The following is a 57671-nucleotide window of genomic DNA, read 5'->3' as shown; positions in this document are numbered from 1 at the left end:
CTTGTAAATTGGCAGCGATTTCTTTTCACAAGCATCGATGAGAGCCATAGGAATAAACTCGCCACCTAGCAAAATAACGCGTAATGTATGATGTGTAATCTTCGGTTCTAATTGAGTCAAAATTGTAGGTACGAGAGACATCATATTGATTTTCTCAGATTCAATGAGTTCTAAAACCTTTATCTCATCGTATTTAGGCAATATAGTGATAGCCGTACCATTATAAAGGGAACGCATCAAGATAGATAGACCACTTACATGGAATAAAGGCAATACCATAAGCCAATTATCTTGCTCAGTTTTAGCTAGTACCTCTTTAGACGCTTGTACATGAGCTCTAATCTGTCCCCATCGAAGGGGTACTGATTTAAACTGACCTGTTGTAGCGCTAGTGTTCATAATAGCTGCAATGTCTGTATCATTAAATGTCCAATCAAAGGTATCTTCTAAAACTCGGTCAGATAGAATGGTTTCTAGAGGTTCAAACTCAACAACACACATTGAATCAGGCAGTTGATTCCGTCGGTCTTGACTATGTAAAACGGTGGTAACACCTAATTGTTTCAATTGGTTTTCTATCTCATTAGGCTTAAGATGTACATTAAGTAATAGTACCTCTTTATGAGCTAGCATAGTAGCCAACACATAGATTGCCATAGTAACAGAGTTGTCCGATAAAATGGCCACACGGGAGCTTTCAAGAGGTCGCAATTCACTAGCCACATGAAGCACACCGCCATATATAGCCTTATAGGTATATTCATTTATACATATGCGATCAGGATAGTGCTGTGCACCATACCGTAACCATTCCATCGTCTCACCTCGTATCCAAAGATAATGCCTTATGATTAATGATTAATAATCACAGATATTACAAGAAAGGCGCCTCATATAGAGGCGCACTTGTCATTTTTACAATACATTCCATCCCTAGTACTAAACTAGTACATCTATTCCGATTAAGGGAATTTAGGGAATTGTTTGAAGTTCGGTTTACGTTTTTCTTTAAACGCATCACGGCCTTCTTTTGCTTCATCGATTGTGTAGTACATCAATGTAGCGTCGCCTGCAAATTGTTGTAAGCCTGCAAGACCATCAGTATCGGCGTTGAATGCACCTTTCAACATACGCAATGCCATTGGGGACAATTCAAGAATTTCGTTACACCATTGAACTGTTTCTTCTTCCAATTTGTCGAATGGTACAACACAGTTAACCATGCCCATTTCATAGGCTTGAGCAGCTGTGTATTGACGGCAAAGGAACCAAACTTCGCGAGCGCGTTTATGACCGATCATGCGAGCCAAGTAACCTGCACCATAACCAGCATCGAAGGAACCTACGCGAGGACCAGTTTGACCGAATTTAGCATTTTCAGAAGCGATGGTAAGGTCACATACGATGTGCAACACATGCCCGCCACCAATAGCAAAACCATTAACCATAGCGATAACAGGTTTTGGGATAACGCGAATTAAACGTTGCAAATCAAGAACGTTCAAACGAGGAACATTATCTTCGCCTACATAACCACCATGACCGCGTACGCTTTGGTCACCACCGGAGCAGAATGCTTCTTTATCTTCACCTTGACCGTGGTTTGCACCAGTCAATACAATTACGCCTACTTCGTTATCTTCACGAGCTACTGTGAAAGCATCGATTAACTCCATAACAGTTTTAGGACGGAACGCGTTACGTACCTGTGGGCGATTAATAGTAATCTTTGCAATGCCATTATATGTTTCGTAAATTACATCTTCATAATTACGATCCAATACTTTCCAATCAAATTTGCTCATGGACTTAACCTTTCTTGTGTAAAAAATCTAATACCGCTTGTTCAAACATCTGCGGTTTTTCTATATGTACATTATGCCCCGCCCCTTCGACGATGACATGTTTAAAGTTTGGCAACTTGCCAAATACATCTCTTCCTATTGTAGTATATTTTGTATCTAGTGCGCCACTCACATATAAGCCTTCAACAGAGAATTTTTCTAATTTATCCCCCACATAAGGCATGACACCTTGACCTGAGCCACGCAAGGTACAGGCTAAGGCATACGTACTATTATTGGAACGACGTAGATAGATTAATTCCTCTACACCCTCTGAAAGTTGCTTTTGACTTTCAAAAATAGGAGCCTCCGCCCAACGTGTAGCAAACCAAGCACCATCATGATTTTCAATGTGAACCGCTAAATCTTCATCGGCCTTACGGCGCTCTAATCGCTCAGCGTCAGAGGCGATACCTACAGAGCCACTTTCAAGGATGAGCCCTTTGATTTCACTTTCATATTCCAAAGCGTAGGAAAGGGCAATGCGGGCCCCCATGGAGTAGCCCATGAGGTAATATCTATCACCAACCATATGATAAATAACGGTATGCAAATCCTCTATCATCTTAGGAATTGTATAAGCCTCATCTTCTTCAGGAATATCAGAATCACCATGACCAATCAAATCGATACGGATTAAACGATAGCCTGGCAAGTTAATGGAATCCCAAGTATAACTAGATTCTGAAAATCCATGAAAACATACGATAGGCTCCCCATCGCCTACCACAGTCAAGCCATAGCGATAGTCGCCCAAATCAAAATACATACGCTGCGCGGGATTGCATAAAGCATTATCTACAATACTGCAAAAATACTGACTCATAGTAATGCCTCCATATCAACTGAAACCTTCGTATATTTTTTATGCAATTCTCTGCTATATTCCCTATTTGTAGGAATTTCAATGATATGAACGCCTGTTTCTTGGCTAACATTAGCCAATACAGAACTCAACTCATCGGGGCTGGAGATTTTTGTGTAGCCACAGCCATAGAGTTTGGCAGCCCCACTGTAATCTAAGCCTTGTGATGTGGAGAACAAATAGTCAAAATGCTTTGTCCCCTTTTGAGGTAAGTATTCAAAAATACCGCCTCCATCATTATTATGTAAAATAATGGTTAAGTTTAAATTATGAGTTTTAGCTACAGCCAATCCATTCAAATCATGGAACAAGGATAAATCCCCAGTTACTAAATATGTAGGTCTACCATTTGCTGCTAGCCCTAGAGCCGTAGAAATAGTGCCATCAATACCATTGACGCCTCGATTTCCGTAAAGAACCGCCTTAGATTCCCCACTAAACCAGAAGTAATCAAAGTCCCGAATGGTCATACTATTGGCAACAAAAATTTGTCCATCTTCAGGAATCTGTTTTTGTAGCTCCCGTATGGTTCGGCCTTCAAAGCAATGAGGCTCATCGATAGTCGAGCTTAGTTGTTTCTTACCAGCTTGATCTAAACGTCGCCATATGTTTAAGTACGTATCAGAGTTATTGTTTTTTCCATATACATGGGTAAAGACATCAATACTAGCTTGCACATGCATCGTAGTTTTACCTGTAGGATTCATGGAGTCCATTGTAGAGTTAACCTCGATGTACTCCACATCAGTCCAGCTAGCAATCATCTGTTGCACTCGTTTTGACACAACAATTTGGCCAAACTGAATCACACAATCTGGTTTTAACTCATGCCAAAGAGCTTTCCCTGCTAACAACGCATCATATGTAGAAATCACAACTTTAGATGTACCGCATCCCCGTACATTAGATAGGGGATCCGCCAAAATAGGAGCTTGTAAAGCCTCCCCGAAGGAACGAATCATATCAGCCTCATCTACATCAATTTGAGGGCCTGCTAGGATAAGGATACGCTCATACCTTTCAAGCAAGTTATTTCCCTCACCACAGGCAAATATGTCACTATAGTTTGGCTTAACCACTTTAAAGGAACTGCGACCAGCCTCAAAATGGTTACGGCTCAATTCTGGCACCAATGGTTCAAAGAGAGGCACATTAATATGGACTGGCCCTTTTTTAGTATCCATCGCTTTCATATACGATTTACGAGCCACTTGGCGAGGATATGTATAGTAATGAGCCTCTTGAGGCACAGCTAATTCTTCAAAATAATTGACCGCAGTGCCAAAGATTTTGTGCTGATCTACAGTCTGAGGAGCCCCTACATGCAATAATGTATGAGGTCTATCAGCAGATAGTACAATGAGCGGTACCCCGCTATATTGAGCTTCCAAAATAGCTGGCAAATAATGAGCCACAGCAGAACCAGAAGTACATACGAGTATAGTTGGTTCCTTATGTGCCTTTGCAATGCCTAGAGCCATAAAACTAGCAGAGCGCTCATCTATATTCATATAGGTTTCAAATCCTTCATGCTCCTTGAACAGCATGGCCATCGTCGTAGAACGAGAACCAGGGCTAAACACCGCATGACGGACGCCGAGTTGATAGAACTCGTCTACCAAGGCAGCAATATATTCATTCATTATATTCCCTTTCAAACACCCCTAAAGGTACGGAAACAATTATAAGGCATCAAGAATGGTGCGCATTTTATTATTAGTTTCAGCGTATTCTTCATCCGCATCAGAATCGGCTACAACACCACATCCTGCATAGGCATACAATACATTATCCATGATAAGAGCAGATCGAATAGCAACTACAACGATGCCGTCCCCCATATCTTTCATAAAGCCAAAAGGGGCTGCGTACATGCCACGTTCATGAGATTCATACTCTTGTAATAAGGCTAGCGCCTTTTCTCGAGGTTCACCACCAAGGGCTGGTGTAGGGTGTAATAACTTAGCCCAATCCACAAGAGATTTTGTACTATCCTTTGCGGTAATTATGGTACGCAAATGATAGAGGTGCGACAACTCCATAATGCCGGTTTCCCCCACCGTAACATGTGGAGTAATTTGTCTCATCGTATTCACGATACGATCGCGAACGATATTATGTTCTACAAGATTTTTCTTATTAGTTAGTAATTGTTCCTTAGTCCACGCGTTAGGACCATCCTTTGGAGCAGTGCCCGCTAAGGCATAGCTTAATATTTCACTGCCGCGATGGCGGACTAAAATTTCTGGCGATGCCCCTACAAAGGTACGCCCATCCTTTTCATAGCCAAAGATAAAGCAATTAGGATTATTATCCACTAAGTTAGCCAAGATACTTGCCACATTATATGGTGTTTCGCTAGTGAATTCGACCTCACGAGAGGAGACGACCTTAGTCATCTCACCGCTGTTAATACCATTGGCAATAGCATTCATCAAACGATTCCAATCCGCCTTATCATCACTGGTTTCTTTGTAGTTATGATGAACTCGAGGTACCTCATAATTCTCAATAGGTACACTTTCACCAGCATGTAGATAGAAGGACTCTCCATTTTCTACGATGTAATAATGGGTAAAAGCAATCATTTCATGGCCCATATTAGACCATTTAGGGTCTTTTACAGTATCAAAAAAAGTATCCCCATAAAATACATAAGCGTAATTATGGCGATCGTTATCATCTTTAACCGTCGCTAGACGTTTAGCGCCCACAACGATGCGGTCACTTTGGCGATCCACCCAAAACACACGTTCTTCATTGGGGAAATTCATCCAAAATGATACCGGACTATTCAGTTTTAACGGTTCTTTGTTATATTTCATAGTTGTATGTCGCTATACGAAAAATAGACTATAGTAAAAACACCTAATATGTAGAAGATGTACTTCTACATATTAGGCGCCATCAATAGGTTTCAAAATTTTGAGATGAGCCTAACGCCATCACACGTCGATGGGCCCTCTTTATATCTACATTATTATAACATAGGTAACCATTAAAAGGTAGAAAATAAAAACCTCTACACCACATGTAATATACATGAGTGTAGAGGTTTTACTTTGTTCAAAACGTTTTTTTGCTGTATTTAAAACGCTGTTACTGTATTCAAAACACTTTTTCTTTATTTGAAAGCTTTCGCCCCAATATCTGTACGATATTGCATGCCCTCAAAATCAATGTGTTCTATACGTCCATAAGCTCTATCGAGCGCTGTTCTAAGGTCTTTACCAAGACCTACAACGCCAAGAACGCGGCCGCCATTTGTGACATATTCGTCTCCAATAAGTTTTGTACCAGAGTGGAATACGATGGTTGTATCATGTTGTTTTATATCACCACTAATAATATCACCTTTAGACGAAGTTTCAGGATATCCCTTAGAGGCAAGAATAACACATGCCGCCGAAGAGTCTTTCCATTTCACCATATCAGCTGTTAATGTGCCTGTGGCACAAGCCATCATAATTTGACCTAAGTCACTATCGAGTAATGGCAATACTACTTGTGTTTCAGGATCGCCAAAGCGGGCATTAAATTCTACAACCTTAGGGCCTTGAGGTGTAATCATAAGACCTGCATAGAGACAGCCCACATAAGGCATCCCCTCTTTCTCCATGGCAGCTACCATAGGTTCTAAAATTGTCTTCATCGCCTCATCTCGTAATGCATTAGTAAGTACTGGCGCTGGTGCATAGGTACCCATGCCACCAGTATTAGGACCTTTATCTCCATCAAAGATGCGTTTATGATCTTGGGAAGCAATCATAGGAACTACAGTCTTGCCATCTACAAAGGCAAGCAAACTCGCTTCTTCACCTTCCATGAATTCTTCGATAACAACGGTACTACCAGCTTCTCCAAAACGATTACCACTAAGCATGTCTTCTACAGCTACATTTGCTTCTTCGATGGTCATAGCCACCACAACGCCCTTGCCAGCCGCCAAGCCATCAGCTTTCACCACGATAGGAGCACCTGTTTGACCGATAAATTCTTTTACTTCATCCACCTTGTGGAATACACCATAGGCAGCAGTCGGTATGTTATATTTTTTCATAAGGTCTTTGGCAAATACCTTTGAGCCCTCTAGTTGAGCAGCTGCTTTAGATGGGCCAAATACAGGAATTCCAGCTGCATTGAGTGCATCTGCTAGTCCTGCTACAAGAGGAGCCTCTGGACCAACAACGACTAAATCAACGTGACTATCTTTCAAAAAACGAATTAAATGATCGCTTTGCTGCCAATCAATACCGACTAGCTCTGCACAATCTGACATAGCCGCACTGCCAGGAATGGCATATACCTTTGTTACGCTAGGGCTGATGGACAATCGCCATGCCAATGCATGTTCGCGGCCGCCGCTACCGATTACACATACTTTCATAAATCCTCCATCGACGCCTAAACGCCATCAATACATCATTTATGTAAGCACCTATATCCTCTATAACCATCATTACACATCAATGATTACGAGCTAGTGCTCGACTGTAACCCTCAATCAGGCTAAACAAATTAATGTTTAAAGTGACGAATGCTTGTAAATACCATAGCAATGCCTGCTTCGTCGGCCGCCTTGATGGATTCTTCGTCTCGAATAGAGCCACCCGGTTGAATAATGGCTGCAATACCATGTTTTACTGCTGTTTCTACAGTATCCCCAAATGGGAAAAATGCATCAGATGCTAATACGGCCCCTTTAGCGGCTTCACCAGCTTGTTCAAGAGCAATTTTTGCAGAACCAACGCGGTTCATTTGACCCGCCCCAACACCGAGGGTACGTTTTTCATTGGAAATCAAAATCGCATTGGATTTTACGTGTTTTACGAGCTTCCAAGCAAATTCAAGAGCTTTCCATTGTTCCTCTGTTGGCTGTACCTTTGTAACCACTTTATAGTTAGCGCGGTCTTCTTGAATATCATCTTCTGTTTGCACTAATAGACCACCAGAAACCTTTTTCACTGTTACTTGGCCAGATTCAGGTTTAGATAACTCGATGAGGCGAATATTTTTCTTTCCTTCAAGGATGTCTAATGCTTCTTTTGTGAAAGCAGGTGCCATGATGACTTCTAAGAAAATTTTACTCATTTCTTCTGCAGTAGCAGCATCTACTTCACGGTTTAAAGCAACGATACCACCAAAGGCGGATACAGAGTCTGCTTCGTAAGCATTTATATAAGCATCATGCAAGGTAGCTGCCGTCGCTGCGCCACAAGGATTTGTATGCTTAATGATACATGCTGCAGGATCGGTAAACTCCCACACCATATTCCAAGCCGCTTCCATATCTACGATGTTGTTATAAGAAAGCTCTTTGCCATGGAGTTGTTTCAAGGCCCCCATGCCATGAGCCGTACCGATTTCTTTGTAGAATGCCGCTTTTTGATGCGGATTTTCACCATACCGAAGGTCAGTTACCTTTTCATAAGCACTTAAATATTCAGGTGGTGTAGGACCTTCGTCTAAGACACCACTCATATAGTTAGCAATGGCTACATCATAAGCTGCAGTATGAGCAAAGGCTTCCTTTGCAAGACCAAAACGATATTCTTTAGGCAATTCACCATGTTCTTTAAGCATAGCTAAGATTTCATCATAATGATTTGGATTTACAACGATACCTACATACGCATGGTTTTTCGCAGCAGAGCGCACCATGGAAGGACCACCGATATCGATATTTTCAATAGCTTCCTCTAAGGATACATTTGGTTTTGCAATGGTTTCACGGAATGGATAAAGATTGACAACCACAAGGTCGATTGGTTCAATGCCATGATCTGCCATAGCTTTTTGATGTTCCCCGTTATCACGGATTGCCAAAATACCACCATGAACCTTGGGATGCAAGGTCTTTACACGGCCGTCCATCATTTCAGGAAAACCAGTCAACGTCTCAACCGCTTTGGCTGCAATGCCTGCATCGGTTATGGCTTTAAGGGTCCCACCTGTGGAATAAATGGTTATACCTAATTCAACTAATCCCTTTGCAAAGTCTACAATACCTGTTTTATCAGAAACACTAAGTAATGCATTTTTAATCATCTAACGTCTTCCTTTGCTTACATATCAATCTTCAATATATACAACACGCCCTTTTATGGTGAGCTTATCTTCACAAAATAGTTGCAATGCCTCTTTATACGTTTTATGTTCGATAGGCAATAATCTGTCACTCAAGGTATCCTCTGTATCATCGGGTAATAGAGGAACCGTATTCTGCATAATGATAGGCCCCGTATCCATTCCTGCATCAACAAAGTGTACCGTACACCCTGTAATTTTTACGCCTCCGTCAATGGCTTGTTGATGACCATGAAGGCCTGGAAATGATGGTAACAGAGCAGGATGAATATTTAATATACGATGTTCATATCGCTCTATCAAAGGAGCACCTACAATACGCATATAGCCTGCCAAGACGATACCATCAACCTTATAAGGCTCTAAAGCATCTAGTTGAGCCTGTTCGAAGCTAGCTTTAGAATCATAGTCGCTACGTTCCATAACAATAAGTGGAATATTCCAAGATTTAGAACGTTCCACAATTCCTGCATTGCCGTGATCTGTAATGATTACAACAAATTCACCATTAATATAGCCTTCTTGCATGGCCTTATACAGTGCTTCACCATTAGAACCACGACCACTGGCAAAGAGGGCTAATCTCTTTTTAGAATTACGCATCGAACTCAGCCCCTTTAAGGACAACAGGACCATCACCACTTACAATGCAGCCAATTTCATATACCGTTTCACCACGACTAGAAAGGTTTTCTTTAACCGTTTCTACATCCTTTTGATCAACGATAACAATCATACCAATGCCCATGTTGAAAGTACGGTACATTTCAGGCCAGGCAACATTGCCCCATTCTTGTAGTTTTGTAAATACAGGTAGTCGTGGCCATGTAGTGACATCAACCTCTGCAGTAACGCCTTTTGGCAATACACGAGGAATGTTTTCATAGAAGCCACCGCCGGTAATATGAACCATACCTTTTACAAGCTGTTGTTCAATCAATGGCAATACAGCTTTAGGATATAAACGAGTAGGCGTCAATAATTCTTCGCCTAAGGTTTTACCAAACTCTGGAATTTTTGTATCCATAGATAATTGTTTATGGTCAAATACAATTTTACGAACCAAGGAGAAGCCATTAGAATGTACACCAGACGATGGCAGACCTAAAATTACGTCGCCAGCTTTGATACTTTCACCAGTAATCAATTTAGGACGATCAACAATCCCCACTGCAAAGCCCGCTACATCATAGTCATCATTATCATAAAAGCCTGCCATTTCAGCAGTTTCACCGCCTAGTAAAGCACATCCGGACTCTTCACAAGCCTCTGCCACACCGCGCACAATATCTGCTACTTTCACAGGATCAAGTTTACCAACTGCAATGTAATCGAGGAAGAATAAAGGCGTTGCACCTTGCACAAGAATATCATTAACACTCATGGCTACGCAATCTTGGCCAATTGTATCATGCTTATCCATCATGATAGCTAAACGTAATTTGGTACCTACCCCATCTGTACCGGATACGAGCATAGGGTCAGACATAGAGTGACCAGCTAAGGAATAGAGGCCCCCAAAACCACCTAAATCACCTACAACGCCAGGTGTATAGGTGCGTTTTACGGATTCTTTCATCAATTCTACTGCGCGATTACCTGCATCGATATCAACGCCTGCATCACGATAGGTTAAACTAGTTTTATTCGAGCACATATTTGACCCCTTCCTCTTGTTCCGCAGGAACCTCTACACTGTAATCACCATTAAAGCAAGCAAAACATAAATCATTAGGCGCTATATCAGATACGGCACGACATAAGCCTTCACGAGATAAATAATGTAATTTGTCAGCATGAATATAATCTTTTATTTCATCTACTGTATGTGTGGCAGCAATTAGCTCTTTACGCACCGACGTATCAATACCATAGTGACAAGAATACTCAATTGTTGGTGAGCTTACACACATGTACACCTCTTTAGCGCCTGCTTCCTTTAGCATTTTAACGATAATACCACTCGTAGTACCGCGTACGATAGAATCATCGATAAGGACAATCCGTTTGCCTCCTACAATGTGGGGCAATGCATTAAGCTTCATACGAACAGCTAATTCCCGTTCCTCTTGATTTGGCTTGATAAAGGTACGACCACTATAGCGGTTTTTAACAAGACCTTCTGCAAAAGGAATACCTGATGCACGGGCATAGCCTAGTGCTGCTGTAGTGCCAGAGTCAGGAATAGACATAACAATATCTGCATCGTATTTAGTTTCGTTATATAATTCACGCCCCATATTAAGACGAGATTGATATACCGATTGACCATCGATATGGCTATCGCCACGGGCAAAATAGATATATTCAAAAACACAAAGCTTTTTGTCAATTTTCTCTGGTTCTGCATAGATAACACTACGTACACCAGAGTCATCAATAATTACCATTTCGCCTGGATCGATGTGACGAATAAACTCGGCTTTTATAGCATCTAAGGCACAGCTTTCACTAGAGAGAACATAGCCATTTGCTGTTTTACCTAAACAAAGAGGTCTAAAGCCTTGGGGATCACGCACACCTACCAAGGAGTCGTTCGTAGTAATAACGAGAGAGAAGGCTCCTTCAATTTGACGTGCCGCATCGGCAATGCGTTCCTCTTGTGTCTCAGCTTTAGAGCGAGCAATGAGGTTTACGATAACCTCAGAATCCATTGTCGTTTGAAAAATAGATCCATCCGCTTCAAGACGTTTACGAATGGCTAGGGCATTCGTTAAATTACCATTGTGAGCTACCGCAATTTGACCACCTTGGTAATGAATTACTAAGGGTTGGATATTGCGTGGATTATTGGAACCTGTTGTAGAGTACCGCACATGACCAGTCCCCATATGGCTTGGTAAGGATGGTAGTTCTTTAATGGCCTCAGTCAACAAGCCCATACCTTTTTTTAGTTCTACATCATGACCATCGGTAACGGCAATGCCCGCGCTTTCTTGTCCACGGTGTTGGAGCGCAAAGAGTCCCCAATATACATAGCGTGCTACATCAATGGTTCTATCATAGACACCGAATACACCACACTCTTCATGCCATTTATCAAAAACTGGATCGTAGTTCATTGTGCCCCCTTAGGCGCGTTCGCCAGTAAGACGGAATAACATTTCCTTGTACGCTTCTTCAATATTGCCAAGATCTCGACGGAAACGGTCTTTGTCGAGTTTTTCACCTGTTGTAGCATCCCAGAAACGGCATGTATCAGGAGAGATTTCATCGCCTAATAATACTTCACCATTATGTGTACCAAATTCTAATTTAAAATCTACAAGGGTTACATTTTTAGTAGCCAAGAATTTTTTCAAAATATCGTTTACTTTTAAAGTGATAGTAGAGATTACATCAAGTTGTTCTTGAGTAGCCCAGCCAAGTGCTGTGATTTGGGATTCATTAGCAAATGGGTCACCTAATTCATCATTTTTGTAGCAGAATTCAAGAATTGGATGTTTAAGAGGAGTACCTTCTTCAATACCAAAGCGTTTAGCCATAGAACCAGCTGCAATGTTACGAACGATAACTTCTAGAGGAATGATATCCAACGTAAGTACTGTTTGATTACGATCATCTTCGCGACGAACGAAATGAGTCGGAACGCCTTCTTTTTTCAATAATTCGAAGAAGAAGGAAGAGATTTTATTGTTCAATACGCCTTTGCCAAGGATAGTATCATGTTTCTCGCCGTTAAATGCGGTAGCATCATCTTTGTAATGAACAATGTACTCGTCTTTGTTATCTGTTTGATATACTTGTTTTGCTTTACCTTCATACAATAATGTTAATGTTTCCAAGTTGATGTTAGCCATGATGTGTCTCCTTTTACTCTTATCTATTCAAAGATGTATAAATGATGATGTAAACGCTTCAAACGATTATAGTTTAATGGCACCTTGTAATTCAGCATTGTCCGCTAATACTTTTTCAGCCATATCTTTGCGATACTGTACATATCGGTCTTTCAATTCTTTGTTGAAAGCTGCTCCAATTTGGACTGCAAAAAGTGCTCCGTTTTTAGCACCATCTACAGCCATAGTTGCTACAGGCATACCAGATGGCATTTGAACAATAGCAAGCAAGGAATCGATACCTTTTAAAGCTGTTGCATTAAGAGGAATTCCGATAACAGGCAATGTAGTGAAGCTAGCTACTACACCTGGTAAGTGGGCCGCTGCACCAGCACCAGCTATAAAAGCGATAGCCCCTTCATCTTCAAGTCGTGTAACAAAATCCTTTACAGCTTCAGGTGTACGATGAGCTGAAGCAATAACCATTTCATAAGGAATGTTAAATTCATCAAGTACGGCAGATGCCTTTTTCATTGTGTCTAGGTCAGACTTGCTGCCCATAATAATACCGACCTTCATAGATCCTCCTAATAAAAAAGCCCAGCCGAAACAGACTGGGTCAAATGCGCACAAATAGCCGCCGTAGACTTGCTTTGAGTTTGTTGATTTGCATAGTTCACGGTGCTACCTCCTTCTTGTACACAAATTGTAACACCTAACATTTACAAAATCAACACTATCTTCGAATATTATTTAATTAATTATTTTTATTATTCGTTATATTCCGAACTTTTCAAAAATATTGAATTCAATTATATCTACTTTATTCAAATTGGTTTATTGCAAATATCCTCTCAATTTATACAAAAGCATTCATGCAAAAATGCACTATTTCACACTATATATATTTTTCTGCGAAAGCAAAAGAGGGTATTCTATCTATAAAGATAGAATACCCTCTTTTATTTAATTTCCGAACATTATGCCAGTTAATCTATATTTGTTATTGATTAGTGTGTACCACTTTCAAAAGCAGCTTTCAACTCACCTACAGCTTCAGGTACATAATCTACAATAGAAGACATCAATGCATACATTAATGCAGGTTCAAACGCATCATCACCACACATATATACGCAGTCCAAATATAGACTAGAGTCTTGTTCATCAATATAAAGTTTATAGTTTTTGTATGTCGCATTATCTCGATTGATCAACGCATTTAAGGCAGCCATGTTTTGTGCAGTTACCTTTTCAGGGCCCAATACCAAACGAATAACACTGTAAATACTGTTATCAAGAATGACAAATAACGGCATATCCCACAACGGGGATTTAATATAAGAACGGTATACAACAGTACCGTCTTCATCATCAAAATCCTTACGTTCAAAGGATGTGATTTCTTCGTCTTTTAAAAACTTATCAAATAATAACGCTTTAGGATTCATAACAACCTCTATTAAGCTAAACCAGCTACTTTAAGAATGCCTTTATGTACAGCATCTAAGTGTGGTTGAACAACTTCAAGCAATAAATTAACTACTACTGTAGGATCAAACTGTTCTGTCAAACCAGGAACAGATACATCCATATAGATGTTATTATCTTCATTGCTTACATAGTATTTAGATACTTTATAATCTTGATTTAATGTGTTAAGTTCTTTTAACACAGCAGGAATCACTTTTTCATCAATAGATGTTGTTGTGATAGCTATGCGAGCATAGGAGAATGCAGAATCATCCACAACGATGAATACAGGCAAGCTATGCTCATGAACATCCAAACGGCCGTGATAAACGACTGTATGAAGATCATCTGTCATTTCTTCCTTTGTAAACCAAGAGTTACCACCTTTGTTTAGGTCAGCGATGAGTAAGTCGAATTTTTCTGCTTTTTGATTCATAATTCCCTCTACAAATAATCAGACTATTAGTCTTCGATAAATACACAACCATTGTCTTTAAATTCTTTAATACGAACTAAAGACTCTACACGATAACCTGCATGTTCAAGGCGTTCGCGACCAGGTTGGAAGGATTTTTCGATAGCAATAGCCATACCTACCACTTCATCACCTGCGTCTTCTACCAATTTAGCAAGGCCCATAGCCGCCTCACCAGATGCCAAGAAGTCATCGATGATTAACACTTTTTCACCAGCTGGCAAGAATTTTTTAGAAATAGTAATATCGTAGTTTTCTTCTTTTGTGTAGGAGTACACCACACTATGATATACATCGTCTACCATAAGAATAGATTTTTTCTTACGTGCAAATACTAATGGCACATCAAGTTCAAGCGCAGCCATCAATGCCAATGCAATGCCAGATGCCTCAATAGTAACAATACGTTGTACCCCTGCATCACGGTAACGATCAGCAATTTCTTTACCGATTGCTTTAAACAATTGTGGATCGATTTGATGATTTAAAAAACCATCGACTTTTAGCACGCGATTATTGAGGACAATCCCCTCTTCACGAATGCGTTGTTTTAATAATTCCATGTGCTCTTACCTCCGCAGTATAACTATCTTTAAATTTTAACGTAAATATCCCCTTAGGGTCAACCTATATCAAGTAAAAGCCTTAACAATATGACTAATACAATAACTATCAAAGAGACTTAAAAACTTTCAACTCTGAATTATAAAATTCAACAGGTTTATAACAATATAATATAGCACAGATAAGACTAGTCAAAAATATAAAAAGACACACTTTCTGAAATTTCTCAAAAAGTGTGTCTTATAATTATAAGACCTTATCACGAGTGCTTTCACGATTAATAAGCAAGGATGTGAAGCGCGCCGCTCCTTCAGATTGAGGTACCAAACGAGAACGGACAAGTACAATATCACGGGTCGGTACAGGAATATCTGTATCGATACGCACGATGGAGCCTTCTTGCATCTTTTGTTGCACTACATGGTTAGGCAACATGGAAATACCCATATTAATTTCTACAAGATCGAGCAATACATCGACGCTACCAAGTTCAAAGCGAGGCTTACGGCATGCGCCATGTGTTACTTCATCAAAGAAGGTACGGCTTGCAGAGCCCTTATGTAATAATAAGATAGGCTCGTTAAGTAAGCGACCTTGATCAAAGAAGCCTGCCCCTTTATAGTCAGGGCCACCAACAAATACATCTTGAATTGTAGCCAATGTAGTGACCTCTAATTGAGGATTATCACGCAAGCCTTCATAATCATTAACCACCGCTAACTGAGCCTCTTTATTGAGTACCAACTCTACGCAATCAGGGGATGGACGATTAATAATATGCAATCCGATTTCACTTTCTTGTAATTGCCATTTATGGAAATATGGTAATAAGAAATGGCGACATAATGTATCTGTAGCAGCAAGGTTTAAACTTTCATAAGCTTGGCTAACACGTTCTTGTAATTGAGTCACCCCATTATCAAGGATGGAGAACGCTTTAGCTACCGTATCAAACAACTCTTTACCTTCAGGCGTGAATCCTACAGATTTTGTAGTACGTACAAAAAGAGGCATATTCAGTTCCCCTTCTAATTGTTTAATGCTTTGGCTGATAGCGGATTGAGAAACGCCTAACTCTTTTGCGGCACGGGAAAAGGACAAATATAAGCCTACCCCTAAAAAGGTTCTATATAAATCTGCAGATACTGCCATTTTATTCACCTCTGTTATATACTAATAATAGTGTCTTACTTTTAAATATACATATCATTTACTATATTATAATTATAGACTCTCAATATATAATGAATATGTAGAAATCTTCATGAAAGCCAGGTCCTATGACCTTCATGAACCTTTCATATTTATTAGCATTTCTAATCTTTTCATAAGTAAGATTATCTTTACTTATAAGTCTAGACCGACTATACTTAATTTGTCAATATCCCACAGGGAATTATATACATTACAGGAGGCTACAATGGCTATACAACGATTATTCGTAACAAAACGAGAATCTTTCAACCAAGAAGCACAACGCATGTTACAAACCTTACAACAGGAATTATCTATGCCTGCTACAGGAGTAACCATCTACGAGCGATATGATATCGAACATGTAGATGCAAAAGATTTAGAGGCTGCAAAAAATCTTATCTTCTCCGAACCTCCTGTGGATACAGTATTAGAAGAAATTCCCGCTGTACAAGGTTTCGTATTCGCTGTTGAATATGTACCAGGTCAATACGATCAACGCGCCGATAGTGCTGAGCAATGTATTTCTATGCTAACCCTTACATCTGGCCATATTGTTCGCTGTGCCCGTGTATTTGCTATCGAAGGTACTTTCACAAAAGAACAAGAAAATGCCATCAAAGCATACTACATTAACCCTGTTGATTCCCGTGAAGCAAGCCTTGAATTACCTAACACTTTGGCTCTCAATTTAGAGGACCCAAAACCAGTGGCAACTATCGATGGCTTTACGACAATGAGCGATGCTGAGTTAGAAGGACTTATCAAAAACTATGGTCTTGCTATGACATTAGCGGACCTTCAAATGATTAGACAACAATATGCAGAGGTAGAACACCGGGATCCTACGATTACAGAAATTCGCCTCTTCGATACATATTGGTCCGACCACTGCCGTCACACCACATTTACGACAGAGTTAACGGATATCTCTATCGAAGCAAATCGCTTCACAGGCCCTATTGAAGAAGCCCTAGAAGAATACATGGAAGGTCGTGCTGAGCTCTATACAACTAAGAAAAAAGCGCGTTCTCTCATGGACATGGCTACACTAGCCGTAAAAGAATTACGCCATGCTGGTGGTTTAACAAATCTTGATGAATCCGATGAAATCAATGCTTGTACTATCATCGTTCCTGTTGATGTAGACGGAAAAACTGAAGAATGGTTGTTATTATTCAAAAATGAAACCCATAACCACCCTACTGAAATCGAACCATTCGGCGGTGCTGCTACCTGCTTAGGAGGCTGTATCCGCGATCCATTGAGCGGCCGCGCCTATGTATACCAAGCAATGCGCATCACCGGCTCTGGCGATCCACATACGAGTCTTGAAGATACATTAGAAGGTAAATTACCACAAAAGAAAATCACTCAAGAAGCAGCTCGTGGCTATTCCTCTTATGGCAATCAAATCGGTCTTGCTACAGGTGAAGTAAAAGAATATTACCATCCTGGCTACGTAGCAAAACGCATGGAAATTGGCGCTGTTATCGGTGCAGCTCCACGTAATCAAGTACGCCGCGAAGTACCAGTTCCAGGCGATGTTGTAGTATTACTTGGTGGTAAAACTGGTCGCGATGGTTGTGGTGGTGCTACCGGCTCCTCTAAAGAGCACACGGTAGAATCCCTTTCTACATGTGGTGCAGAGGTTCAAAAAGGCAACGCCCTTACGGAACGCAAAATTCAACGTCTCTTCCGTCGTGGTGAAGTAACTACCCTTATCAAACGTTGTAATGACTTTGGTGCTGGCGGTGTATCCGTTGCTATCGGTGAATTAACAGATGGCGTAACTATTAACCTTGATTTAGTGCCTAAAAAATACGCTGGCCTTGATGGCACAGAATTGGCGATTTCTGAATCTCAAGAACGTATGGCTTGCGTTATCTCCGCTACCGATGTAGATGCATTTAAAGCATATTGCGACGAAGAAAACTTAGAATGTACAGTTGTAGCAGATGTAACTGATACAAATCGTCTAATCATGAACTGGAATGGCGAAACAATTGTAGATATTAGCCGCGACTTCTTAAATACAAATGGTGCAAGCCAACAGCAAGAAGCTATAATAACAGCTCCAGCGGATCGCTCTTACTTCTTACGTGGTTCTTCTAGTGCAGATAACTTTAAAGAAAAATGGCTCGCAGCCGTATCCGATTTAAATACAGCTTCCCAACAAGGCTTAGCAGAACGCTTTGATAGTACAGTTGGTGCTAATACAGTACTCATGCCATTCGGTGGTAAGTTCCAAAAGACACCTACTCAAGGTATGGTCGCAAAATTACCTGTATTAAATGGTGAAACTACTACAGCTAGTATCATGACACATGGCTTTGTACCAGAATTATCCGACTGGAGCCCATACCATGGCGCACAATATGCTGTACTTTTATCTGTCGCTAAATTAGTAGCTCTCGGTGGTCGCCGTGAAGATGCATACCTAACATTACAAGAGTACTTTGAACGCCTCAACTCTAAAGAATCCTGGGGTAAACCTGTAGCAGCTTTACTGGGCGCTTATAAAGCACAAAAAGAACTTGAAATTGGCGCTATTGGTGGCAAAGACTCTATGAGCGGTACATTTATGGACCTTACAGTTCCTCCTACGCTCGTATCCTTTGCAGTTGGTACAGCTCATATAGACAATATCGTAAGTCAGGACCTTAAAGGCGTAGATCATCGCCTCGTATTCTTCGATGTGCCTCGCATGTACGACGACACTCCAGATTGGGATCGTTTCAAAGAAAATTGCGATACCTTGCAAGAACAAATTGAAAAAGGTCGTGTTTACTCTGCTTATGTAGTTGACCAAGGTGGCATCCCTGAAGCTGTCACAAAAATGGCCCTCGGCAATAATATTGGTGTTAAATTCGATAAATATGCTGAACGAGGTATTTTCCAACCTGCTCTTGGTGCATTTATCGTAGAGGTAGATATTAAAGCTGTTAACTATCTCTTAGAGTTACCAGGTTTAAAAGTAATCGGTGTAACACAAGCAAATCCAGTTATTGAATGGGCGGATCAATCCGTATCACTCAAGGAGATCCAAGCAACTTATGAAGCTCCACTCAACGATATATTCCCTATGCATGCTCCAAATGGCTCTGGAGAAGCAGTAGCGTACATCCATGATCAACACGCTAAACCTCGCAGTACATCCTTAGGTGCCAAACCAAAGGTTCTCATCCCCGTATTTCCTGGTACAAACTGCGAATTTGATGCGACTCGTGCCTTCGAACGAGCTGGGGCCGAAACAGATATTGTAGTAATTCGAAACCAAACACCAGAACAATTAAAAGAATCTATCGACGTAATCAAAGCTAAATTAGCAGAATCTCAAATTCTTATGTTCCCTGGTGGTTTCAGTGCTGGCGATGAACCAGATGGTTCTGGCAAATTTATGGCTACCCTCTTCCGTAATCCATACCTGGCTGAAGGCCTAGAAAATCTCTTGTACAAACAAGATGGCCTTGTACTTGGTATTTGTAACGGCTTCCAAGCACTTATCAAATTAGGCTTGTTGCCAGGTGGTCATATTGAAACCTTAACTGCTGACCATCCTACTTTGACGTACAACACAATTGGTCGTCACTTGTCTCGTATGGTTAACACTAAAGTTATTTCTACAAAATCTCCTTGGATGAGCGATGCTAAAGCAGGCGAAATCTACACTGTACCTATCTCTCACGGTGAAGGTCGCTTCATTGCATCCCCTCAACAAGTATTGGAATTCAATAAAACTGGTCAAATTGCTACACAATATGTAGACTTTGATGGTATTGCATCCATGGATAGCCGCTTCAACCCTAACCAATCTGTAGCTGCTATCGAAGGTATTTATAGTCCTGATGGTCGCGTATTTGGTAAAATGGCACACTCCGAACGCTGTGGCACAGGAATTAGCAAAAATATTCCTGGTCAATTAGAGATGCCAATCTTTACATCTGGTGTAAAATACTTCAAATAATTTATGACTATTCTTTCAGGTGAAAGCCTACTCCTTGGGGTAGGCTTTTCAATATTGATTTTTTTCGAAAATATTAGTATTATAAGTTGATGATATATTTACGAACATGAGAATTCGTGTAAACCTATACATAACAAATGTGAGTTAAGAAAGGATTTTATTATGCATTGTGCTCAGAAAATGACCCATAATATCTACTGGATTGGTAGTAATGACTGGACTACAGAACGTTTTGAAAACTTATTCCCTATTCCAAATGGTGTTAGCTATAACAGCTATTTCATCGATGATGAAAAAACTTGTGTTGTAGACTCTGTTGATGCAGAAATTCGCGAAGAATACTTTGACAACTTGACTCATCTTTTGAATGGTCGCGACCTTGATTACATCATTGTAAACCATATGGAACCAGATCATTGCCAAACATTGTTAGACACATTGGAACGCTATCCAAACTGTAAAATGGTTGGTAACGCTACAACATTCCGCATGTTTGAACAATTCTACAATACTCCAAAACCTGACCAATATTACACAGTTAAAGAGGGCGATGAAATTTGCCTAGGTAAACATACTCTTGTTTCCTACACTATGCCTATGGTTCACTGGCCAGAAGTAACTTGTACTTATGAAAAATCTACAGGCACATTGTTCTCTGCAGATGCTTTCGGTACATTTGGTACCGTTAATGGTAACATCTTTGCGGACCAAACAGATTTCATTGCTACATATGAAGAAGAAGCTCGTCGTTACTATACAAATATCGTTGGTAAATACGGTCCTCAAGTACAAAATGCAATTCGCAAAGTTTCTGGTCTTGAAATCAAACGCATTGCTCCACTTCATGGTCCAATCTGGCGTACACCTGAAACAATTCAATACATCTTGCACAAATACTTGCACTGGTCCAACTATACAGCTGAGAAAAAAGGCGTTGTTATCGCCTTCGGTTCTATGTATGGTAACACTCGTGACATTGCACAACAATTGGCTAAACAATTATCCAAACGCGGTGTAACAGATATCAAAATCTATGATGTTTCCAAAACTAACGCTTCCTACATCATCTCTGATGCTTGGAAATACACGAACTTGGTAACAATCGCTCCTACATATAACTTGAACCTATACCTTACAATGGAAAACCTCATCCACGAGTTAAAAGCTCTTAACTTCCAAAACCATAAGGTATCTATCATCGGTAACCACTCTTGGGCATCTGCTGCAATGAAAACAATGGTTGCTCACTTCGAAAACGACTTCAAAGACATTGAAATCGTATCCGAACCACTTGATATCAAATCCTCTTTAAAAGCAGAAGATCTTCCAAAAATCGAAAAAATGGCAGACGATATCAAAGCATCCATCGATGCAGCTGAAATCAAAGAAGTATTATAATACTAACACCCAAAGCCGCCTGAAAAGGCGGCTTTTTCTTATACTTTAAAAGTCTTATGAAAGTTCAATAATTTCACTATTTTTCGCTTGACATAAATCTATCTTTTTCATATACTATACAAGTACCTGTTACACAACAGAATACATGGAGAGGTGTCCGAGCGGCTGAAGGAGCATGATTGGAAATCATGTGTGCGGTTATCCCGTACCCAGGGTTCAAATCCCTGTCTCTCCGCCATAGCAAAAGCAGTGCCTATGCACTGCTTTTTTTATTATCTAACATTAAGAGGTGATACCTAATGTATCACCTCTTTTTATATCTCTTATATCAAACTTTAAAGTATTACATTTTACTACTGCCAAACGGCTAAAATGAAGAAGGCTATCGACTTAACATCGATAGCCTTCTTTATTTATATCATTAGTTTATATTACTATTTATGAATTTTTCTAGCTATATCTCTAATGATTTCAGGTGTTGTTCTACAACAACCACCTATGATATCTGCCCCAGCATGACGCCATACATCAACATAATCTACAAATGATGCAGGGTCGCCATACCAGGTCTTAGTTTCACTATCATAGCTTTCACCAAGATTAGGGTATACAGCAATTGGTTTATCCGTAACAGTACGAATATCCTTAATCAAGGACTCTACATACTCTGGTTTCGTACAATTGATGCCAATACCAGTTATAGGTCTAACCTTATCGATCATTTCTGCACATTTAATGATAGTTTCCCCACTAGAAACATGATGTTCATCCTTACAAGAGAAAGCAATCCAACCAGGAATCCCTCGCGATGTATATGGATCAGACATAGCTCGAGCAATGGCAATGGCTTCATCATAAGACGGTATTGTTTCAAAAGATAGTATATCAGGATTTTCTTCACAGAATAAGGCTAAGCGAGGTATATGGAACACCTCAAGATACTCAGTTTGTACACCAGGATATCCACGGTACTCAGAGCCATCCGCCAAAAAAGCTCCATATGGGCCTACAGAGACCGCTACCAGTGGTTTAGGCAATGCACCTTCAGAAAAATATCTAATGCCATTTGGGGTCTCTTCTCCCAGTGTAATACCACGCAATGTAAGTGCCCCACTCGCCTTAGCCTCTACAAACTCATTGCGAGCTTGTACTGCCAAGCGAACAGATAATTTTACAAGTTCAATAGCCTCTTCCGTACCAAATCCTAGGCCTTTAAAGCCAGCTACCGTTGCTTGATACCCAGAACTTTGAATGATATCCGCCCCAGCCGCTAAGTACGAAATATGTATTTTTTTGATGATATCCGGTTGGTCCATAAGAATCTTAGCAGACCATAATTTATGCTGAAGGTTACAGCCATAACGCTCTAACTCTGATCCTAACCCACCATCTAAAACGAGGGCGCCCTTCTCTTTAATTATATCTAAAAATGCACATCGCTTAACCATCATATCACCTATTCTATACTACCTCATACCATTTGAGGTTTACTAAACGTATTATAACAAATAATACGTTTTGGTACTATCTACAAACTATTTTAAATCCTCTGTTGGTGGCTCTTTACCAAACCATTTTTTATAAATCTCCGCATATTTGCCATTGGCTTTAATCTTAGCTAAACCATCGTTAACTTTATTAAGAAGCTCTGTATTGCCTTTCTTTACAGCAATACCAAGCGGCGCCGCATCATAGTCCTCTCCAGTAACCTTTGCGATACCTTTGCCCTTGTTGTTAACATAATATTCGTTTACTGGTGTATCGTTAATAACTACATCTACACCTCTATTTTGCAATTCTAAGAACGCATCGACGATGAGGTTGAATTGACGCACATCGGCATTAGGAATCTTGCTAGCAATTTCTGCACCTGTAGATCCGATGGATACACCGATACGCTTTCCTTCTAAATCCTTAAAGCTATTGATATCAGTATTATCAATATTAACTACAAGACCATTACCAGCTATATAGTAAGGCTTACTAAAATCAACAGATTTTGCTCGATCTTCAGAGATAGTCATATCAGAGATAGCAATATCGATAGTATTACTTTGTAATGCAGGTAAAAGTGCATCAAAGTTCAAGTTTTGAACATCTGCTTCAATGCCCTCTTCTTGAGCAATAGCATTAATAATATCGATATCAAAGCCAGCTAATTTTCCGCTGTCTTTATCTTTAAATCCAAATGGTGCATAGGTTGCATCTGTACCAACGCGCCATACCTTTTGACTACTATTTGTATTTCCACAGCCCGCAATAAATAGACTGCTAACAATTGTAAAAGCTCCTAACAGAGCTGCTATCTTCTTAAACTTCATGCTTCACCTAATTGTAAGACTCTACTCAATACAGAACAAATCTTATATCCTATTCCTTCGAGTATATCTCTATATACATAAAATATGAACTCAGTATAATACCTATAAAAGTATTACAATATTGCTATCATATCACCATATATATTCTAGGTCAATAATTCCAACCATATAAATAGGTTTTACACAAATATAGTTTTTAGTTATATCAAAAAAAGACCGCCTTCACCAAGCACAGATAAAACTCGGTAAAGGCGGTCATCCCTAGAGTGGAGAATTCTTAATAATTTTAATCAAACAAAACACTCACATTCTTAAGGATATATCTTATTCTTTATTTAGCTTTTTTAGCTTTTACGTACATAGCTACTTTGTACAAGAATACACAAAGTAATAAGTACATTACAATACTGAGGTATGTTGCTTCCGGTGTTTCAACCCAATCTTGAGCGAATACATCAACACCTGCAATACGAAGTACAGCACTGAATAAAGAACCAATGGCACCACCAGCTACGAGACCAGATGCAATTGTGCTACCTTTAGAGAAGCGAAGATCTGCCAATTCTTTATCTTTTGTACTATTTTGTACGAAGTATGCAATTAGACCACCGATAAGTAATGGTGTGTTGATTTCCATTGGCAAGTACGTACCAAGTGCAAATGCCAATGGTGGAACTTTTACCATCCACAAGATAATAGCGAATAATGCACCAGCCATGTATAGAGGCCATTGAGCACTACCACCAGTCATCATTGGCTCAATGATAGCAGCCATAGCATTCGCTTGTGGAGCATTTAATGCATGGTCTCCTACGAAGCCATATGCATCATTCAAGAGGATCATAACGCCTACAGAAAGTACGGCACAAAGAATGGTACCAACGATTTGCCATTGTTCCATTTTCTTAGGTGTAGCACCTGTCATATGAGCCACTTTAAGCTCAGACATGAAGTTACCAGCCATACCGATAGTCGTACCGATGAAGGAAGCCATCATTAGGACTGCAATCATACCTACTTTACCAGTCATACCTGCAGCTGTTAAGCATACAGCGGAAATGATAATCATGAAGATTGTCATACCAGATACTGGTTCTGTACCTGTATAAGCAATGGAGCTGATACCTACTACAGATAATAGGAAGGACATAATTAGAACGATTAAGAATGCTACGATTGTTTGGGAGAAGCTTTCAGCATACATAAAGTGGAAATATGCTGCAAATAGAACTGTACATAATAAGATGCCAGCGCCAATCCAAGATGTAGGCACGTCGCGTTGTGTACGAAGCAAGTTAACATCAACGGTTTTGGAACTGAAAATATCAAGTACTGCATTTTTAACAACACTAGCTACTACCTTAGACATATTGAGCAATCCGATGATACCTGCCATAGCAAGCATACCGATACCAATATGACGAACATAATCTAAGAATACTTTACGAATAGGAGCTTCTGCAAGTGGAACTGCATGCCCATTGATTTGCATGATATGTTCCGGAGCTAAATAGTATACGATTGGAATACATACGAACCAAGAGAAGAAGGAACCAGCTGCGATAATAGCCGCATACCGTAAGCCTGTGAAGTAACCAAGACCAAGCAACGCAGCATCTGTATCTACAGCAGCATTTAACTTAGTCGAATCTGCTAGAGCAGACCCCCATTTAAATGCGGTAGTACGGATAACCTCTTCCCACCAACCGAGGCTGTTAAGAATAAAGTCATATACAAGAGCGATAAGACCAGAACCAAGCATGAGTTTCGCTTTGCTACCTTCATTACTCATTAGTACTTCAGCAGCAGCACGACCGCTTGGGAACGGATACACATAGTGCATTTCCTCAACAAAGTAGCGACGGAACATAACGCATAATAGAACACCAAGTACGCCACCAAGGATAATAGGAATCGCCATTTGTACAAAGGTTACATCTGTAACATTCCAAATGTATAGAGCTGGTAAGAAGAACATCGCACCAGCTAATGTGTTCGTACTAGAACTAGCGATAGCCTGAATGTGAACCGTTTCGGCAAAAGCATTTTGCCGTTTCAAAATAACTGCTGTACCCATAGCAAGTACAGATACTGGAGCAAAGGCATCTACTGTTTGACCAATTTTCAAACATAAATAACCTACAGCCAGTGTGAAAATTGCCGCATAGAATAGGCCCCAGAATACTACATATGAGTTAATCTCTACGTAATCCTTCTTAGGATCCAATACGGGTTCTACGGGCGGGATAGAACGAGTTTCGTCCGACATGGTAAAACCTCCTCACAGAAAATGTACAAACGTATAACTATTCACCTTTATACTAACACGGCACTATATATGGTTCAATGGTTTTCTATGCATTATGCGAATAAAATATCACACGTTCCATAAATATTTATTTTGCATTTTCAGCCCCTCTGTTCTACAATGAAAGTATATTAAGAATCTTTATTATATACAGCATTTATACCAATATGTATAACACGTATGTTTACTTACGAGGAGGCTCATTATGGAATCAATGGTCGAACGTTTTGTACGCTATACAAGCATAAATACACGGTCTAACGAGGAAAGTACAACCATTCCAAGTACTCAAACTCAAGTAGACTTTGCTACTAATGTGCTCGTTCCTGATTTAAAAGCAATCGGTTTAGATGAAGTTATTTACAACCGTGAAAATGGTTTTGTTATTGGCACATTAAATGCTAATACAGATGAAAAAGCACCTGCTATTGGCTTTATCGCTCATATGGATACAGCTGATTACAACGCAGAAAATATTAAGCCTCGCATTGTAGAAAACTATGATGGTAGTGATATTTGCCTCAACGAAGAACATCAAATCTACACACGTCGTGCAGATTTTCCTAATTTAAAGAACTATATTGGTAAATCCTTGGTAGTAACCGATGGTCTTACACTACTAGGCGGTGACGACAAAGCTGGCATCTGCGAAATCATGGAAGCCCTCGCCTACCTCGTAGCTCATCCAGAAATCAAGCATGGTAAAATCATGTGTGCCTTTGGCCCAGATGAAGAAATCGGTACCGGTGCAGATCACTTTGATGTAAAACAATTTCCTGTTGATTTTGCTTATACTATTGACGGTGAAAGCCTTGGCCAACTTGAATACGAAACATTTAATGCTGCTGGCGGTACCGTTACATTAAAAGGTGTATCTGTTCATACAGGCACTGCTAAAGGCATTATGATTAACTGTGCTAAATTAGCAATGCAATTCGATGCTCTATTACCAGGTGCTGCTGTTCCAGAACACACATGCGGTCGCCAAGGTTTCTTTATGCTCATGAGCATGGAAACTCAAGTAGATACTGGCAAAATGAACTATATCATACGCGACCATGACAAAGAATTGTTCGAAGCGAAAAAAGCATTCTTCTTACAAGCTGGTCAAACATTAAACGAAATCTATGGCCGCGAAGTATGTGAAGTATCCGTAAAAGATCAATATTACAATATGTACGATATCATCAAAGACAACATGGAATGTGTCAACGTAGCTAAAGCAGCTATGGAAAAAGCGGGTATCACGCCTATTTGCGACCCTATCCGTGGCGGTACAGATGGTTCTAAAATTTCCTTCATGGGCATCCCTACCCCTAATATCTTTACTGGCGTAGAAAACCTACATGGTCGTCACGAATTCGCATGTATTGATGACATGAAAAAAGCCGTAGAAATTATCGTAAACATCGTTAATATTGAGAAATAATAGGATAGATGTAACTTCTCATGCACCTATACTACTAGATGGCATTTGAAGGATATTTAAATACTAAACTAGTAGTATAGAATACAATGGAATCCTAAGATACCTTAACAATAAAAAGGACTATACGAGATATCTCGTATAGTCCTTTTTATATGTTATGTGATTGTAAGAAATATAGCTAATGTTATGCTAATTTTCCATTACGTTTACGGTTTCTGATTTGTTCTTCTTCAGCGCGAGCTTTCAAAGAAAGATCTTTTTCAGTACCTACATAACGGCCATAGAGGAAATAATAAGCAACGAATGCAAGAAGTGCTACTACAACAGTAACATGGAACATACTTGTATAACCAACCACCTCTTTAATAGCACCTAAAATGTATGGACCAAAACCTAAGCCCATATCTAAGGCAATGAAGTATGTAGATGTGGCAACACCAATGCGGTGAACAGGAACGATTTTAACAGTTACTGCTTGACCGTTTGACATAAATGTACCGTAACCAAGACCAACAAACACAGCAGACAAGAGTATAAGCCATGTAGAGTGAGCGATAGACAACAAGAAAATACCAAGTGCTAAAGATATGAAGCAAGGGTAAAGAACGAAGTTTTCCCCTTTCATATCAAATACAATACCAAGTAATGGTCTTGTTATCGTAATAACTACAGCATATACAACGAAGAAGAATGTACCTGCTAAGATAAGGTTTAAATCTTTTGTATAAGCGGCCATAAAACCGATAACACCAGAGTATGCAAAACCTACTAGTATAGAAACAAGACTAATAGAATTCATACGTGGTTCGATATAATCGGAAATTTTAATGCCTTTATGTTCTTCAGAATCAATATCGAGCTTAGGTTCATTAAATTTCATGATAACGGAACCGATACCGCAAAGGATGATAAGAGCAACACAGAAGGCGATGATAAAGTCATAGCCAAGGCTATGAAGCATCAAAATACCTAAAAATGGACCTACTGCAGCGGCAAGAGATGTAGACAAACCATAGTAGTTAATCCCTTCACCGCGACGTGACATTGGAATAATAGCGGCTACGATTGTACTTGTAGCCGTAGATGTAATACCGTAAGCAAAACCATTTAAGAAACGAACACTGTCGAGCATCAATAAATTAGGTGTGTAGAAGTACATGGCTGTTGAAATTAAGTAAATCAACAAACCTAAGTACAACATCTTACGACAGCCTAAGATACTAATAAACCGTCCTGCTAACAAACGAGCAACAACAGTACCAATAATATAAATACCAACGGCCAAGCCAGCTTGACTTGCTGTGGCATGAAGATTATCCTTTGCTACTACCGCAATAATAACGATTAATAAATAATAAATCAAAAATACTAAGAAATTAATCAAAGTATCAAGGACAAAGGATCTTGTCCATAAGGCCTCTTTAGCCTTATCCATAATATCAACTCCATTTTCTTAAACTATTGTCAACCATTTGCAACAACGATTAATTATAAACCTCTCACTCTAAAAATCAAGAATTAAAATGTTATATGCATCATTAATTTTATTTATAACAATATATACATAGCCAATCATAATATAGTTATATCCATTTTTCTAATTCACATTAATTTTTGATAACAAAAACACCTTTGACTGTTTATATGGCATCATTAAAAATACAATATAACAACAAAGGTGTTATTTATACATATTAAATTAGTTTACTTATCAAGATTATTTCGTTTGTAATCCACAAGCCTTAAAGAAATTTTTATAGGCTTCAGCCTTTTTGGCAAGGCTTAATGGATATGCACGAGATGTAGATGGCAATCGTGTTAACGTCAGTTCACGACCGTTAAACACAAAGGGAATTGTCTCCCCTGTTTTAGGTAGTTTAACCTTTTCTGGCAAAAGGCTTAACAAAATTTCTGTGGCCTTACCACCTGTGGTACCAATATGTTTACAGTGTGGAATTCGGTCCAATACCTCTGCAAGCGGTACAGGTTCAACGACCTTAAGAAATGCATCCGATGCATTGCCCTTTTCGCGTATAGCTTTCAAAACAGTAGGACAAGAAGCAATCCCCGCTTCAGATAAGAACGCTTTAATCTTATCCGCATCAAAGGCTTTTTCCTCACCTTTTCTAAAGTGTTCCTTATCGTCAAAGAATACTAAGCCATACACGCGCCACATATCATTTTGAAAGTTAGGATAATGAAATTCCATAGAACGCTTTTCGGAAGTTGGTGGGAATGTTCCCATCATCATGACCGTCGTATTCTTTGGTAAGAATGGCGGAAATGGTCTCGTTTCAATTGTTTCTGCCACAGAGCATCAACTCCTTTCACAATCTAGTATGGACTCAACTTTCAACACAATATATGAACTATGTCACATATTCAAATTCAATTATCTACTATGTAAGGCATTAGCAATATTAACAAAAAGATATAGCAACGATTATAAGATCAACCATTATTGAACGATAGGTTGAGATACCAATGTATTGATATAATCAAAACCTACTGGTGTTGGAGATACGAGGTATAAGCACACAACAGCAGCTACAGCAAAGCCAATAGCCAAGTAGGAGAAGCTGCCGTGTCGTGGAAACTCGTACAAACCAAATAGACGAATACCGATAGCCGCACCAATAGCAGTAATCAAGGATGGTATGGAGAAAATATTATACAACCCAAACACCACCATGAGACCTGCATAACCACCTACTACAGTAATCATTGGTAGCATACGATCCATTGGATTTGGAATAGAACGAGTTAGCGCTGCTGGATAATAAGATGCTTCTACACCAAACATACCCAAGAATAGATTAAAGTCAGCCCAAATTGTTTCCCACGCACCTCTAAAAGCATCTCGATGGTTCCCTACATACCATGCAAAGCCTGTAATAACTAAGATTGCTAAACCAGCACAGATGAAGTAGTATTCGCTAGGAATTTTTGGACCTGCATAAGCACCTACAGCCGTTACAACAGCACTTAAAACTGATGTAACGATAACGCGATGTAAACGAGGACGTTTATTTTCAGGAATCCGTTTATACACGGTAGCCAATAGTTCTAATACAAAGCAAGCCATAAAGACTGCAATGCCCGCAGCCGGTGCAAAGTAGGCTGTAATAATAGTCAAAATAAAGGGAATGCACAAGCGCCATTTAGGGAATAATACAAGATCTTTATAATCTAAACGAACGTCTTGTGTCTCCATTGTAAAGTTGTTATACACTACAAAGAGTAACATGAAAGCAATGACATCAATGGCATTAGCACCCCAAATCAATAGAGTTGGTACTATAATCATTGACAAGGCCACCCCAGATACACGGGATAAACCAGCGGCAACTATGCCAAGTAAGAAAAACGGTATTAAAGCAGAGATAATTTCGAACATAATATTCCTCCCATCATTGTATAAATTTAAGTATATAGTATCTACTACACTACATCAAGGAGAGATATATTTTTTCATAGCTAGTCGCTTTCTCACCGCAGAAGCAGAGCATCCCATTATCTGCGCTATTTTAGCAACACCATACCCTTTTGCTCGTAGGTTTTTTATGTTATTTTCATCTAACTGTAAAGTATTGGTACGAATTTCTATGCCTTGTTCCCGTAGATAAATAGCCACCGTAGATCCTCGTATACCATAGGCTAAACCTATGTCATCGGTACTCATATGATGATGAATATATAAGTAAGCCATCTCCTCTACCTTTCGATGATTTTGTACCTTCGGTGTTGTACACATTCCCATATGCCTCAACACATGATGTACTTTCCATTGCGATATGCCGTACATGCGAGCAATAGAATCCGAAGTATTTCCACTTTTATAAGCTCTACAAATACGTACTGGATCGATAGATACATTCTTCGTGGATCGCTGGCAAGCCAGTCCATATTCCTTCATACGGCTTGCCATTGTCGTTATAGACACATCATAACGCTTTGCTAACGAGTGTAGAGACCACTTACCAGTTTCGTATAGAGCTTGTACATGAACCATATTGATATCCTTTTTCAAAGGTCTTCTCTCAATGTCATACTGCTTCATGCGTCGCATAATAGTGTCTACACTACACTGAAAATACTCTGCTACCTCTCTAACACTCCACTGTTTCTCTACATATAGTTGTTCCAATAGCTGTCTAGGTATAACGCGCACATTACGATACATAATATCACCTTTCCTTATAGACGAACTCCCTTCTCTATTATTGTGAAAGCTCCATCAAGAAAAAACAATACAAAAAAGGTTCCTAATAGTCACATAGGTGACCAATAGGAACCTCTTTTCATATGTAATTATATGCACCACATACGATAGGTGTAATTCTAGTTACTATCACAATATCTGAGCATAAACCATTCATATTCTATGGCCTAACAACCTTCTAGTAGAGCTTATTGTTAGCATTCTAATTAGCGATATCTCCGCTCTAGAGCTTTGGGCTTTCCTAAAATAATAGACCACTTCATTCCCTCTTTTAAGGCATGATTAGCTTTTCGTTTACGTGTTGAAGTTACAGCTGGGACAGTTGTGACACTTACATTCTCAAGAAGAACACGACCCTCTTTAGATGCTTTATCTCGTTTAAACTCAGCTAAACGCTCATTTAAAGAAGGACCTGTAACAGACTCTCGAGCCGAACGAGTTGTATTAGTACTAAAGCTAGTTGATTTAATTGAGGTTTTCTTGGATGAACCATGAGTACCTTGTTGCGTTGTAGACGCTTCATCGTAATGATCCTCGGAAGCTAAAACTGTTTGAGTTTTATCATTACTTGGATCCACTTCAACATGTTTATCAGATGTCTCCGTATCATCATATTGAAACAGTCTTCCACCCTTTTTTCGTAAAGGGGCCTCAGGATGCTGATTTTCAATCGGTCTATTTTTGAAGATTTCACGATAAAAATCATCATCATACAACAAATCCTCAGGTGAAGGTTCTACAGGCTTTTTCTCTATGGAGATACCATATTCACGCTCCATATCCTCCCAAGTCTGGCCAGAACTCGAACTTTCATAGTTATCATAGTCATCAGACTCTTCAGTATTCTTGCTTTTTATAATAGAAAAAGCAATGTACGCGATGATACCTAAAACAATAATAGGATTATGCGAAAAGATGGATAGCACGGAAGACAAAATAGAGTCCATAGCTACTCCTATTCACTATCTGCTAAGTTTTCACGCATTTTAGTGTCTGCAATAATATTGTTCATATTGTAGTAATCCATAACGCCAAGATTACCGTTTCTGAAAGCTTCTGCCAATGCTTTAGGAACTTCAGCTTGTGCTTCCACAACCTTAGCTTGCATGTCTTGTGTTTTCGCACGCATTTCTTGTTCTGTAGCAACAGCCATTGCACGGCGTTCTTCTGCACGAGCTTGAGCAATTTTCTTGTCCGCTTCCGCTTGATCTGTTTGCAATTGAGCACCGATGTTACGTCCTACGTCTACGTCAGCAATATCAATGGATAAGATTTCGAATGCAGTACCCGCATCAAGACCTTTACCCAATACAGTACGAGAGATGTGATCTGGATTTTCTAGTACATCTGTGTGCTCTTCAGAGGAACCTACAGTTGTTACAATACCTTCACCAACACGGGCGATAATAGTCGCTTCACCAGCACCACCAACGAGGCGGTCAATATTAGCACGTACAGTTACACGAGCACGAACCTTGAGTTCGATACCGTTTTTCGCTACTGCAGAGATAATTGGTGTTTCAATCACTTTAGGATTAACGGACATTTGTACCGCTTCCAATACATCGCGACCTGCAAGGTCGATAGCTGCGGAACGTTCAAATGTCAAAGGAATAGATGCGCGTTCAGCGGCGATTAAAGCATCTACAACGCGGTCAACGTCACCACCTGCAAGGTAATGCGCTTCAAGCTGATTTACATTAACATCAAGACCTGCTTTATTAGCTTTAATCAAAGGCATTACGATTTGGGATGGATTTACACGACGCAAGCGCATACCTACGAGTGTAAAGATACCAACATTAACGCCCGCTGCAAGAGCAGATACCCAAAGGCCTAATGGCACAACATACAAGAACACCATAATCCCAATCAGTAGAATGGGAATCAAAACTAAAATACCTACATCCATAATAACCTCCATTATATACGACGATGTGGTGAAAGCTTAATCGCGCTTTCTAACAATATTGCGGCCGCCTACAACACGAAGCACCACAATAGGTGAACCGGCATCGATGAAGTCCCCTTCGGTCACAACATCCACCAAATTACCATCAATTTTTGCGATACCTGCAGGGCGCAGTGTAGTATGAGCTACGCCTTCTTTACCAACTAAGTCATCTAATACATCATTAGATACATAGCCAGCTTTTGTCGTAGATCGTTGCCCTAAGGTAAACAATTTGCCTATCCAAGTCTTTTCAAAGTGATTAAAGAACATGATGATAAGGACAATTAACAAGGCTGTTAATCCTAGTACAGCATATAGCGCCATAGTACCTTCTCCAAGCGCTTCGAAAACACCCCATAGGAAAACACAATAACCAATGAGTCCCAAAATACCGCCTGGAACAACGAGTTCTACCGCCATCAGGGCAATCCCTATAGCCATCCAAATTAAAAACTCCATAGGCCCTCCTCTCTATAATTAATTTTATGCAACTTATATATTCATTATACAATATAAAGAATAAATTATAAAGAAAAATGAAAACGACTACTTTCACAGATTACACCTGATTCAGTAGTCGTTGTTTATAAAGTATATTAGTTCAAAGTTTTAATGTTGTAGTTATCCTCTATTAGAAGTTGTCCTCTATTAGAAGTTATCATCTTAAGATACTATTTCATTAATAGACTTGAATTAAATTATACTTCTGTTTTTTTCAATTGGTCATTACCAACGCCTGTTTTTTGAAGGATCAATAAGATAATACTCATTGCCATGCCTACTACAGTAGCAAGCCCCATGCCTTTCAATACAACAGGACCTACAGCAAGTTCTGCACCGCTAAGGCCTACAACGAGGATAACAGATGTTAAGATCATGTTAACAGGGTTTGTATAATCTACCTTGCGTTCTACAAGCATGCGCAAACCTGATGCTGCAATGATACCGAATAAGAGAATGGATACACCACCCATAACTGGAACTGGAATAGCATGAATAAGAGCTGCTACTTTACCTACAAAGGAGATAATCATCGCAAGAACTGCAGCACCACCAATTACCCATACGCTAAAGCAACGAGTAATAGCGAGGACACCGATATTTTCACCGTATGTCGTATTTGGTGTGGCACCAAAGAAACCAGAAAGGATGTTCGCAAGGCCATCACCTAGCAAGGAACGTTGTAGACCTGGTTCTTTCATCAAGTCTTTTGATACAATGTTGCTCGTTACAACTAAGTGACCTACGTGCTCAGCAAATACTACAAAGAGTGCTGGCATAATCATAATAATGGCATTGATATCAAATACAGGCATGCCATAGAACTGTGGTAAAGAGAACCAAGGAGCAGCCTCTACAGCAGAGAAATCAACAACTCCCATGAAGGCAGACAAGATATAGCCGGAAACAACGCCAATCAAAACAGGGATTACAGCTAAGAAGCCACGGAACACAACAGTACCAAGCAAGGTAACAACTAAGGAAAACATAGAGATAAAAATAGCTTGGCTGTGGCTCATGCCTAAATCTTGATTGCCAATAAGGCCAGACATACTCATTGCTACTGGCGCTAATTCCAAACCGATAATAGCTACGATAGCTCCCATCGCTGCTGGAGGGAATAACTTATCAATCCAACGAGTACCAATATAACGAACGAGAATAGATAAAATCACAAAGGATAGACCAAATACAACGAAGGCCCCCTTTGCAGCCTCATAACCAAGACCTGCAGATAATACGCCTGCTACAGGAGCAATGAAAGCAAAGCTAGAACCGAGGTATGCAGGGATTTTACCTTTACAAACAAACAAATACAGTAATGTACCGATACCATTCATGAATAAAGCTGTTGCCGGATCTACTTTTAACAAATATGGTACCAATACAGTTGAACCAAACATAGCAAATAAATGTTGAAAACTAAGTGGCAACATTCGACCCCAGGACGGGCGTTCTTGGATATCAATATAATCCTTCATTTTTTCTCCTCACACACAATACAAGTACGTTGCATTTATACAGCACATCTTAAGAGATGCTATATAAATCCACACTAAATATATTCACCTTATACTACATAAGTTAAATATCAACGTTCAGACCTAGGTCGTCTACGAGTAGGCTTTTTAGTCTCTCTCGGTCTGAATGGACCAGGCATTTCCGTTTTTTGAGGACTCTTCGGAGCAGCCGGTTTAAATCGGCTTTGCGTTTCCTCACGTAAAGATGGCAAAGCCTCAGCAGTACCAACTTGTTTTACACCTTCTACATTGCGACGACCAACGCTTGCTAACAAGCCTATAGCCATAAAGTTCATCAACAGTGAGGAACCACCATAACTAATAAATGGCAAAGGTACACCTGTTACAGGCATAATGCCACAAACCATGGCAATGTTAAATAATGCTTGTCCACTGATGAGCAAGGTTATCCCCATCGCTAACCATTTGCCAAATTCATCGCGAGATCGATTAGCAATGCGGAATCCAAAGAATGTAAAGGCTGCCACCAAAAGAACTACAAAGACAGCTCCGATAAAGCCCATTTCTTGAGCCCACACGGCGAATGCAAAGTCTGTGTGTGCTTCTGGCAAGTAAAAGTACTTAGATGTACCTTGCATAAAGCCTTCTCCAAGAATACCGCCAGAACCTACGGCCAAAAGGCCTTGCACCGTTTGATAGCCCATATCTTGAGCATGAGGCCAAGGGTCGAACCAAGACTGAATCCGTTCCCAACGATACGGTGACATACGAGCTGCAATAAAGCCTATCACACCAGCTACAGCAAAAGCACCACCAAAGAATCGACCATCAAAACCTGCTAAATAAATTAATATGAAGGAGAACCCAAAGATTAGCACAGTTGTCCCCATATCTGGTTGCAAGATCGTTAACACTGCAAAGATTATAGGCCAAACTAACATTGGCAACATATAACCTACGCGCTCACTCACATAACCTTGTAAGTTTGTGAGTGGATTATTATATCTTGATTTTCCCCATTTTCTCATGGTACTCAATTTAGCGGATGTCCATATTATGGCAGCTAATTTGGCAAATTCCGACGGCTGTATCGATACGGGACCGATAACAATCCACCGACGCGCACCATTAATGACAGAGCCCGCCACAAGAACTAACACCATGCCTATTAGGGTTGCAATCATTATGCGTTGCAACATATGTGGCTTTTGTAGTTGTCTATAATCATACCGATATAGAATAACACCTATTGCCATTGAAAGAAATAGGAAACCTATATGCTTTGAAAAATACCCTAAAAGCCCTGTATTTTCGTAAATAGAGCTAATATAGGTGGCACTGAAGATATTCACACTACCTATAATCGTGATGAGTAATATAGGTAAGAGCATACCTTGTAAATCATTTTTAAAGAGTGAGCCCCACCGACTATCCCCCTTATTCGGTGTTTCCATGTTAAGCCTCCTTTTGTACTTTCGGCTTAATTGCTTCTAAGCGGAAAATAGGTTGCCCTTTAGCACTAAACTTTTCTTCATACTCAGTTTTTACATTTGGAAGGTCTGTACTATGTAAATCATAGGTTACATTTTTAAGTTCCCATCCGCATTCTTTGAATTCTTCAAGAGAGAACATAAATAAACCTTCATTATCAGTTTTAAAGTGAACCTCACCACCGTCTTTTAAAAGACGAGCATAACGATCGAGGAATGTATGATATGTGAGGCGACGCTTAGCATGCTTTGCCTTAGGCCATGGATCACAGAAGTTGATATAGAAGCGATCTACTTCACCTGGCGCAACAATCTCTTCAATACCAGCGATATCAAAAAGAGATACCTTAGCATTATCTCGTTCTGCTTCAAAGATTTTTTGTGCTGCGTAATAGATTACCCCAATTTGCACTTCAAATCCTACGAAGTTAGCATCTGGATACGCTTCGGACATGCCCGCAATAAAGCGTCCCTTACCTGTACCAAGCTCCATATATAATGGTCGTTCAGGATGTACAAATAACTCACGCCATTTACCCTTATACTGCTCTTGACCAGATAAAATAATATGAGAGTCATATTCGTGGATAGCTTCATCAATCCACGGTTTTCTACGAAGGCGCATACTTTCTCCTTACATCTATATTAATTATTAATTATATCTATTATTACAGGTCATATACCTATCTTATTAATTATAGAAAAGGGGGCGTTAAACGTCAATTATATTTCCCTTTTCTACATATGATTTAGAACATAAAAAGACCTACCTCCGAAGAAGTAGGTCTAGATGGTATTAGAAAATCAAAGTTTCAAGATTTTCAATTTGATATTTGCTGAGGCCAAGCTCAGATAAACTCTTTTCAGATGCAGCGAATAGATTATTTTTACCTACGCGTGTACCTAAAGCTGCGGCAGCGACCAATTCACGGTCTAATTTACCTAGGCGAGAACGATTGCGATTTTGTGGTTTCGGCTTCTTCATACGGAACGTATTATATTGAACCCCTTCCTTAGCGTCCTCAGGCTTCTGCTTTGTTAAAGCAGCCCCATTAGTGCCATTCCCCAATAAAGCACTAAGTCCTGTTTGCTTAGGAACCATTTTTTCGTAATCAGCACCAAACTCAGGGCGCTCTTCACGCAATTGATCGAATGTAGCTAAAGCTGCATTCATTTGCTTCAAACCAGCAGCAGAGTAAAGTTGACGAATGGCAATACTCACCTCTTGCGGTGTCAACGTACCTCGCTCAATAGCAGAAGCGATTGCACTTTTCAACGCACCTTGATCACCGGACGCTGTATAGCGACCGATATCAACTAAGTCTTTTTGACGTGCATTGAGTTCTTTAGGCGTATATATATTTATCTCAGATATAGACGGTGCCTGCTTAGAAGGCTGTTCTCCCGCCCCATTAGCCTCAGACATATAGCCACCGGCGACGATGGCCACGGCTAATGTTAAGGTTAATACTTTTTTCAACGTCTTAGAATCTCCCTTTTCATTAATACTTACTTATATAATACTGTGATATTTCTGTACATTAACAACAAACTTGTTCTACTGTAATACATACTGTAGATAATATTATATAATACTTCATCTAATTTTTATAGTCCTATTCGAAAAAAATCTATAATCTTTTAACATTTTTTATATTTTTATAAAATATGACATTAAAATAATGCAGTAGAAATCGGAAATTCACTAGATTTCTACTGTATTTATAGAGAGAATTATTTTTTTAATATTTTATCAAACTAAACGGATAAAATTTGTTTGGCATCAGCCACAATTTGTTCTAAAGAAACGCCATTTTCTTTTAACAGTTCAGTTGCATCATAACGATCGTGGAACTCTTTAGCAATACCTTCACCACTGCGAGTTACTTGAGATTTATGTAAAATACTATAATCTGTCGTATCAACCACACCACTAGATACAAACTCACCTACAGGAACACGAATGGCTACAGGATGATCCTGTTGATGCACGGCATATTTAGTCATAGCCAACAATTCTTCGTTATTTGTAGGTGCTAAATAAACCAAGTTAGGAATGCTTGTAAGCATTGGAATATCAAAGAACCCTAAATGTGTTACATCATTCATACCATGTACAGATGCCATATGATTGATAATGACCGCCGTGTTCAGATACCTTTGTCATGAGGGCTTGACGAGCTTGTGCCGTTAGATCTGTTAATTCAGTAAGGGATAAGCCTTTTAAATCGGCTGGAGATTTTATATCAATTAAATTCATAAGTTTCCTTCCTATTTGTTTTGTGTTACTAACCGTGCTATACTGTATGTCCAGCATGTAACAAGTATAAAACTTAAAGTTAGTTTTAAGTCAAGAAAAAAACGTAAAATTTAAATCTAACCTTTAATCATATACATAGATTATATACTAAATATATTACTCCTGAAACTAAATCCATTTACAAATGTAATATGAACCCAAAAGGAGGTCCTATGACATATACTGTTGGCGAAATCGCAAAAAAACTAAATGTGGCACCTTCTACATTACGTTATTATGATAAAGAAGGCTTATTGCCCTTCGTAGAACGTTCTGTTGGTGGTATCCGTGTATTCCATGACGAGGATATGGATTGGTTAGAATTGATTGAATGCATGAAGCATACAGGTATGCCTATTAAAGAAATAAAACATTTTATCGACTACTGCGTCGAAGGTGATAGTCGCATTAATGAAAGATTATCTATTATTAGAAATCAACGAGATCGCGTATTAGTAGAAATCGAACACCTACAAGCACGCTTGTCCATGCTAGAATTTAAAACATGGTTTTACGAACAAGCTAAGGCTAATGGAACTACTAGCTTTTATGAAAGCTTAACACCTGATGACGTTCCTGTAGAGTATCATAAATACTTTGAACGCAAATGGCGCGCTGATAAAGAAGCCGCCGAAAATGGTGAACCACCTAAAAAATATAGAGCTATATAAATCAGAACCACCCGTAAAACGGGTGGTTTGCTCACGGGCTATAAGCCCGTAGTACTAGGCCAGCGTCTAAAGGCGCTGGCTTTCACTACGTTCAAGCCGCATAGCCATTGACTCGTAACGTTCCCCTTAAAGGGGATGTGTATTACTTGCTACCCTTAAAAGGGTCCTCATATTCTTTTACACTAAGTTTATCTTTCATTTGGTCATGTAACTCTTGCTCACGTATATATTTCTTTACTGTAGCCTCATTTAAACCTACTGTACTAACATAATAACCCTCGGGCCAAAAGTGTCTATTTCCAAATTTATACTTTAAGTTTGCGTGTTTATCGAACATCATTAGTGCACTTTTACCCTTTAGATATCCCATAAAAGATGAAACTGATATTTTAGGTGGGATTAATACTAGCATATGCACATGATCTGCCATAAGCTCCCCCTCTATAATCTTGACGCCCTTATATTCACATAAACGTCTCAATATTTCACGTAAACTATTTCTGTATTGATTATATATAACTTTACGTCTATACTTAGGTGTAAATACTATGTGGTATTTGCATAACCATTTTGTGTGCGCAAGGCTCTGTGTCTTTGTTGCCATATAAAATCACCTTTCTTTTGCATATAATGCGGCTTGAACACCTACATTATACTTAAGCAAGGTGATTTTTTTGTATAACTTTCGTTGCCGCACCCGCATAGCGGGTGGTTTAATGATTCGCGACTACGTCGCGAACCAGTCTAAAGACAATAACCAAAAGGAGCTATCTCAACGGATAGCTCCTCTTTTACATGACATAATAATTGGAGAACTGTTTACATTAACAGCTCTAAATAGGCTTTAGGCCTTATTTATTGGGACTTTCATATATAGTTGTATAACCGTCCTCTGTTACAGCTACGATTTGTTCAATCTCCTCTGTTGGATCCTCTGTGAAAGTAAAACTTTCACTAGCATCAAAGGATGCACTCGTTCCACAAGAGGAACTCAAATCGCGGGGCACCGGACGGAGTTCTATATTAGTTACCCCTTCAGAGGCTTCACGCTTGAAGCGAATCGCTCCAAAGTGAGAGTAAAATGTTGCAATATATTTCATAATCACTCATTTCTAATCTACGCATTTGCTCGTTTTGTATTAACTACAGCAATAATAAGTGCCACAATAAAGCCAACAACTACAGCAATTTCACCATTTAGTGTAGGACCAGCACCAGAAGCTGCTAAACCGAAATTATGAGCGAATGCCGCACCAGCTGCAAGGCCAAGTACTGTAACCGCAGAATCAGAATTACCTTCACCAGTCATAATCAACTGACGCAATGGACAACCACCAAGCAATACGCTACAGAAACCTGCAAGCGCCATACCTAGGAAGTTCCACAATCCATCTGTATGTGCAATCGGTTGGTTTTCAAAGCCTAGATGGAAGTTACCAAAGCTAATATTTACAACGAATACACCAATGAGAACTGCTAAATAGCCAAAGATAAGAATAGATTTTTTAAACAAGAATAAATCTCTAAAGCCCCCAACCGTACAAAGTCGGCTAAATTGAGATAAGCCACCTACTACAAGGCCAGCCGCCAAAGAAATGAGCCATGGAGCATGCATAGCGCCAGGACCTTTTTGGCTAAAGAAGATAAATGCTGGTGCTGTTACAACAAGTACGAGCAAGCCTACTTGAATAGCAGGCATCATAGCAGATTCTAATTTGCTCAATGCATAAGTGCGTTGTAAAGAATAGCCTTTTTTCAAGAATATAGTACCAAATCCAATACCACCTGCAAAGCCGGCAATGCCGAACAAAGCATTTAAGTCACCACCGCCAAGTCGCAAAATCATACGAATTGGACAGCCAAGGAACATCAAAGCACCAATCATAACAAAGAAGCCAAGAATAAATCGAATAATTGGAGATGAACCACCTTTACTTTGGTGTTCGCCACGAATCATGGACAATAGATAAGCCCCTAATATAAGACCGATAATTTCTGGGCGAATGTACTGTACAGGTGCGGCACGATGTAGACCTAGACCACCGACAGTATCGCGAACAAAGCACGCAATACAAAAGCCCATATTACCTGGATTTCCAGCTAATACGAGGAATCCCGCGATAGCACCAATAATAAGGCCTGCAATAATTAAATTCCGTTTTTCATGAGACCCACTCATAGTAAACTCCTTTCAAACTACAAACACAAAAACTCTATGAGTACATGCTCCGATTCTAAGTAACATGCTACTCATGATATAATAGCCATAAATATACATTGTTATTTATGGAGATTATCTATGGACTATATCTATTTAGACAATGCGAGCACTTCGTTTCCTAAAGCACCAACAGTCGCCACCGCTATGTCCGACTATATAACGAACCGGGGTATCAATATCAACCGCGGCTCCTATGCTCTCGCCTATGATGTAGAGGACACTATCTATACAACGAGACAACGACTAAACACCTTATTCAACGGTCATGATCCATCTCATGTCGTCTTTACACAAAATGTGACGATGAGCTTAAACATGGTCATCAAGGGCCTATTAAAAGCCGGTGATCATGTGCTCGTTAGCTCAATGGAGCACAACGCAGTTATGAGACCGCTCACACAACTACTAGATAAAGGCATTACCTTTGACATTATCCCTTGTGACAAGACCGGTTCCATTCAACTTGAAAGCATGGATAGTCTCATTCGTCCAAATACAGTGGCTATGATTATCAATCACGCGTCCAATGTATGTGGAACCATCCAACCGCTCGAATCAATTGGCTCAATCTGCAAGACTCATAATCTACAATTTATTGTAGACGCAGCCCAAACGGCAGGTGTTATTCCTATTGATGTGAAAGCATGTCATATTGATGCCCTTTGCTTTACAGGTCATAAAGGCTTATTGGGACCTCAAGGTATTGGTGGTATTATATTAACCAAAGAAATGGCTCAAAACTTAACCCCTCTTATTGCTGGTGGTACAGGCAGCTTCTCACATTTAGAAACGATGCCTACCCATATGCCCGACGCCTTTGAAGCAGGTACGTTAAATCTACCTGGCATCATCGGGCTCAATGAAGGCCTCTCCTATATTGAGTCACAAGGAATGGAGAACATTCACAACCACGAGCTAGCGTTAACACAAGCCTTCCTAGAAGGATTACAATCAATAGATGTTGTTAACATCATTGGTAAACAAGATATCCAAGATAGAACTGCCGTTGTATCCATCACAATCGATAGTATGGACCCAGCAAGTATTGCTTACGAACTAGAATCTACTTATCACATCATGACACGTGTTGGTCTCCACTGTGCCCCACGAGCACACCAAACACTAGGAACCTATCCAGAAGGAACTGTGCGCTTCTCCTTTGGCTATGCTAACACACATGAAGATGTGGTATCCGCATTATCTGCGCTACATAGAATCCTTAAAAATACTAAATAATACTAAATAATACTAAATAATACTTAACCATTAAGGCTATATACTTCGGTATATAGCCTTTTATACTTCTACGCTTCACACAAACGACCGATAGCATCAGCTCTGCAGCGTTTGCAGTGTGTCATTTGCGGCACATAGTGACCAATAAATTGACGCATGTTATTGATTTCTTCTGAAGTCGGGCCCCTATGATTTTCAAAGGCCGTATCATGAACCGGAATCATAGCAATACAGTTCATCAAATCGACACCCCATGCTTCCGCTTGTTTAGCGATAGCTGGTACATGGTCCATATTTACATCAGGCACTACTACGGTGTTAATCTTAACAATGATGTTCTTTTCCTTTAACTTCCGGATACTTTCAGCCTGACGTTCTAATAAAATACGGGCCCCATCGATTCCCTTGTAGATATTACCCTCATAGCGAACCATGGAATATACATGTTTTGCAATCTCAGGATCAATAGCATTAGCCGTAATCGTTACATGCGTAATTCCTAAGTCAGCAATGTCATTAACATAATCAGGCACTGCCAAACCATTACTAGATAAACAAAGCATGACATGAGGAAAATCCTTTTTCACGAGGCGGAAGGTTTCAAGTGTCTTGTCTGCATCACACATAGGATCCCCAGGACCTGCAATACCTACTACAGAGATATCCTGACGAGCATCAAACACCTTGCGCACAAAGGCAGCTGCCTCTTGTGGCGTATAGACATGCTGCGTCACGCCCGGTCTATTTTCATTCGCACAGTCGTACTTACGATTACAATAATTACATTGAATATTACAATTTGGCGCTACTGGTAAATGTAAACGACCCCAATTAGCAGAAGCGGCCTTGTTGTAACAAGGATGATTTTGTAGGAAACTTTGTCCTTGAATTTCTTTCATAATTAACCTTTCCGACCAAATCTAATAGCATCTTTATGGCAAACATGTAAGCAATCACCACAGTTGGTACAATTCATTTCATTTGGTCGTGTTCCCATTTCACATACGCGCAAGCACGCATCACAGTTATCGCAATCATTTGTTTTAAAAATTCTAAAAATAGAAATTTTGCGAAGCAACTCCATTACGCCCCCAAAAGGACATACAAAGCGGCACCAAGCATTGGCGATAATAAGGGAACCAGCAATAATAGATACGACCGTTATAGTACGAGCCGCCCAATACCATTCGGAGAACTGCATAGATAAAATAACAGCATTAAAATATTCATCGCTCGTCCGAATGGGGATCATAATGCGGGGATTACCAAATTTAAAATATACCACAAGCCCTAAAATTATAGTTGCTACCATGCCGAGTTGAAGGAAACGCATATAGTTTTTACGATTTCTTAGTGGTCCCATAGATATTTTTCCCAGCATTTGGTTAACCCACCCACTTGGACAGAACCAGCTACAGAAAGCACGTCCAAAGAAGACGACCATAATCGGCAAGATAATCCACCACGCATAAAAGTACGTCGTGATGCGGCCCCAGCAGGTAATTATGGAACAGCTTTCACAGTTTACGAATGGAACAATATAAGGGCATCGGAATATGCCATAGTACACCCATTTCCCCATAATAAAGAGGAAGATAAACTGTACAATCCGACGCCAAAGCGTTAAATTTTTAGGGGCTTGTTTCCCAGATACACCAGAACTAACTTGAGTTCCACAGGTTGTAGATGATGGACAGTGATTACACATCTTTTACACCAAACCTTTCTATCAAATCGAGACCTCTCGCACTATAAACGGATGTGAACCCGTGATTTTCTAAGATTTGTTGTCCTTCTTGTGACCGTGTAAATTCAATATAATCGGCAGCCAACGCACGATCTTGTACATATTTCATCGTGTTAATAGTGAAAGTGAGCGGTGCAGGTGGCACAAATTGTGCAGGTATGGAGAAGTACTCTATACGATCCTTAAACCGATCATGTGTGGTAAGGCGTTTTTCAATGATAGATACATCGGCTTTACCTTCTACGAGATCACACATCATGGAAATTACGCAAGCATTTTCAGCCATTAAGTTTTTCATGATACCATCGGTTAAACCAGATAATTTCATGATTCCTTTTACAGACGCACTACCAGGGGGAGATGCGCCCAGGGGCAACATAACGCGTACACCAGGCTCGGCCATATCCTTCAAGTCCCGAATCCCTGCGGGATTCCCCTTAGGTGTAACGATAACGTAATCCGTAAAACATAATGGTTCAAAAGCCATACTTACGCCTTTTTTGCGCATATTTTTCGCTAAATCTAAACCGCGAGCTCCAAAGATTTCTGTGCGACTCTTCTCAGCCAACAAGGATTTACCAATAGATCCTGCAAAGGCACCAGTATACTGAATATTGTGCCCTGTGTGCATTGTATAAACTTGGTTTAAATCAAGGAACGCTTCCGATAAACCGCCACAAGTCCACACTTGTAATGAATCAGACTGTGTTGGCTTGTAAGCGCCGCGTATAAACGACGGCACCGCTGATGCGGCTGCTAAAGCTAAAGCACCACCAATAAACTGGCGACGGGATATATCCTTTTTCAAAAATCCCATGTACTTACCACCTTTCACTGAACTTTACAGTACTAAGCATATACTCACATTATAGTATAAAATCCATAAGTTTAAATGATGATATGCATAAGTTTGATTAATTTATTTATATAGATTAGTCATGTGAATACTGTTTTTAAAGGCATTATTATAAAATTTTAAGATATTCTCTCCATATCTATTTTATTGAATATTTATTGTATACGATGAATATGCTATTTTTTTTAGGTTTAATGAAGCTAATATCCCGCTATACGCTCAGTGCATAGTAAACAAGGATAATCAGTGCTATAGACTATATTTGAACGCTTTACAGCACTCATGGCCCTTTAGGGTTTAAATTCACTATAAGACAATATTGCCCAAAAGAACGCAAAAAGGCGGTACAACCAAATGGTTGTACCGCCTTGATTCATCAATTATTCAGCAGTGAATGGCAATAAAGCGATTGCACGTGCACGTTTGATAGCTGTAGTCAATTTGCGTTGATGTTTTGCGCAAGTACCGGAAATACGACGAGGTAAGATTTTGCCGCGTTCAGTCGTGAAACGACGAAGTTTAGCAACATCTTTATAGTCGATTTGATCGATATGGTCTGCACAGAAAACGCATACTTTTCTTCTTGGCTTTCTGCCTCTATCTCTTCTCATTGCGAATCCTCCTTTTCGAATTAGTAGGAGTCCCTGACACTAGAACGGGATGTTTTCGTCATCGCCGCCTGTACTGAAACTATCAAAATTGGACCCACCTTCGAAAGAATTAGTATTCATATCAAGGGATTGGCCCACAAAGTTCGCTACTACTTCAGTAACGTACCGTTTTTGACCGTCCTGAGTCTCGTAAGAACGAGTTTGCAAACGACCTTCTACAAAGCAACGACTGCCTTTACGAAGATTGCCTGCCGCTTCACCAAGTTTACCCCATGCAACGCAGTTGATGAAAGCAGTTTGTTCTTTCGTCTCATTTGTTGTGGAATCAATATAGGTGTTAGTTGCAGCTACTGTGAAAGTTGCTACCGCACGACCAGTTTTGGTATAGCGTACTTCAGGATCACGAGCTAAATTACCTAGAATTTGTACAGAGTTCATGTTTTCCTCCAGGCTTTAATTATGCTTCGTGTTTTACAATTAGATGTCTTAGGACTTCATCGTTGATTTTCAATACACGATCGATTTCTTTGATTTCAGCAGGTGCTGCTTCAAAGTTTATCAATACATAGAAACCGTCAGTGAATTTCTTCACAGCGTAAGCAAGACGACGCTTGCCCCAACGATCTACCTTTTCTACTGTGCCGCCTACACGAGCAATTAAAGCTTCTACTTTTTCAATAACAGCATTAGTTGCTTCCTCTTCAGCTGGTTTCACAATAAACATGACTTCGTATTTGTTCATACAAAATCACCTCCTCTTTCGGACTAATGCCCCTATCGACACATAGGGGTAGGAAGTGCTTACCATCAATAAGCCTTACTATTATAACCTAAAAAAAGAATGAAAGCAAGAGCACAAATTTAAGCCCTTGCTTTCACCAATATTATATGCGATTATATTTTTCATCTTCAGGAAAAGCGATAATGGCACAAATAATAACAAACAAAGTTATTACCCCCATCATAGGGTCTGCCGAATCATTTGGTAAGAAGGTAAGGATCAACGATGATACAATGCCACTACCATATTGCATGGCACCTAGGAGTGCCGCCCCAGAGCCAGCCATTCTGCCAGCTCTATCTAATGCTAAGGCATTTGTTACAGCTGCAATGATACCATTCATGGAGAAGAATAAAAAACAGCCAATAACGATTAACCACAGGGAATGATAGCCTATGATTATCAACCCCATTACAACAGATACACAAATAGCAGCAAATAATGTAGCATATCGCAATAATCTATCGAGGCGTATAGCACTTACAATACGACGATTAATAGCACTTAGTAACATTACGCCAATAATATTGACAGAAAAGAGATAGCCAAAGTATTCCTTTGGAACTCCATAAACATCAATATATACATAAGGAGAACCCGTTAGGAACGCATAGATAGCAATATAAAAAGAGCTAACACATAGTGTATATTTCATAAAGCCTTTATTACGTAGTAAAATCCAATAATTATTATAGGTATGACCTATAGACTTTTTACTACGCTTCTCTACAGGATGTGTTTCAGGAATGACTAATACGGCAATGAGCATTAAAATGCCGATAGCAACTAATAACCAAAAGATTGAATGCCAAGTATACCACACAAGTAGATGCCCTGCTAGCATCGGCCCTGCAATAGGCGCTATGGCCATAACAATAGCTAAGGTAGATAACATTTTAGCAGCTTCAGTCCGACCATATAAGTCACGAATCATAGCCCGTGATAACATAGGTCCTACGCAAGCACCAAATGCTTGGAACACGCGCCAAGCCAGCAACTCCATCATGGATGAACTCAATGCACACCCCACAGAACCAATGATAAATAAAACTACCCCCATAATAAGCGGCTTCTTACGTCCAATTTTATCGCTAACGGCGCCCCAGAAAAGTTGGGCTAGCGCAAAACCTATTAAGAAACCAGTCAACGTTAGCTCCGCATCACCATTAAGATCTCGCCCCATCTCAGGCATGGCAGGTAAATAAATATCCGTCGACAATGACGTAAACGCCATCAATGCACTTAATATAGAAGTAAAAAGCCATCCTTTATTGCTAATCGTCAGCATAAAGACACCACTTTCATGTAAAATCGCACTATAAAATGTATGTATTTAAATTATATCAAAAACAATGTTAATGCTATATGGTTTTGATATTTTTTCAACAAAAAAGCGTAGTAAAATACTACGCCCAAAATAGAGTAAAGATAAAAGCCTAACGCAATAAAGTATAAAAATACTCGCACGCTAGGCAATCCTCTTAAAACTGTTTATAAGATGAGCCTAACGCTACCACATGTTGATGGCTCTCCTTTTTCTTTATTATACAACATCAACAAAATTTCTTCGAAAATTTATATGATAAATGGCTCATTATCATTAACGATATACACATTTCTATTAGGTACTAATGCCTCTAATCTCTCAGGATTATCAGTGTGAACCGGAATAATAACGTCAGGATTAACTAATTCTATAAACTTAATCAAATCATCTTTAGACACATGACCACTGGCATGACATATATAGGTTGGGTAAGTCTCTAACAAAGCTTTCAATGCTAGGTTTTCTTCAATATATCCTGTCCACATAGAATATATTATACGTACATCATCTTTAGGGAACTCTTTTATGTGAGAAATATGATTTTCTGTTGCTCTTACTAAACATACAAAGCCGTTATCCATATAGTATTTAGGATATTTGCCTTTATCAAGAACTAGCGGACTATCATGTCTACGATACAAAGAACTTTCATAATATACATTATTAACCACAGTATCTAATATTCTTTTCTGATATGCATCACAAATTAGTACTTTATCAGTCGGCATATTCTGCCAAATCCCCATAATACGGTCAATATTCGTAGATGAACATATAACGAAAACATATTTTCCATCTTGGATATACGAATAAATATCCTCTAACACAGCAGCTTCAGATATACCATCATTAACACCACGAGATACTAATGTTCCCTCTGTAATTAATACATCAACCTCACCTATATAGGTTTTAACTAATTTCTCTACTATATGACTACGCAACCCATGCATCCGGAAATCACCTGTATATAAGACACGTTTACCTTCTGCTTCAATGACAAACATATAACTATCCACAGCACTATGGTCGATAACCAAAGGTCTAATATGTATATTTCCAATAGTGAAGGCTTCGCCTCCACGAAATGTATTTGCACCTAACAAACGTAAATATAAATCTTTATCTTGATGTTCAGTTGCTATCATAGCCACTTCCTTACTCAGTTTCCCCATATATAATGGTATTTCTGGTAATGCAGAGGTTAGTTGTCCTAAGTGATCTATATGATAATGAGAAATCACAATACCGTCACAATCCGGCATCCCTTTTGTAACACCGTCTATATCTAAATTTATAGGTATGTACTTTTCATCTAAACTTAATTCGTTACCAAAGTCCAATATAATACGAGTAGATGCTGTACTTATTTCTATGGCACTGCCACCAATCTGATGAGTGCCACGATGGATAATTATATTCATACTTAACCTTTACTAGGAATAGTTAGTAATGTCTCTGCTTGATATAATCGATCTAATTTTCTAGACCAACCTTTTATATTAGTTGGATAAGAAGATTTACTATCTGTATCAACACGCAATACAACAAATCGAATTTGTTTTAAATGAGGCTCTTGTGCCAAGATTTCTTCACATAAAGTTTGTAACCCCTTACGTTTACTAGAATCAATTAATTCTTTACATTCTTTAAACTGTTGTGACACAACAGTTTTGGATGGATACCTAGGATTATTAGGTTTATTTGGATCAATACGAAGCATCAAATTAGTTTCTGATCCACCGCCATCTTTGGTACAAGATTTTTCATCAAATAAAACGACTAACTCTGCTTTATTCGTATGTTCATATCCAGGTAATTTCTTTAGCTGCTGTATACCATCATGGCCAACAGCAGAATTAATCTGTTTTATATCTAGCAGCCTATAATATGTATAAGCTTCTAAAACGCATCGTAGTAAAGTTTCCTCACTGCCAGATGGACGATATTTTAATTCAATGACAGAATAACATTTATCATCAGTGTTATAACCTAATAAATCTATTTTCCCATAAGAATCATTTCGTGTCTCTTTTAATGGTGTTTGATAATCAAAGATATAGCCTAATCCAGCAACTTCACGTTGATAAAACAATAACTTCGCTAAAATTTCCTCTTTTCTATTTGTTCCTTGTAACTTTTCCATCTCTACTTTTTCAGAAGGAGTATGAGCTGTATCAAAGTGATTTGGTCGTACCGGAGCTAATTCTTTCCAAGATTGTAAAAGATTTTTTGATAAAAGCGCACTTGAAATAATTTCACTATAACGATTCTTATCTTCTTGCTTCTCTCCATTTGCATAGCCTTTGTAATTTACAATAGAAGCCTTATAAAAATTTGCTGCAAATTGTTTTACTTCACTACTATTATCTCCTTGCTGTCCTTGTTTTTTATCATTCTTATTTTGACCAAAAATAGTTTTAAACTCATTAATTTTATCTTTTCGATTAATACTCTCACAAATTATTTCGTATATCTCTTTACAATTGAACATTGTAAATTCCCCCCACAATAACAACTTACCTACTACATATAATTGCTTAAAATGATCTGTATCTTACACAAAGTATTATTGTGTTTTATTATAAATTCATTATATCAACAGCCATTTTATGAGTAAATGGTGAAGAGATTAATTCAATGCTAATAATCTCTTTATCTATATATACTTTAATATAATTAACGAGTAATAAATTCCCCATAATGCGCCCTTTTATAGTGATAAACTAAAACAATATTTATATAAACTAGAAATTCTATAGAAAATCCTTGCGTCATTATTCTATATAATTTACTATATATAGAGAAATCTGATTATAAAAAGGAGTCATCATGGCTAATATTAATGAAAACTATTTAAACCTACAAGGTTCTTATTTATTTGCAAATATTGCTAAAAAGGTTGCAGATTATCAAGCAGCTCATCCAGATGCAGATATTATTCGTCTTGGTATTGGCGATGTTACATTGCCGCTAGTTCCAGCAATTATCGACGCTATGAGCAAGGCTGTCCAAGAAATGGGAAAAGCAGAAACATTCCGCGGTTACGGCCCTGAGCAAGGTTATGACTTCTTACGTCAAGCTATTGTCGATGGCGATTACAAACCATTAGGCGCAGACATCTCTATTGATGAAGTATTTGTTTCTGATGGTGCCAAATCTGACGTGGGTAATATCCAAGAATTATTCAGCGAAGATAACATCATCGCTATCACCGATCCAGTGTACCCTGTATACTTAGACTCTAACGTTATGGGTGGTCGTACTGGTGAAGCGGTAGATGGTATTTTCCAAAAGGTTGTATACCTTCCTACTTACGCTGAAAACAATTTCTCTCCAGAATTTCCTTCTGAACGTGTAGATATCGTATATCTTTGCTCCCCTAACAATCCAACAGGTACTGTGTTGAGCCATGCTCGTTTAGCAGAATGGATTAAATGGTGTAAAGATAATGATGCGATTTTGATGTTCGACTCCGCTTACGAAGCTTTCATCAGCACAGAAGACACTGTAAAATCCATCTACGAAATCGAAGGTGCTCGCGAAGTAGCTATCGAATTCCGTTCCTTCTCCAAAACTGCTGGTTTCACAGGTACACGTTGTGCTTATGCTGTGGTGCCTAAGGAAGTAACTGGCAAAACTAAATCCGGTGAACGCCAACCACTAAACCCTATGTGGAGCCGTCGTCAATGCACTAAATTCAACGGTGTGCCTTACATCATCCAACGCGGTGCTGAAGCAGTATACACTAAAGAAGGCCGCGAACAAACTCGTGCTAACATTGCATACTACAAAGAAAATGCTCGCATTATCAAAGAAGGCCTTGAATCCATCGGCCTTACTGTATATGGTGGCGTAGATGCTCCATACATTTGGTTAAAAACACCTGGTAACATGACTAGTTGGGAATTATTCGACATCTTGCTCGAACAAGTTCAAATCGTATCTACACCAGGCTCTGGCTTTGGCCCTCATGGCGAAGGTTACCTTCGTTTAACAGCTTTTGGTAGCCGTGAAAATACAATTCGCGCTGTTGAAAGAATTAAAACATTAAAATTCTAATAGGATAATCAATATAGGGTTTATCCCCTATAGAAAACTAATACCTATAGAGACAAAAAGACCGATTGTACACCTACATTAGGAGTACAATCGGTCTTATATATATATCATCAATTAATTCTATAGAAAAATATCAAATGCCCTAGTTTTGTGCTATAATAAGAATGTTAATAATTAAATTTCTCGATTTATATAGGAGGCTAATATGAGCAAAATTCGTATTGGTATCGTTGGCTACGGCAACTTAGGTCGTGGTGTTGAAGCATCCGTAAAATTACAACCTGATATGGAGCTTGTTGGTGTATTCTCTCGACGTAAAGGTTTAGAAACAGTTTCTGGTGTTCCTACATATACTATGGAGGATCTACCAAACTTCAAAGGTAAAATCGATGTTATGGTTCTTTGTGGTGGTTCTGCAACAGACCTTATCGAACAAACTCCAATGGTAACTAAATACTTCAACTGTATCGATTCCTTCGATACACATGCACGTATTCCTGAGCATTTTGCTAATGTAGACAAAGTAGCTAAAGAAGCTAAAACTGCTACATTGATTTCTTGCGGTTGGGACCCAGGCATGTTCTCTTTACAACGTGTATATGCTGAAAGCATCTTGCCTCAAGGTAAATCTTATACATTCTGGGGCCGTGGCGTTTCCCAAGGTCACTCCGATGCTATTCGTCGTATTGATGGTGTTCTTGATGCTCGTCAATACACTGTTCCTAAAGAACAATACCTTGAAGCTATCCGCAATGGTGAAACTCCAGACGTTGATGGCTACAAAGGTCACCTTCGTGAGTGCTATGTAGTAGCTGCTCCTGATGCTGACAAAGCTAAAATTGAAAACGAAATCAAAACTATGGAAAACTACTTCGTAGGTTATGAAACTGTAGTAAACTTCATTTCTCAAGAAGAACTTGATCGCGACCACAAAGGCATTCCACATGGTGGCTTCGTGCTTCGCTCTGGTGAAAGTACAGATGGCACTCGTCACGTTATCGAGTACTCCTTGAAACTCGACTCTAACCCTGAATTCACAGGTTCTGCACTTGTTGCTTACGCACGTGGCATCTACCGCCTTGCTAAACACGGCGGCACAGGTTGCTACACAGTATTCGACATTCCACCAGCTTGGATTTCTACTCATTCTGCAGAAGAATTACGAGCTCACTCTCTATAAGATATATAACAAAAATCCCACACTAGTGTGTGGGATTTTATCTACTTCTATGGTATACTACTTAGAAGAAGTGAGGCGTAGATGTTTTCCGGCGTCAGCTCTCACATCTCTTACTAGTTTGAAAATGTGGCCTGACACATCTAGAGGCCTCGACATCAATATATAATTTGTCGATTTCTATGTAAAGGGATTTAGTGACACTACTAGTCACCTATGTGACTAGTAGTGTCACTTTTTTAGTACAAATTTATAGCGTCTATATGATATAATATTTATTTGATAGAGTTTCTACGGAAGCTTTCACAAAGAACGAAATCAATTAGTTAATAAAAGGTGGTACCATGAGCACAAATTTAGAAGTAGGCATCGTAGGCCTTCCAAATGTTGGTAAAAGTACATTATTCAACGCTATTACAAAAGCAGGCGCTGAAGCTGCCAACTATCCATTCTGTACAATCGAGCCAAACGTAGGTGTCGTTGATGTTCCAGACAATCGTTTAGCTGTATTGGCTGAAATGTTCGGCTCCAAACGCATCCTTCCTGCAGCTATGCGCTTCGTAGATATTGCAGGCCTTGTAGAAGGTGCGTCCAAAGGCGAAGGTTTAGGTAATAAATTCCTTAGCCACATCCGCCAAGTAGATGCGATTGCTCAAGTTATCCGTTGTTTCGATGACCCTAACATCACTCACGTTTCTGGCTCTATCGATCCAATTCGTGATATCGAAATCATCAACACTGAGCTCTGCCTTGCAGACCTTGAATCCGTGGAAAAACGTAAACAACGTATTGAAAAAATCGCTAAATCCGGCGACAAAGATGCGCGTACTGAGTTACCATTACTAGAACGCATCATCGAAGGTCTAGGTGAAGCAAAACCAGTTCGTGCACAAGGTCTCGAAGAAGAAGAATTAGAAATGATCAAAGAGTTGACATTGCTTACAGCAAAACCATCTCTTTATGTAGCTAACATTTCTGAAGATGAAGTATCTGATTACTCCGGTAATGAATATGTAAAACGCGTAGAGGAATATGCGAAAAGCGAAGGCGCTGGCATCGTTGTTGTTTCTGCTCGTATCGAGTCCGAAATTGCAGAGTTATCTGAAGAAGAATCCGCTGCATTCCTTGAAGATCTTGGCCTTGAAGAATCTGGCTTAACTAAACTTATCAAGGCAAGTTATGCACTCTTAGGTCTTATCAACTACTTCACAGCTGGCGAAATGGAAGCTCGTGCTTGGACAATCGTAAACGGCACAAAAGCACCTCAAGCGGCTGGTAAAATCCACTCCGATATAGAAAAAGGCTTCATCCGTGCTGAAATTGTATCCTTCGATGACTTACAAGCTTGCGGTAGCCAAAATGCGGCTAAAGAAAAAGGTCTTGTACGCCTAGAAGGCAAAGACTACGTTATGAAAGACGGCGATGTAACACACTTCCGCTTCAACGTATAATACAAATTAATAACAAAAAACCAGTAAATCGAACGATTTACTGGTTTTTTTAATGCTACAAAATAGCTTTTATTTAATTTTATTTGTCATCATTGCCCAATGCATTTTTAAGGCCACTAATCGCACCTTCTACAGCGTCTTTAGCATCATCTGCAGTTTTTTTGATATCATTAACAACACTATCAGCAGCATCTTTTACTTTTGCTACTGTATTCTCAACAGCACCTTCGGCTTGCATTTGTTTGTCATCAGTTAATTTACCTGCATTTTCTTTTACTGCACCTTTAACTTGATCTAATTTATCTTCTAATGCCATAATTGTGACTCCTTTCATGTAAAATCACGTTTAACCATATAAAATCTACTGTTACAAGTAGAGGGCTATCCTTTTTTTCCGAAGAAAAATGAGACTACAGCAACAACAATGACTGCACCCAATACAGATGGAATTAAGGACATTCCCGCTAAGCTAGGACCCCAGGTACCAAATAGGGACTGACCTACGGACGAGCCAATTAAACCAGCAACAACGTTAGCGATAATGCCCATTGCACCGCCTTTGTTAGTGATGGCACCAGCTAGGAACCCAATAAAACCACCAACAATAATTGACCATAACATATAATCACTCCTTCCTATTTAATCATAATATTCATAAATCCTATCAAATAATACAGTATTTATAAATATTTTAGAATTCTTGTATATTTATAATATAGCATTCAATTCTAAAGATTAAATGAAGATTTTCGATTTAGTTCTACATATATAATCTACTCAACTACTGTTACAATTTCATCCATTGTACGACGTGTTTTATTGCGATGTGGTTCTTCATCACGGTAACCAAAGGCAGCCATTACAGCAATGCCAAAGTGTTTAGTATCAAATAGGCCAAGTTCATCACCTAAGAGTGCGGTCATGTCATCTTGATTGAAGCCTTCTAATGGACAAGAATCTAAGCCTTCATACGCCGCCATAGTCATCATGTTCGCCATAACGATATACGCTTGTTTTGAAGCCCAGTCAAAAGCAGCACGTTCAGACTCAAAGGTTTTAAAGTCACTTGTAGTAAATTGAGCATATTTCTCACGGTATGCTACATCAACTTCAGCAGGTAATTGTTTAACCTCTTCTTGAATATGACGAATATATGGAGAATCGAATTCAAGATCAACTTTTTTACGCGCCAAGAAAACTACTACATGACTAGCTTCAAGACCTGCTAAAATCCCCCAGCCATGAGCTTTCATTTTTTCGCGAATTTCTGGATTTTGAATCACCAACAATTGGTAAGCCTCAAAGCCAAGGGATGTAGGAGACAAACGTGCCGCATTAAGAATAGCATTCCAGTCTTCTTCAGAATTTTTCTTATTGCTATCAAACTTCTTACAAGCATAGCGATAGGTCATAGCATATTCTAAATCTTTACGATCCAATTTTGGAGCGGTTAATTTTACATTTTCTATTTCATACTTGCTCATATATACCTCCATAATTGATAAAAAATATCATATATTTATAGTACCATAGTTAGCCGTTAAATTATATAAGGATCCAAATTTTAATAAAAAACAAGAAAAAGCCTAGATGATGTCTAGGCTTTATATGGTACAGCTAACTCACCTTTTTCATACCAAAAGAGGCCAGATGTACTAATCTTATGTTCTTTTAAAATAGTCTGAACCTGCTCTACAATACTTGGATCTATTTGCACAGATAAACCACACATATCGTAAAGCTCTGGAGGTGTAGCCATCAATTGATGAGGAACCTCTAATTCTGTTAGTATCTTGTCTGCTTTATCCCCAAAATAATAGGATGTAAAGACGACTAACAATTTTTTATTTTCCAAGGCCTCACCTCCTACCATAGCATAT

The 57671-nt window shown here is 39.3% G+C and carries 56 protein-coding genes and 1 tRNA gene (1 of these 57 cut by a window edge); 9 read left to right on the top strand and 48 right to left on the bottom strand.

Translation table 11 applies throughout. The annotated features are described in order from the left end of the window. The 16 genes from menE to VEIT17_RS01760 form a co-directional block, all read right to left on the bottom strand. Positions 1 to 816, bottom strand: the 5' portion of a protein-coding gene (menE, locus tag VEIT17_RS01835; protein WP_178884485.1) for an o-succinylbenzoate--CoA ligase. The gene continues 570 nt to the left of window position 1, outside the view; 816 of the gene's 1386 nt are visible here — the first part of the coding sequence; it begins with the start codon at positions 814 to 816; the stop codon falls past the left edge of the window. A 146-nt stretch (positions 817 to 962) separates the two neighbouring features. Then, a complete protein-coding gene (gene menB / locus VEIT17_RS01830) occupies positions 963 to 1805 on the bottom strand; it encodes a 1,4-dihydroxy-2-naphthoyl-CoA synthase (protein WP_005387880.1) in 843 nt (280 codons plus the stop codon). Between the two features lie 4 nt (positions 1806 to 1809). Beyond that, positions 1810 to 2670, bottom strand: a complete 861-nt coding sequence (gene menH, locus VEIT17_RS01825; protein ID WP_178884483.1) for a 2-succinyl-6-hydroxy-2,4-cyclohexadiene-1-carboxylate synthase — start codon at positions 2668 to 2670, stop codon at positions 1810 to 1812. Further along, positions 2667 to 4352 carry a 2-succinyl-5-enolpyruvyl-6-hydroxy-3-cyclohexene-1-carboxylic-acid synthase gene (gene menD / locus VEIT17_RS01820; RefSeq protein WP_178884481.1) on the bottom strand — a complete coding sequence of 562 codons (1686 nt, stop codon included), beginning with the start codon at positions 4350 to 4352 and terminating at the stop codon, positions 2667 to 2669. Before menD ends, menH begins: the two co-directional genes overlap by 4 nt. Before the next feature lie 39 nt (positions 4353 to 4391). After that, positions 4392 to 5534, bottom strand: a complete 1143-nt coding sequence (locus VEIT17_RS01815; protein ID WP_178884479.1) for an isochorismate synthase — start codon at positions 5532 to 5534, stop codon at positions 4392 to 4394. A 299-nt stretch (positions 5535 to 5833) separates the two neighbouring features. Next, entirely contained in the window at positions 5834 to 7096 is a 1263-nt protein-coding gene (gene purD, locus VEIT17_RS01810; RefSeq protein ID WP_178884477.1) for a phosphoribosylamine--glycine ligase, read from the bottom strand. 131 nt (positions 7097 to 7227) lie between these two features. Then, a complete protein-coding gene (gene purH, locus VEIT17_RS01805; RefSeq protein ID WP_178884475.1) occupies positions 7228 to 8757 on the bottom strand; it encodes a bifunctional phosphoribosylaminoimidazolecarboxamide formyltransferase/IMP cyclohydrolase in 1530 nt (509 codons plus the stop codon). A 24-nt stretch (positions 8758 to 8781) separates the two neighbouring features. Then, a complete protein-coding gene (purN, locus tag VEIT17_RS01800) occupies positions 8782 to 9399 on the bottom strand; it encodes a phosphoribosylglycinamide formyltransferase (RefSeq protein ID WP_178884473.1) in 618 nt (205 codons plus the stop codon). Continuing rightward, entirely contained in the window at positions 9392 to 10453 is a 1062-nt protein-coding gene (gene purM, locus VEIT17_RS01795) for a phosphoribosylformylglycinamidine cyclo-ligase (RefSeq protein WP_009352100.1), read from the bottom strand. The genes purN and purM overlap by 8 nt, the downstream gene beginning before the upstream one ends. Beyond that, positions 10440 to 11858: an amidophosphoribosyltransferase gene (gene purF, locus VEIT17_RS01790; RefSeq protein ID WP_060923810.1), complete on the bottom strand. Its 1419-nt coding sequence runs from the start codon at positions 11856 to 11858 to the stop codon at positions 10440 to 10442. Before purF ends, purM begins: the two co-directional genes overlap by 14 nt. A 9-nt stretch (positions 11859 to 11867) precedes the next feature. Further along, positions 11868 to 12596 (bottom strand): phosphoribosylaminoimidazolesuccinocarboxamide synthase, encoded by a 729-nt coding sequence (gene purC, locus VEIT17_RS01785; RefSeq protein ID WP_197923044.1) that lies wholly within the window; start codon positions 12594 to 12596, stop codon positions 11868 to 11870. A gap of 66 nt (positions 12597 to 12662) precedes the next feature. Continuing rightward, positions 12663 to 13154 carry a 5-(carboxyamino)imidazole ribonucleotide mutase gene (gene purE, locus VEIT17_RS01780; protein WP_105081468.1) on the bottom strand — a complete coding sequence of 164 codons (492 nt, stop codon included), beginning with the start codon at positions 13152 to 13154 and terminating at the stop codon, positions 12663 to 12665. Positions 13155 to 13585: 431 nt separating this feature from the next. Next, complete coding sequence (locus VEIT17_RS01775; RefSeq protein ID WP_024064650.1) at positions 13586 to 14026, bottom strand: hypothetical protein; 441 nt, start codon at positions 14024 to 14026, stop codon at positions 13586 to 13588. Between the two features lie 11 nt (positions 14027 to 14037). Then, on the bottom strand, positions 14038 to 14484 hold the full coding sequence (locus VEIT17_RS01770) for a hypothetical protein (protein WP_024064651.1): 447 nt from the start codon (positions 14482 to 14484) through the stop codon (positions 14038 to 14040). Positions 14485 to 14510: 26 nt separating this feature from the next. Continuing rightward, a complete protein-coding gene (locus VEIT17_RS01765; RefSeq protein WP_105085269.1) occupies positions 14511 to 15086 on the bottom strand; it encodes a xanthine phosphoribosyltransferase in 576 nt (191 codons plus the stop codon). Between the two features lie 247 nt (positions 15087 to 15333). Further along, positions 15334 to 16239, bottom strand: a complete 906-nt coding sequence (locus VEIT17_RS01760; protein ID WP_024064082.1) for a LysR family transcriptional regulator — start codon at positions 16237 to 16239, stop codon at positions 15334 to 15336. A gap of 268 nt (positions 16240 to 16507) precedes the next feature. Between VEIT17_RS01760 and VEIT17_RS01755 the strand changes: the two genes are divergently transcribed. From VEIT17_RS01755 to VEIT17_RS01745, 3 genes are all read left to right on the top strand, one after another. Further along, positions 16508 to 20248 (top strand): phosphoribosylformylglycinamidine synthase, encoded by a 3741-nt coding sequence (locus VEIT17_RS01755; protein WP_178884471.1) that lies wholly within the window; start codon positions 16508 to 16510, stop codon positions 20246 to 20248. Positions 20249 to 20410: 162 nt separating this feature from the next. After that, a complete protein-coding gene (locus tag VEIT17_RS01750) occupies positions 20411 to 21646 on the top strand; it encodes an FprA family A-type flavoprotein (RefSeq protein WP_060923814.1) in 1236 nt (411 codons plus the stop codon). Between the two features lie 147 nt (positions 21647 to 21793). Further along, positions 21794 to 21884 (top strand) — tRNA-Ser (locus tag VEIT17_RS01745). A gap of 196 nt (positions 21885 to 22080) precedes the next feature. On the opposite strand, the gene mmuM is transcribed toward VEIT17_RS01745, so the two are convergent. The 3 genes from mmuM to VEIT17_RS01730 all read right to left on the bottom strand — a co-directional run bounded on the left by mmuM (position 22081) and on the right by VEIT17_RS01730 (position 26236). Then, on the bottom strand, positions 22081 to 23094 hold the full coding sequence (gene mmuM / locus VEIT17_RS01740) for a homocysteine S-methyltransferase (RefSeq protein ID WP_178885985.1): 1014 nt from the start codon (positions 23092 to 23094) through the stop codon (positions 22081 to 22083). An 87-nt stretch (positions 23095 to 23181) separates the two neighbouring features. After that, positions 23182 to 23967, bottom strand: coding sequence for a basic amino acid ABC transporter substrate-binding protein (locus tag VEIT17_RS01735; protein WP_178884469.1), 786 nt, complete (start codon positions 23965 to 23967; stop codon positions 23182 to 23184). 331 nt (positions 23968 to 24298) lie between these two features. Next, positions 24299 to 26236, bottom strand: a complete 1938-nt coding sequence (locus VEIT17_RS01730) for an OPT family oligopeptide transporter (protein WP_156719025.1) — start codon at positions 26234 to 26236, stop codon at positions 24299 to 24301. Between the two features lie 244 nt (positions 26237 to 26480). Between VEIT17_RS01730 and pepT the strand changes: the two genes are divergently transcribed. Next, complete coding sequence (gene pepT, locus VEIT17_RS01725; RefSeq protein WP_024065715.1) at positions 26481 to 27704, top strand: peptidase T; 1224 nt, start codon at positions 26481 to 26483, stop codon at positions 27702 to 27704. 184 nt (positions 27705 to 27888) lie between these two features. Here pepT and VEIT17_RS01720 read toward each other — a convergent pair whose 3' ends face one another. The 13 genes from VEIT17_RS01720 to VEIT17_RS01660 form a co-directional block, all read right to left on the bottom strand. Continuing rightward, positions 27889 to 29139: an MFS transporter gene (locus tag VEIT17_RS01720; protein WP_024065714.1), complete on the bottom strand. Its 1251-nt coding sequence runs from the start codon at positions 29137 to 29139 to the stop codon at positions 27889 to 27891. Between the two features lie 282 nt (positions 29140 to 29421). Next, positions 29422 to 30015 carry a Mug protein gene (locus tag VEIT17_RS01715; RefSeq protein ID WP_024065713.1) on the bottom strand — a complete coding sequence of 198 codons (594 nt, stop codon included), beginning with the start codon at positions 30013 to 30015 and terminating at the stop codon, positions 29422 to 29424. 147 nt (positions 30016 to 30162) lie between these two features. Next, the gene (locus VEIT17_RS01710) at positions 30163 to 31101 is read right to left on the bottom strand and encodes a hypothetical protein (protein WP_060923819.1); all 939 of its coding nucleotides are present in this window, start codon (positions 31099 to 31101) and stop codon (positions 30163 to 30165) included. Positions 31102 to 31155: 54 nt separating this feature from the next. Further along, the gene (locus tag VEIT17_RS01705; RefSeq protein WP_129823809.1) at positions 31156 to 31887 is read right to left on the bottom strand and encodes a COG3415 family protein; all 732 of its coding nucleotides are present in this window, start codon (positions 31885 to 31887) and stop codon (positions 31156 to 31158) included. A 245-nt stretch (positions 31888 to 32132) separates the two neighbouring features. Continuing rightward, entirely contained in the window at positions 32133 to 32873 is a 741-nt protein-coding gene (locus tag VEIT17_RS01700) for a hypothetical protein (RefSeq protein WP_024065501.1), read from the bottom strand. 8 nt (positions 32874 to 32881) lie between these two features. Beyond that, a complete protein-coding gene (gene floA, locus VEIT17_RS01695) occupies positions 32882 to 33838 on the bottom strand; it encodes a flotillin-like protein FloA (RefSeq protein ID WP_129823811.1) in 957 nt (318 codons plus the stop codon). Between the two features lie 36 nt (positions 33839 to 33874). Then, positions 33875 to 34339 (bottom strand): NfeD family protein, encoded by a 465-nt coding sequence (locus VEIT17_RS01690; protein ID WP_178884467.1) that lies wholly within the window; start codon positions 34337 to 34339, stop codon positions 33875 to 33877. A gap of 239 nt (positions 34340 to 34578) precedes the next feature. Continuing rightward, a complete protein-coding gene (uraA, locus tag VEIT17_RS01685) occupies positions 34579 to 35862 on the bottom strand; it encodes a uracil permease (RefSeq protein WP_060923823.1) in 1284 nt (427 codons plus the stop codon). 110 nt (positions 35863 to 35972) lie between these two features. Further along, positions 35973 to 37316 (bottom strand): FtsW/RodA/SpoVE family cell cycle protein, encoded by a 1344-nt coding sequence (locus VEIT17_RS01680; RefSeq protein ID WP_178884465.1) that lies wholly within the window; start codon positions 37314 to 37316, stop codon positions 35973 to 35975. Position 37317: 1 nt separating this feature from the next. Then, positions 37318 to 37977, bottom strand: a complete 660-nt coding sequence (gene trmB / locus VEIT17_RS01675; RefSeq protein WP_024065973.1) for a tRNA (guanosine(46)-N7)-methyltransferase TrmB — start codon at positions 37975 to 37977, stop codon at positions 37318 to 37320. Positions 37978 to 38148: 171 nt separating this feature from the next. Beyond that, positions 38149 to 38832, bottom strand: coding sequence for a carboxymuconolactone decarboxylase family protein (locus tag VEIT17_RS01670; RefSeq protein WP_024065972.1), 684 nt, complete (start codon positions 38830 to 38832; stop codon positions 38149 to 38151). Positions 38833 to 39110: 278 nt separating this feature from the next. After that, entirely contained in the window at positions 39111 to 39479 is a 369-nt protein-coding gene (locus tag VEIT17_RS01665; protein ID WP_024065971.1) for a 1-deoxy-D-xylulose-5-phosphate synthase, read from the bottom strand. After that, on the bottom strand, positions 39454 to 39612 hold the full coding sequence (locus VEIT17_RS01660; protein WP_024065970.1) for a 1-deoxy-D-xylulose-5-phosphate synthase N-terminal domain-containing protein: 159 nt from the start codon (positions 39610 to 39612) through the stop codon (positions 39454 to 39456). Before VEIT17_RS01660 ends, VEIT17_RS01665 begins: the two co-directional genes overlap by 26 nt. 212 nt (positions 39613 to 39824) lie before the next feature. Here VEIT17_RS01660 and VEIT17_RS01655 point away from each other — a divergent pair, with 212 nt between their 5' ends. Continuing rightward, positions 39825 to 40322 (top strand): MerR family transcriptional regulator, encoded by a 498-nt coding sequence (locus tag VEIT17_RS01655; protein WP_024065969.1) that lies wholly within the window; start codon positions 39825 to 39827, stop codon positions 40320 to 40322. A 142-nt stretch (positions 40323 to 40464) separates the two neighbouring features. On the opposite strand, the gene tnpA is transcribed toward VEIT17_RS01655, so the two are convergent. The 3 genes from tnpA to yedE form a co-directional block, all read right to left on the bottom strand. Further along, complete coding sequence (gene tnpA / locus VEIT17_RS01650; protein ID WP_178884463.1) at positions 40465 to 40926, bottom strand: IS200/IS605 family transposase; 462 nt, start codon at positions 40924 to 40926, stop codon at positions 40465 to 40467. A gap of 247 nt (positions 40927 to 41173) precedes the next feature. After that, positions 41174 to 41422, bottom strand: a complete 249-nt coding sequence (locus VEIT17_RS01645) for a putative Se/S carrier protein (protein ID WP_178884461.1) — start codon at positions 41420 to 41422, stop codon at positions 41174 to 41176. Positions 41423 to 41439: 17 nt separating this feature from the next. Next, positions 41440 to 42501: a YedE family putative selenium transporter gene (gene yedE / locus VEIT17_RS01640; RefSeq protein ID WP_178884459.1), complete on the bottom strand. Its 1062-nt coding sequence runs from the start codon at positions 42499 to 42501 to the stop codon at positions 41440 to 41442. Positions 42502 to 42621: 120 nt separating this feature from the next. On the opposite strand from yedE, the gene VEIT17_RS01635 reads away from it, so the two are divergent. After that, positions 42622 to 43779: an aminotransferase class V-fold PLP-dependent enzyme gene (locus VEIT17_RS01635; RefSeq protein WP_178884457.1), complete on the top strand. Its 1158-nt coding sequence runs from the start codon at positions 42622 to 42624 to the stop codon at positions 43777 to 43779. A 68-nt stretch (positions 43780 to 43847) separates the two neighbouring features. Here the strand turns inward: VEIT17_RS01635 and VEIT17_RS01630 are convergent, their stop codons facing one another. The 9 genes from VEIT17_RS01630 to VEIT17_RS01590 form a co-directional block, all read right to left on the bottom strand. Continuing rightward, on the bottom strand, positions 43848 to 44678 hold the full coding sequence (locus VEIT17_RS01630; protein ID WP_178884455.1) for a radical SAM protein: 831 nt from the start codon (positions 44676 to 44678) through the stop codon (positions 43848 to 43850). A 2-nt stretch (positions 44679 to 44680) separates the two neighbouring features. Continuing rightward, a complete protein-coding gene (locus VEIT17_RS01625; RefSeq protein WP_242013278.1) occupies positions 44681 to 45361 on the bottom strand; it encodes a 4Fe-4S binding protein in 681 nt (226 codons plus the stop codon). Between the two features lie 118 nt (positions 45362 to 45479). Then, positions 45480 to 46343 (bottom strand): substrate-binding domain-containing protein, encoded by an 864-nt coding sequence (locus VEIT17_RS01620; RefSeq protein ID WP_178884453.1) that lies wholly within the window; start codon positions 46341 to 46343, stop codon positions 45480 to 45482. A gap of 419 nt (positions 46344 to 46762) precedes the next feature. Continuing rightward, positions 46763 to 46993, bottom strand: a complete 231-nt coding sequence (rpsR, locus tag VEIT17_RS01615; RefSeq protein ID WP_004697977.1) for a 30S ribosomal protein S18 — start codon at positions 46991 to 46993, stop codon at positions 46763 to 46765. A 39-nt stretch (positions 46994 to 47032) separates the two neighbouring features. Then, complete coding sequence (locus VEIT17_RS01610) at positions 47033 to 47431, bottom strand: single-stranded DNA-binding protein (RefSeq protein ID WP_004693797.1); 399 nt, start codon at positions 47429 to 47431, stop codon at positions 47033 to 47035. Between the two features lie 19 nt (positions 47432 to 47450). After that, positions 47451 to 47735 (bottom strand): 30S ribosomal protein S6, encoded by a 285-nt coding sequence (rpsF, locus tag VEIT17_RS01605; protein WP_004693799.1) that lies wholly within the window; start codon positions 47733 to 47735, stop codon positions 47451 to 47453. Positions 47736 to 47877: 142 nt separating this feature from the next. Beyond that, positions 47878 to 49062 carry a multidrug effflux MFS transporter gene (locus VEIT17_RS01600; RefSeq protein ID WP_178884451.1) on the bottom strand — a complete coding sequence of 395 codons (1185 nt, stop codon included), beginning with the start codon at positions 49060 to 49062 and terminating at the stop codon, positions 47878 to 47880. A 287-nt stretch (positions 49063 to 49349) separates the two neighbouring features. Further along, positions 49350 to 50525, bottom strand: coding sequence for an MBL fold metallo-hydrolase (locus VEIT17_RS01595; protein ID WP_024066421.1), 1176 nt, complete (start codon positions 50523 to 50525; stop codon positions 49350 to 49352). A 2-nt stretch (positions 50526 to 50527) separates the two neighbouring features. Next, complete coding sequence (locus tag VEIT17_RS01590; RefSeq protein ID WP_178884449.1) at positions 50528 to 51595, bottom strand: hypothetical protein; 1068 nt, start codon at positions 51593 to 51595, stop codon at positions 50528 to 50530. A gap of 338 nt (positions 51596 to 51933) precedes the next feature. Here VEIT17_RS01590 and VEIT17_RS01585 point away from each other — a divergent pair, with 338 nt between their 5' ends. The 3 genes from VEIT17_RS01585 to ychF all read left to right on the top strand — a co-directional run bounded on the left by VEIT17_RS01585 (position 51934) and on the right by ychF (position 55791). Continuing rightward, on the top strand, positions 51934 to 53163 hold the full coding sequence (locus VEIT17_RS01585; protein WP_178884448.1) for an LL-diaminopimelate aminotransferase: 1230 nt from the start codon (positions 51934 to 51936) through the stop codon (positions 53161 to 53163). Positions 53164 to 53368: 205 nt separating this feature from the next. Further along, positions 53369 to 54343, top strand: coding sequence for a diaminopimelate dehydrogenase (locus VEIT17_RS01580; RefSeq protein WP_156719991.1), 975 nt, complete (start codon positions 53369 to 53371; stop codon positions 54341 to 54343). Between the two features lie 341 nt (positions 54344 to 54684). After that, positions 54685 to 55791 (top strand): redox-regulated ATPase YchF, encoded by a 1107-nt coding sequence (gene ychF, locus VEIT17_RS01575; RefSeq protein ID WP_178884444.1) that lies wholly within the window; start codon positions 54685 to 54687, stop codon positions 55789 to 55791. A gap of 79 nt (positions 55792 to 55870) precedes the next feature. Here ychF and VEIT17_RS01570 read toward each other — a convergent pair whose 3' ends face one another. The 4 genes from VEIT17_RS01570 to VEIT17_RS01555 all read right to left on the bottom strand — a co-directional run bounded on the left by VEIT17_RS01570 (position 55871) and on the right by VEIT17_RS01555 (position 57646). Further along, the gene (locus tag VEIT17_RS01570) at positions 55871 to 56107 is read right to left on the bottom strand and encodes a CsbD family protein (RefSeq protein ID WP_060923838.1); all 237 of its coding nucleotides are present in this window, start codon (positions 56105 to 56107) and stop codon (positions 55871 to 55873) included. Between the two features lie 65 nt (positions 56108 to 56172). Next, entirely contained in the window at positions 56173 to 56412 is a 240-nt protein-coding gene (locus VEIT17_RS01565; protein WP_060923839.1) for a GlsB/YeaQ/YmgE family stress response membrane protein, read from the bottom strand. A 152-nt stretch (positions 56413 to 56564) separates the two neighbouring features. Then, the gene (locus VEIT17_RS01560; protein ID WP_178884442.1) at positions 56565 to 57275 is read right to left on the bottom strand and encodes an NAD(P)H-dependent oxidoreductase; all 711 of its coding nucleotides are present in this window, start codon (positions 57273 to 57275) and stop codon (positions 56565 to 56567) included. A 113-nt stretch (positions 57276 to 57388) separates the two neighbouring features. Beyond that, entirely contained in the window at positions 57389 to 57646 is a 258-nt protein-coding gene (locus tag VEIT17_RS01555; protein WP_060923933.1) for a putative Se/S carrier protein, read from the bottom strand. Positions 57647 to 57671 lie beyond the last annotated feature (25 nt).

Source organism: Veillonella nakazawae (assembly GCF_013393365.1).
GTDB classification, from domain to species: Bacteria; Bacillota; Negativicutes; order Veillonellales; family Veillonellaceae; genus Veillonella; species Veillonella nakazawae.
Note: the sequence above shows the minus strand (reverse complement) of the source record. Positions and strands in the feature narration are given on the sequence as shown.

Coding starts and splice junctions, on each gene's coding strand:
- mmuM (WP_178885985.1), bottom strand. CDS start 23,094: ATGGTTAAGCGATGTGCATTTTTAGATATAATTAAAGAGAAGGGCGCC.
- VEIT17_RS01625 (WP_242013278.1), bottom strand. CDS start 45,361: ATGGGGAAATGGGTGTACTATGGCATATTCCGATGCCCTTATATTGTT.
- VEIT17_RS01700 (WP_024065501.1), bottom strand. CDS start 32,873: ATGGACTCTATTTTGTCTTCCGTGCTATCCATCTTTTCGCATAATCCT.
- VEIT17_RS01645 (WP_178884461.1), bottom strand. CDS start 41,422: ATGAAATATATTGCAACATTTTACTCTCACTTTGGAGCGATTCGCTTC.
- VEIT17_RS01595 (WP_024066421.1), bottom strand. CDS start 50,525: ATGAATATAATTATCCATCGTGGCACTCATCAGATTGGTGGCAGTGCC.
- ychF (WP_178884444.1), top strand. CDS start 54,685: ATGAGCACAAATTTAGAAGTAGGCATCGTAGGCCTTCCAAATGTTGGT.
- rpsF (WP_004693799.1), bottom strand. CDS start 47,735: ATGAACAAATACGAAGTCATGTTTATTGTGAAACCAGCTGAAGAGGAA.
- VEIT17_RS01630 (WP_178884455.1), bottom strand. CDS start 44,678: ATGAAAGAAATTCAAGGACAAAGTTTCCTACAAAATCATCCTTGTTAC.
- menD (WP_178884481.1), bottom strand. CDS start 4,352: ATGAATGAATATATTGCTGCCTTGGTAGACGAGTTCTATCAACTCGGC.
- VEIT17_RS01635 (WP_178884457.1), top strand. CDS start 42,622: ATGGACTATATCTATTTAGACAATGCGAGCACTTCGTTTCCTAAAGCA.
- VEIT17_RS01660 (WP_024065970.1), bottom strand. CDS start 39,612: ATGAATTTAATTGATATAAAATCTCCAGCCGATTTAAAAGGCTTATCC.
- floA (WP_129823811.1), bottom strand. CDS start 33,838: ATGGATGTAGGTATTTTAGTTTTGATTCCCATTCTACTGATTGGGATT.
- VEIT17_RS01590 (WP_178884449.1), bottom strand. CDS start 51,595: ATGTTCAATTGTAAAGAGATATACGAAATAATTTGTGAGAGTATTAAT.
- tnpA (WP_178884463.1), bottom strand. CDS start 40,926: ATGGCAACAAAGACACAGAGCCTTGCGCACACAAAATGGTTATGCAAA.
- menB (WP_005387880.1), bottom strand. CDS start 1,805: ATGAGCAAATTTGATTGGAAAGTATTGGATCGTAATTATGAAGATGTA.
- VEIT17_RS01750 (WP_060923814.1), top strand. CDS start 20,411: ATGCATTGTGCTCAGAAAATGACCCATAATATCTACTGGATTGGTAGT.
- pepT (WP_024065715.1), top strand. CDS start 26,481: ATGGAATCAATGGTCGAACGTTTTGTACGCTATACAAGCATAAATACA.
- VEIT17_RS01755 (WP_178884471.1), top strand. CDS start 16,508: ATGGCTATACAACGATTATTCGTAACAAAACGAGAATCTTTCAACCAA.
- purH (WP_178884475.1), bottom strand. CDS start 8,757: ATGATTAAAAATGCATTACTTAGTGTTTCTGATAAAACAGGTATTGTA.
- purC (WP_197923044.1), bottom strand. CDS start 12,596: ATGGCTAACATCAACTTGGAAACATTAACATTATTGTATGAAGGTAAA.
- yedE (WP_178884459.1), bottom strand. CDS start 42,501: ATGAGTGGGTCTCATGAAAAACGGAATTTAATTATTGCAGGCCTTATT.
- purE (WP_105081468.1), bottom strand. CDS start 13,154: ATGAAGGTCGGTATTATTATGGGCAGCAAGTCTGACCTAGACACAATG.
- purD (WP_178884477.1), bottom strand. CDS start 7,096: ATGAAAGTATGTGTAATCGGTAGCGGCGGCCGCGAACATGCATTGGCA.
- VEIT17_RS01570 (WP_060923838.1), bottom strand. CDS start 56,107: ATGGCATTAGAAGATAAATTAGATCAAGTTAAAGGTGCAGTAAAAGAA.
- rpsR (WP_004697977.1), bottom strand. CDS start 46,993: ATGAGAAGAGATAGAGGCAGAAAGCCAAGAAGAAAAGTATGCGTTTTC.
- VEIT17_RS01720 (WP_024065714.1), bottom strand. CDS start 29,139: ATGGATAAGGCTAAAGAGGCCTTATGGACAAGATCCTTTGTCCTTGAT.
- menH (WP_178884483.1), bottom strand. CDS start 2,670: ATGAGTCAGTATTTTTGCAGTATTGTAGATAATGCTTTATGCAATCCC.
- VEIT17_RS01620 (WP_178884453.1), bottom strand. CDS start 46,343: ATGGGATTTTTGAAAAAGGATATATCCCGTCGCCAGTTTATTGGTGGT.
- VEIT17_RS01760 (WP_024064082.1), bottom strand. CDS start 16,239: ATGGCAGTATCTGCAGATTTATATAGAACCTTTTTAGGGGTAGGCTTA.
- VEIT17_RS01655 (WP_024065969.1), top strand. CDS start 39,825: ATGACATATACTGTTGGCGAAATCGCAAAAAAACTAAATGTGGCACCT.
- VEIT17_RS01680 (WP_178884465.1), bottom strand. CDS start 37,316: ATGGAAACACCGAATAAGGGGGATAGTCGGTGGGGCTCACTCTTTAAA.
- VEIT17_RS01710 (WP_060923819.1), bottom strand. CDS start 31,101: ATGTTCGAAATTATCTCTGCTTTAATACCGTTTTTCTTACTTGGCATA.
- VEIT17_RS01775 (WP_024064650.1), bottom strand. CDS start 14,026: ATGAATCCTAAAGCGTTATTATTTGATAAGTTTTTAAAAGACGAAGAA.
- VEIT17_RS01585 (WP_178884448.1), top strand. CDS start 51,934: ATGGCTAATATTAATGAAAACTATTTAAACCTACAAGGTTCTTATTTA.
- VEIT17_RS01690 (WP_178884467.1), bottom strand. CDS start 34,339: ATGGAGTTTTTAATTTGGATGGCTATAGGGATTGCCCTGATGGCGGTA.
- purM (WP_009352100.1), bottom strand. CDS start 10,453: ATGTGCTCGAATAAAACTAGTTTAACCTATCGTGATGCAGGCGTTGAT.
- VEIT17_RS01600 (WP_178884451.1), bottom strand. CDS start 49,062: ATGCTGACGATTAGCAATAAAGGATGGCTTTTTACTTCTATATTAAGT.
- uraA (WP_060923823.1), bottom strand. CDS start 35,862: ATGAAGGATTATATTGATATCCAAGAACGCCCGTCCTGGGGTCGAATG.
- purN (WP_178884473.1), bottom strand. CDS start 9,399: ATGCGTAATTCTAAAAAGAGATTAGCCCTCTTTGCCAGTGGTCGTGGT.
- VEIT17_RS01560 (WP_178884442.1), bottom strand. CDS start 57,275: ATGAGCAAGTATGAAATAGAAAATGTAAAATTAACCGCTCCAAAATTG.
- trmB (WP_024065973.1), bottom strand. CDS start 37,977: ATGCGCCTTCGTAGAAAACCGTGGATTGATGAAGCTATCCACGAATAT.
- VEIT17_RS01765 (WP_105085269.1), bottom strand. CDS start 15,086: ATGGAATTATTAAAACAACGCATTCGTGAAGAGGGGATTGTCCTCAAT.
- VEIT17_RS01730 (WP_156719025.1), bottom strand. CDS start 26,236: ATGTCGGACGAAACTCGTTCTATCCCGCCCGTAGAACCCGTATTGGAT.
- VEIT17_RS01565 (WP_060923839.1), bottom strand. CDS start 56,412: ATGTTATGGTCAATTATTGTTGGTGGTTTTATTGGGTTCCTAGCTGGT.
- VEIT17_RS01610 (WP_004693797.1), bottom strand. CDS start 47,431: ATGAACTCTGTACAAATTCTAGGTAATTTAGCTCGTGATCCTGAAGTA.
- VEIT17_RS01815 (WP_178884479.1), bottom strand. CDS start 5,534: ATGAAATATAACAAAGAACCGTTAAAACTGAATAGTCCGGTATCATTT.
- VEIT17_RS01665 (WP_024065971.1), bottom strand. CDS start 39,479: ATGGCATCTGTACATGGTATGAATGATGTAACACATTTAGGGTTCTTT.
- purF (WP_060923810.1), bottom strand. CDS start 11,858: ATGAACTACGATCCAGTTTTTGATAAATGGCATGAAGAGTGTGGTGTA.
- VEIT17_RS01735 (WP_178884469.1), bottom strand. CDS start 23,967: ATGAAGTTTAAGAAGATAGCAGCTCTGTTAGGAGCTTTTACAATTGTT.
- VEIT17_RS01580 (WP_156719991.1), top strand. CDS start 53,369: ATGAGCAAAATTCGTATTGGTATCGTTGGCTACGGCAACTTAGGTCGT.
- VEIT17_RS01705 (WP_129823809.1), bottom strand. CDS start 31,887: ATGTATCGTAATGTGCGCGTTATACCTAGACAGCTATTGGAACAACTA.
- VEIT17_RS01770 (WP_024064651.1), bottom strand. CDS start 14,484: ATGAATCAAAAAGCAGAAAAATTCGACTTACTCATCGCTGACCTAAAC.